This window comes from Ruminococcus sp. RTP21484sp1_RTP21281st1_A8_RTP21281_210402, from assembly GCF_040914025.1.
In the GTDB taxonomy this organism is placed as follows: Bacteria; Bacillota; Clostridia; order Lachnospirales; family Lachnospiraceae; genus Blautia_A; species Blautia_A faecis.
This window is the reverse complement of sequence record NZ_JBCPGE010000003.1, coordinates 97,885-147,833: the sequence shown is the minus strand read 5'-3', so window position 1 is coordinate 147,833 and position 49,949 is coordinate 97,885. Positions and strand designations below refer to the sequence as shown.

Below are 49,949 nucleotides of genomic sequence, written 5' to 3'. Positions count from 1 at the left end.
ATCAATTTAACAAGCCCCAGCAAAAAGCCGGGGCTAATACTTCAATTATTTTAGGACATTTTCAAAAACGCTTGACACCCTTTTATTCACAATATTTGAAAATACCGTACTCATTTACCTGACCGATCAGTAAGAACCCTTTTGTTTCCATATACAGCTGCTTCTTTTTGCTTGGAACAGGGAAAACCAGGTAATTGCATTTCAGTCTTTTTGCATTTTTTACTACCTTTTTGATCACCGGTACTTCTGCCACAAGCTGTTTATGGAGCCATCTTGCAGCTTTTTTTCCAGAGGCTCCTTTACCGCCTCTTCCGTAAGGCATTTTGATAGACGGATCATAAACTCTCACATAGGAAGCTATTTTGTCATCCGTTGCTAGGTAAATCTCTTCATTTTCTTCCTTCTGCTCATTGATCAGATTGCAGATGCTTACTACCTCATCAGGAATCTTCTGTACATTCTGAACCTTTTTGTAAAAACCATCTTTATTCAGGCCAGTTCCGCAAAAAGCCAGCACTGCCGCAATAAAAATCAGAAGTATGTACTGCCGTGGTCTGGAAGCTCCCACCTTTTTTATCAGGCAGGTTCCTGCATAAGCTATAAGCGGCACTGCCGGAAGAATCCATAATACTCTCCAGTAAACCGACCGTCCTATACATTTCTGTATAATATAAGCAGTCACCGGACAGAAAAACACAGCAAGAAAAACTACAATATAGCCGGATAAAATTCTGGATCGTTCTTTTTTTCTTCCGAATACCAGGAAATACAAACATGCAGCCAGCAGTAAATAGACATAAAATCCGTTCCCCCAGTATTTCTGCCAGGCATCCAGTGAAGCCAAAAGTGCTCGTTTCATCTCTCCACCTCCTAAAATACCAGAATGTATACCACGCCAAGTATCAGGGATGGCAGACAGCAGACTACACTCTTTAAGAATCTTCTTCCGTCTCTGAATTTCACCAGACTAAGCAGAGCAAATACTCCCATCAGAAGAGGGGCAAGCATGATTCCCATTGAGGAAAACAGACAGCAGGCTCCATTTGCCAGAAAAGCCAGGCTCCATGGATATTCCGGTTTTTCCTGCATAAAAATCTCCATACAGAGCAGAAATAAAAATGGTAAAAATACCCCTGCCAGCACAGCTTTTCCCTGCCAGATCCTGCCCATTGTAAAAATTTCCGAATTGTATACCGAATATCCGCAAAACCACAGGATCACGGCACAAAGGATCATAAAAATCCCCTGTTCTCCAGCCTTTCCCTTGAAGAATATGCGGCTGTACTGAAAAAGCACCACATATGCCAGAAAAACAAATACCGCCGGAAAAACAGTATGTGCCACAATGGCTGGATGAAGTCCTCCGCATAACCGGCTGGTCACAGCAAGAAATGCAGGAAACGGAGAAAGAATGTAACGGCTTGGCAATACATTGTAAGCGGCTCCGGTGTAGGGGTTATATGCATAAAGAGAATCGGTTTCCACCGCGGTAGTGGCTGTTCCTACATAAAAAGCATCATCTTCATCCATATGGGCATAAAGCACCACAACGACAAGCTGGAACAGAATCAGAATTCCTGCCACCACAAGCTCCGGGGAAATTCCAGTCGCTTCTATCCTTCTGCCGCAATATGTGCCAGCGCCTTCACCGGTTTCCTTCTGCCTCTTCTTATAAAGACTCCGGGCACCCAGAAATGCCAGTACACCAGCCACCACGCCATATGTAATGGTCAGCACATGAAGCGGCTGTTTGGTAAAAATCATGGTAAGAGAAAGCAGCTCTGTAATGGCAAACAGCAGTGTATAACCGGCCAGAAGATATTCACCGCAGGTTCTTTTTTCTCTGCGGAAATAGAATCCCCCTGCCAGGCAGGGAACTACCAGCAGCCAGATCACTGCCAGTATCCCCTTAAAAATAAATCCCATATATTATTTCTCCAGTTCTTTTTTCAGAATTCCCATGGCAATCTTCTCCGATGTGATCGGCAGCTCTCTTACCCGGACACCGGAAGCATTGTAAACCGCATCTGCAATTGCAGGACAAGGGGTATCGATTACCAGCTCACCGATGGACTTGGCCCCAAAAGGACCGCTCTTTTCATAGCTGCTCTCAAACTCAACCCGGATATTTCCAATATCCTCACGGCTTGGGATCTTGTACTGCATGAAAGAATTCTCACGAATCTTACCTTCTTTGGAATACTGCACATTCTCCATAAGTGCCATACCGATTCCCTGGGCAACTCCTCCCTCAGTCTGCACACGGGCAAGATTGGGATTAATAGGAGTTCCGCAGTCTACAACTGCCACATAATCGATCAGGTCAATATTTCCTGTCTCTTTGTCTACTTCCACCTCTGCTGCCCCAACCATATAAGGCGGCGGAGAAATCTGGGAAGAATAGGAGGCAGTCACCTGCATTTCCAGGGTATTTCCGCAGGTTCCCTTATAAGCAATCTCCTGAAGACTGACCTCTTTTTCCCTTGCGTAGACTTTCTTTCCATCAAAGTCTGCTTCCTCAGGACTTACACCCAGCATTTCAGCACCCAGCCGAATAATCCTCTTTTTCAGCTCATTGCAGGCGTTAATAACTGCATTGCCTGTAGCGTAAGTAGTGGCAGATGCATAAGAACCGGAGTCATATGGAGAAACATCCGTATCCACACCAAATGCAACAATATTCTCAAATTCTGTTTCCAGACAGTCGGCTGCCATCTGGGAAAGAATGGTATCACAGCCCGTACCCATATCTGCACATCCAAGGGAAAGTGTATAGGATGCGTCCTCATTCAGCTTCAAGGTTGCGCCTCCCACGTCTACATTGGCAATAGAGGAGCCCTGCATCGCCATGGCAAGACCTACGCCGCGGACTTTTCCATTTCCCATATCACGGCATGGATATTTCTCATCCCAGCCGATCATCTCCTTGGCACGGGCAAGGCAGCGATCCATTGTACAGCTTGCTGTATGAGTCAGGTTTCCATCATAGTCATACATTGGCTCGCCTTCAATTGGCATATTCAACTCACGGATTCTTGCAGGATCCATATTCATCTTATGAGCCAGCTCATTGACAGCGGATTCCACTGCATAAATTCCCTGTGTAGCACCATATCCACGGTATGCACCGGATGCCTGCACGTTGGTATAAACAACCTCATAGTCAAAAGCATAGGCTTCCAGATTCCGGTACAGGGCAATTGCCTTATGACCTGTAAGTCCGATGGTTGTAGGACTGTGATCTCCGTATGCACCAGCATTGGAAAGCGCCTCTACTTTAATTCCTCTTACGATTCCGTTCTCATCTGCGCCAACTTTTACATGTACTTCCATCTCATGACGGGGAGAAGCGCAGATTAAGGATTCGTAACGGCTGTAAACGATTTTGGATGGACGTCCTGTCATCCAGGTAACAATTGCCGGATAAATTTCACAGACCTCTGTCTGCTTAGCTCCAAAGCCGCCGCCAATACGAGGCTTGATCACGCGGATCCTGGAGGATGGGATTCCAAGGGCATTTCCAAGAATTCGGCGAAGGTGGAACGGTACCTGTGTGGAGGAAACCACATTCAGCCTGCCGAAATAATCCTTGGTACAATATGTGCGGAAGGTCTCCATCATACACTGCTGATTGGCCTTTGTGTGATAAACTTCATCTACTGTGTATTTGCATTCTGACAAAACCTTGTCAATATCTCCCATTTCCTCATGGCCTTTTGCTGCAAGGTTCCGCTTGTTATCTGCACCAACCGGGAACTTGGATTCCCAGTCCTCTTCCGGGTGGACCAGAACCGGATTATCCTTAGCTATATGCATATCAAGAACCGGTGTTTCCACGCGGTATTTCACTTTAATGCGCTTCATGGCAAGGTCTACAGCTGCTTCTGTTTCTCCTGCCACAATTGCCACTGCATCCCCTACGAAACGAAGATGCTGATCCAGGATCATTCTGTCATAAGGACTGAACTCCGGATAGGTCTGTCCGGCAGAGGCGAAACGTCTCTTTGGAACATCTTTCCAGGTAAGGATCAGTGCCATTCCTTCTACCTTCATGGCTGTGTCCGTCTTGATCTCTTCCACCCAGGCATTGGCATAGGGACTCCTTAAGATCTTGATGATCAGGCAGTCCTTTGGTGCCAGGTCGTCTGTGTAGACTGGCTTTCCGGTCACCAGAGCCATGGCATCCTTTTTCTGCAAAGACTTATTTACATAGCTCATGCCTGCACCTCCTTCTCCTGGATATTTCCGTTTTTCTTATATTCCAGATATTTCAGGATACTTCTGGTCTGTCCAACAAAACCGGAGCAGCGGCAAAGATTGCCTGCCAGATATTCCTTAATCTCTTCTTCGGTTGGATTTTCCAGTTCTTTTGTCATCGCAAGTACATTCATGATAAATCCCGGATTACAGAATCCGCACTGCTCTGCGCCTTCATTGGCAAGAAAAGTTCCAAATTCTTCAGCTTCTGCCTGAAGTCCCTCCATGGTGGTGACCTTTTTGCCGTCAATACGGGCGGCAAGGACACTGCAGGACAGCATTGGCTTGTCATTTACCAAAACGGTGCAAAGACCGCAGTTTGCAGTTTCACAGCCTCTTTTTACACTGTAGCAGCCAAGGCTTCGAAGAAACTCCAGAAGCATGGTGTCAGGACTGATTTCCGCTTCCTTTTTGGCTCCATTCAGCCAGAAATTAATTTTCATCTGTCATACCTCCCACTGCTTCTAATGCTCTTCTTGTGAGAACCTTCACAAGAAGGGTTCTGTACTCTGCGCTGCCTCGCATGTTTCCAAAGGTAGGAACCTTCCGTGCTGCATAGTCTGCAAATTTCTGAACCGCTGTCTTCTTCTCTTCCGAAGACATGGTTTCCATGCCTGCAAGGAGACCTTCTTCGTCTTCCAGAAGAAATGCCTTCGCCGGACGGGCACCGTAAACCGCTCTCACGCCATTCTCAGACAGCCTGATACAGCATGCCAGTACCGGGAAATCGGTCTTGGTATTACGATGGCTTAAATAGGCAACCTTCAACGGAGTTTTCTTTATGATAATGCGTACCAGAATATCTCTGTCTTTTGGCATTTTCACAAAATCAGAAAGACAGACTCTGCCGCCTTTAAAAAGTTCCACCTCTGTATCAAGTGCCAGAAGCATGGTGAGTACATCAGAAAAGCCGAAGCGTCCCCAGATACTTCCGCCTACAGTGGCGCAGTTGCGGAACTGTACGCCTACAATATGGCGCAGGCTTTCTCTTATGGCACCTTTCGTATATGTATGAAGTCCCTGATGAAGTTCCAGGTCCCGCAATGGGGTCATACAGCCAATCACAAATTCACTTTCTGTTTCTGTGATGGTATCCAGACCAAGCCCGGAAAGATCAATGGCTGTGGTTACAACACGGTTACCCATTTTCAGCCACACCATGCCACCAAGCACACAGGCAGTCCGCTTCTGGTTCAGCTCATAAGCCTGTTCCAGAGATTCTGCTTTCACATAATTTTTTATTTTGAGCATGTTCAATTCCTTTCTCATATTGTATCACTGTTCATCGTTTTCCAAATACGCTTTTCCAGAGCGTGTTTGAAAAAGGCTTTCTGCAATCTGTACATGCAGTGAACAGCAATCGTATTGCTATTTTTAGTATAACAAGAAAGGGTTCAAATTTCCAGCGAAATGACATATTCAGAATATTTTTTTGTTTTGATTTTATGCAAATTATATAGATATTTTCATACAATTATGTTATAATGCGAAAAAGAACAGAAAATAGTTTTCATAAACTATTTTATAACAAAATTATTTACAAATCCACCACAAAAGGAGGCGCCGTTTATGAGTAACCGTGTTATAACAATCAATCGTATGTTTGGAAGTAATGGACGTATTATTGGAAAGGCTCTTGCGGAGGAACTGGGATTTAAGTTCTATGATAAGGAGCTGATCGAAATGGCCAGCAGGGAGAAGAATATTCCTTTTGATGAGTTTGCCAGAGTAGATGAGAGAAAAGCCAGCCAGTGGCTGTATCCGGTGGATTACGAGCTGCAGATGAATCCGGAATACCATTTTGTTCCCATGAATGATGTGCTTTACGATCTGCAGAAGAAGATCATTTTGGAGGCAGCCGAAAAAGAGAATTGCGTGATCGTTGGGCGATGTGGCAATTATATCTTACAGGATAATAAGGATAAGCATCTGAGTCTGTTTATCTATGCTCCGTTTGAAGACCGTGTGAAGACGGTGATTGCACGTACCGGCCGAGAGGAAAAGAGTGTAAGGAAGCTGGTGAAACGTACGGATAAGGAACGCCGGGCTTATTATGAGTATTTTACGGATACTAACTGGCTGGATATGCTGCAGTATGATCTGTGTATTAACAGCAGCAGGGTGACGAAGGAAGAGATTGTGGAGATGGTGAAGAAGTTGATCTAAAGTGTATAGAAAGACAGCCCCGTTTTTGGCGGGGCTGTGATTTTTTGCTATTTAGTTGATTAAAAGTTCTTCAATGCGGACGCATTTGGACAATGTGTATTACTCACTCGCCGGCGCAACGCTCCAGCAAACTAATCGCTAACTGCGACTAATGCGTTCGGGAGAGCCCTCACGCATAAGTCTCCGTAAGCGCTGGATTTCGCTTACGCTAAGAGCGCGCCTGAAATGGCTCGCTGGAGTAATACACATTGCCCAAATGCTGTGTGTCGGCTAGATCTGAGGTTATTTAGAAACTTTTAACGAGGGGGAGGGGAAGTGATTGGTTTCCCGATACTTTCTTGGCAATGTTAGATTAGGTAAAACCAATAAAGCTGTGAAGTATCAACCATCTAAATGGGGTTTCGAAAACACATAAAATAATATGTCAAGTTTTTGTTTGCAAAACAGCCCTAAAAATGTGCAAATACTTCATAGAAATTGTAAAAGCCACTAATTTCCGGCAAGTTTCCCATAAATTTTCGTTTCCGATACAGTATAGGGAAACCAGTCACTCACCCTCCCCACCTGTTGAAAGTTCCTATGCACAAATAAATCCCAGCCAGTACACAGCATTCGGGCAATGGTGATTGCTCTAGCGAGCCATTTCAGGCGCGGTTTTAGCGTAGGCGAAATCCACTGCTTACGGAGACTTAATCGTGAAGGCTCTCCTGAACGATTTAGTCGCAGTTAGCAGTTAGTTCGCTGGAGCGTTGCGCCGGCGAGTGAGCAATCACCATTGTCCGAATGCGTCCGCCTTGAATAACTTTCAACCAATTAAATAAATTTTCAGGAACTCATAAATCTCTTCTTCAGTTGGCGGACATCCTTCCAGGTGGTGGGTGAAGTGGCGGGTGCAGTGGCCGATTCCCAGGGTGCCTTCCTGGTTTCGGTAACCTTGACCGATGGAGATTCGGGTGGTCAGGTTTGAAAGGAGACCTTCTTGCTTCAGGCGGTCAAGGGCAGGAATCAGGTTGCCGTAACAGGCGCTGCAGGATTCTACTTCTTCTACAGCGTCGGCAAGCTCTACCACTTTCCGTGACTTGGGAATGGGGGCACCGGGGTTACCGTCGAGGGCGTGGATTTCTGCCTGGCGGATGTCGGCGCAGCCAACACCAAGGGTGGCAGCCTTTGTGATGTAGGGAACCTCTTCTACCTGGTAGTACATCATGTCGCAAACGTAGGCATCCATAAGAACCGGATCCACAGCTGCCAGAACGCGGTTCATCTCTACGGGGTTGCCGCCATCTTCGAAATCCAGATCGCCGCAAATGTTGTCTACCACGATGAAATCCTGGTGGATAGCAAGGCCCAGGTGGGCAATGGGGTCATGAAGACCTAATGCGTGGAAACGGCGCTTCTCAGAATTAGGAAGAAGACCTTTCATGTTCTTCAATGCACAGGTGATTTTGGTCTGACAGTGACCTTTTAGTACCGGAACATTAATAAGGAAGTCCAGGTCAAGGACACTTTTGCAGATGTTTAAGGTCATATCGCTACATTGTACAGGCACACCCTTTTCCTTTTGCATGTCAAGGAACGGAACGTTATATTTTTCACAGAGGGACTTGAAACCACAGACTTCGTAGGATTCGGAGGTCTTATCTCCTACCCAGGAACCTTCCATGATCACCAGATTGGAAAACCCTTTTTCCTGAAGATATTCTACGATTCCGGCGACTACCTCTGGGTGAGTGGTGCCGCCCCAGTAGGCTTCCATGGGGGCGACCAGGTTTGGCTTGATGCCGATCCGCATATTGTACAAACCAAATTCTGAATTCTGTTTTTCCACAGAATCCGAAGAATAAAAACAGTCCACTTCTGCTTCAGAGTTGTCAATAAGACTGCTCTTTGTTTCAAACTTCTTCTCTATCTCTCCTGCCAGATCACACGCCTCCAGCAGTTCTTTCGTCATCTCCTTATATTCAGTTCCGCATTTTATAAAAATCTGATTCTTCTTCATTTCCGGATCAGTACTCCTTTTTCTCCATAATCTTTATGGATATTGTACAGGAAATCAGAAGCATTAGCAACATAAGAACAAACAGCATCGCCAGACAGACTGGGATTCCAAGGTTCCAAATGCGCAGGCCCAGATTTTTCAGACTTGAAAAATCCACTTTCATTTTCTGGCATAGTTCTACGCCAATCCATCCTACAGCCATGATGCCAAATACAAGAATAAGCAGCACCAGCCTTCCTGTAGAGCTTCCATATTTCAACTGTACCGGAAACACAACCGCATTTGCAAAAACAGCAAGAAAAAGACCGGCAGCTGCAGAAGCGATCAGTTCTTCCCAAGACACCATATGATATCCGGAAGCATTTACGCCAATTGCAATTGCAACAGCAACAGCCCACAATACCGTGACCATCCCTGCACCCAGCAGATACTTCTCCTTCACATATTCTTTCCTGCTGATAGGAAAAGTAAAAATATAAGGCATACCATTATCCATATCATCACTTGCTATGGTATTCAGTGCCATAACAGCAGCCAGAACAGACACATAACTGATTAGAAAAGAAGGACCTGCGGAAGTACTAAGGAAACAGAAAATGGCTATAATATATACGCCAATGAACGCTTTCATGTTTCCCCTCATAATTTCCATGTCTTTTACAAACATACCTTTCATAATACTTCCCCCTTGATCATCATGGTAATAACCTTGTCCACAGACCCACGTTCTATTGCAAGCTGCGGGTAGTTCTCCGCATAAAATGCACGCTCATCTGTGAGACAGCTGTAACCGTACTGCTCCTTCTTCACCTTGAGAATATGCTGCTTATCAAGCAATTCATATTGCTTCTCGTCAGCCTTGATAAGACCATATTCATCCAGCAGCACATCTGTATTCTCATGAAGCACGATCCGGCCCTTATCAATCATATAGATATCATCACACAGGCTCTCCAGATCTGAGGAAATGTGGGAGCTGATCAGAATACTTCTTCCTTCCGTCTCCATATATTCCCGAAGGAGTTCCAGAATGCTGTCCCTGGCAATCACGTCCAGACCGGCTGTAGGCTCATCCAGAACAAGAAGCCTGGCATCAAAGCTGGTGGCTGTCAGCACTTTTAACTTTGCTTTCATTCCTGTGGAAAACTCTTTTAGCTTCTTATCCATGGGGATGGAAAACAGGCTGCACCGCTTCTCAAACATCTCCCGGTCAAATTTCTCATAAGTCTCTGTCAGAATATGCACAATCTGTTTCACGGTCAGACAATTGGAAAAACCGCTGTCAGAAAGTGTCGCGCCTATATCCGCTTTCTCTTTTTGGGAAATCTGCTCCATATCCTTATTAAACAGACGAATCTCTCCTGCATCAGAATGAACCAGGCCCAGAATAACCTTAAAGGTAGTAGACTTCCCTGCTCCATTGGCTCCGATCAGACCGGTGATCTGTCCTTCTTCTATTTCCATACTTACATCCAGGGAAAATCCAGGATAATTCTTCTGCAAATTCTTCAAACTCAGTAGCATATCTACTCCTCCATAATAAGCTCAAACAGTTCCCGGATCTCTTCCTCAGACAATCCGCTGACCCGCGCTTTCCGGATCACTTCCTCCAGTTCTGTCTCAATCTCCCGCTTCCGCTCTTCCATAAGAAGCCCCTGGTTATTCTTAGCGATAAAGCTTCCTTTCCCATGCACCGTAACCACGAACCCCTCTTCCTCCAGAAAGTCATACGCCTTCTTCACCGTAAGAGCACTAATCTTCAGCTCCTTCGCCAAAGTTCTCACAGAGGGAAGCATTTCCTCTTCCTTTAACGTCCCGTCAATGATCATCGCCTTGATCTGATCTGTGATCTGCTCATAAATTGGCTGCATCGACGAGTGATTAATTATGATCTTCATGTGACTCCTCCTTATATAAACAGTATATAACAGTATTATACTGTTGTCAAGTGTTATGCGCTGTTTATTTCCACTTAATTCATAGTTACTTTGAACAATCAGCCTGGAATGGGCAGTGTGTTGCGGATAGTTCGTCAAAAAACGGGATTTTATGAGTATAGCGCAGGTTCCATAAACACTGTCTGAGCCCAGCAGGGGCGAGTTTGTTTATGGAACCTGCAATCGACGACGGAGTAAAATCCCGTTTTTTGACGTTGTCCGCAACACACTGTCCCTCCCAGGCGTCCGCCTTCGCCACACAAAAAAAGACGTGCATACCTGAGTCTAAACTCACATACACACGCCAATATTTTTATTCAGCTTTATTAAACACTTCTTTATCCACAGCCCCATTCTGGCAAGCCACAATGGTCGTACAAACAGCATCACCTGTAATATTAACCGCTGTTCTCGCCATATCCAGAATACGGTCAATACCCATGATAATACCGATTGCCTCAACTGGAAGACCAACAGAATTAAATACCATAGTCAAAGTAACAAGTCCAACACTTGGAATACCTGCGGTACCAATGGAAGCCAGTGTGGCTGTTCCGATTACTGTAATATAATCCATAGGAGTCAGCTGGATTCCAAAAGCCTGGGCAGCGAACATAACCGCAACACCCTGCATGATCGAAGTACCATCCATGTTGATAGTCGCACCAAGAGGAATGGTAAAAGAAGAAATCTTCTTGGAAACACCCATCTTCTTGTACAGCGTATCAATAGAAAGCGGAATAGTCGCATTAGAGGTTGCAGTGGAAAAGGCAAAGGCCATAACCGGGAAAAACTTTCGGATAAACTTCACCGGATTCAGGCCCGTGAACAGCTTCAGCAAAATCTGGTATACACCAAAACACTGGATTGCCAGAGCGATCAGAACTGCGATCATATATTTTGCCAGAGGCACAAATGCGCTGAAACCAATGGTTGCAAAGGTTCTTGCGATCAGACTGAATACACCAATGGGAGCCAGACTCATAACCATCATAGTCATTTCCATCATAATATCATTAAACTGGCTGATAAAATTGGAAACGGTCTCCGCACGCTCCCCAAGCTTTGCCAGGATCACACCAATGATCAAAGCAAACACTATAATCTGAAGCATTTCCCCACTTGCCAGGGACTTGATGGGGTTATCCGGAATGATATTGAGAATAGTCTGAACCAGAGAGGTGGACTCCATAGTCTCAATATCGGAAGCATTTACCTGGATCTTACTCATATCAAGACCAATTCCCGGTCTCAAAAGAGTTCCGATTCCAAGGGCAACTGCAACTGCCACCGCTGTTGTGACCAGATAAAATGCAAGTGTTTTTCCACCTACATTTCCCAGCTTCTTAGTATCACCAATAGCCATACTTCCACATACCAGTGAGCAGAAAACAAGAGGTACTACCAGCATTTTCATAAGGCGGATAAATCCCTGCCCAAGAACGTACAGCACTCCCTCAACGATCACATCATTTTTCACACTGCTATCCGGCACCAGGTAATGGAGAACCATTCCTGTGATTGCTCCGGCGATCAGCGCAATAAAGATCATACTGGTTAAGCTGATCTTCTTTTTCTCTTTTACATTCTTTTCTTTCTTCGCGCTCATCTTAGCCCTCCCGTTTTTCTTTCATAAATTCTTCCAGAGAATCCTTCCAGTCAGGCATCTCATATACATCGATAATGCGAAGGATGAAATTATCCAGAACTGCATATGCAGGTCTGGCAGAAGAAAGATCAGACTGCGGGGTAGGTACCGGATTCAGCTGCTCCTCTTTGCCTGCAAGGCGAAGTATCTCCTTTGCAAATTCATAACGATTGCAAACACCCTGACAGGTTGCATGATAGGTTCCGTACTCATTGGTGCGGATCAGATGCAGGATAATTCTTGCCAGATCTTTGGCACTTGTAGGGGAACCATACTGATCCTCCGCTACAGCCAGAGCTCTGCCCTGATCTGCAGCCTCCAGAACACGGTTTACAAAGTTATTTCCCTTTCCGAATACCCAGTTGCTTCGGATGATAAAGTGCTTGTGGGTAAACTCCTTCACATAATTCTCCCCGGCGCACTTGGATTTTCCGTAAACAGTCTTAGGATTTGTATTGTCAAACTCCGTGTACGGCTTCTGTGCCAGACCATCAAAAACGTCGTCTGTGGAAAGCTGCACCATCTTTGCCCCTGTTTTTCTTGCCACAAGGCTTAAGTTACGGGCGCCTAAAGCGTTTACACGAAATGCTTCCTCCGGCTGCTTCTCGCAAAGCTCTACGTCTGTGATCGCAGCACAGTTGATGATCACATCCGGACGGTTGATCTCTCCAAAATGAAGAACTTCGTCTGTTTCTGTAATATCAAGCGCATTTTTGTCTGTATTCAAAACTTCAATTTCCAACGGATCCAGCACTTCATTAATTGCCTCGCCAATCTGGCCTTCAGATCCTACGATCCATACTTTCAGCATGTTTTCTCCTCCTTTTCACACGATAAATAATATTTTAACAAGCCAGGCCATACACTGTCAAGAAAAAAGATTGCGCCCTTTTTCCAAATCTAAAAATTGAATTTCCAAAACAGCTCTTGACATCTTGAATTTCCCAGTCATACCTTGTATAATTTTTGCCAAATGAACAGGGAAGGATTCAGAATTATGAAAAGAAAAGTAGGGAAACGAAAAAAGCAGCTGCAACAAAAATATTTCTTCCGAAAACTTCTTCTTACAGAAGGGATCCTGATCATTGCAGCAGTTATTATACTGGGAGGAGTTTTCCTCGTAAAAAGGATACGGGAAAATGTAAATACAGTTTCCATGGTTGAGGAAGCCAGCGGTCTGGACATGGATGACTCCAATTCTCTTGCCGCTGTAAAAGCCGCAATGGCAAGACCGGCAGAATTTTCTCCTAAATGCGTAGATTCCACCAGCCCATCTTTATACATAGAAACCACAGACATTGAGGTGGACGGACAGATACTTGCCAATACTTCGGATTATACCTCCACAGATACCCACTCCTTCGATGCCGGGATCAGCTACACAGATGTGGATGGAATCGTCACCTTCCGCGGAAACAATTTCCGCGACACTGCAGCCTATGGCAATACACAGATTAAAAATGGAAAAATCCAGGATCTCTGGACAGCAAAAACCGGCTCTATTACTTACGGCGATGCCACCTGGTCCGGAAGCGGCTGGACCGGACAGCCTCTTATGGAAAAATGGTCCCAAGAAGTAAAGAAGTCCATGAATATGTACGACTGGGCAAAGGAAAAAGACGATCTTGTGGAAGTGATCTATGCCTGCATGGACGGCTATGTATATTTTCTGGATCTGGAAACCGGCGAGGCTACCAGAGATCCCCTTTACCTTGGTTTCACCTTCAAAGGAGCAGGTGCACTTGATCCCAGAGGTTATCCAATTATGTATGTCGGCGCAGGTTATGACAGCAATGAAGGCACTGCCAGGGTCTTTGTTGTGAATCTTCTGGACTGCAGTGTGATGTATACCTTTGGAAATAATGATGAATTTTCCCTTCGCGGAAATTTAAGCTACTTTGATTCCTCCGCCCTTGTGGATGCTGCCACAGATACCCTGATCTATCCAGGAGAGAACGGAATTCTTTATCTGATCAAACTGAATACCAGTTATGCCCCGGAAGCAGGCACCTTGTCCATCAATCCGGATCATATTGTGAAATGGCGCTACTACGGAACACGTACCAGCGTAGGTTCCTACTGGCTTGGCATGGAGGACAGCGCAGCCATCTATGACGGTTATCTTTTTATTGCTGATAACGGCGGCAATCTGATGTGCCTGGATCTGAATACCCTGCAGCTTGTATGGGTTCAGGATATTCTGGATGACTCCAACTCTACTCCCGTTTTGTCTGTGGAGGACGGACACCTTTACCTGTATGTCAGCACCTCTTTCCGCCTGGGCTGGCGAAGCAGCACCACTGCAGAGGTTCCTGTCTGGAAAATTGATGCGGAAACAGGAGAGATCATCTGGCAGACCTCTTACGACTGTTCCTCCGAGGACAGTGTTTCAGGCGGTGTACAGTCTACCATCGCTGTTGGAAAAGAAGAATTGTCGGATAACATTTATGTGACAGTTGCCAGAACCGGCGGACAGGCACAAGGTGTACTTGCATGCATTGATAAAAATACCGGGAAAGTAAACTGGGAACATGAATCTGCCTATGCCTGGTCTTCACCTGTATGTGTATACAATCCGGATGGCAGCGGAAAGGTTCTCTACTGCAACAGCACAGGACATATTTATCTTCTGGATGGAAAAACAGGAGATGTTCTTGACTGCCACCAGATCAGTGAGGGAGTCATCGAAGCATCTCCTGCTGTATATCAAAGTTATATGGTTGTGGGAACCAGAGATTGTAAAATATGGGGGATGGAACTGCAGTGATGCGGTTCCTCCCCCATTTTATTTATGCGATAGGCGAAACAAAAGTTCGTGCTTGCACGAAAAACCTTGGCGACTGCCGCGATAACGAGAAAAACTTGCAGAGCGTGTTTTGTCTCATTTACTCGATAGGCGAGCCAAACTCGCGCAGCGTATTTATCGCGTTTACTCCGATTTAATCGCCCAGCGCATTTTCGTAGACCGTGCGCGTCCATTCTGGGCACATTCCTGGGCTGACGGACGGATCACATCTCTGGAATAATCGGAATAAATTCCCTCCTTGTATCCAGCCTTCAGCGCTTTCTTCACCAGCTTATCCTCTCCTGAATGGAACGTAAGGATTGCTGCTCTTCCTCCGGGCTTCAGTGCTCCCGGCAGCTTCTCCATAAACTCATACAGAACCTCAAACTCCCGGTTCACATCAATCCGAAGGGCCTGGAAGGTACGCTGGCAGGTCTTTTTGATGGTCTCCTTCTTCTCTTTTTCCGGAAGGAAATCCAGAGTTTTCTCAATGACCTGGCGAAGCTTTGTGGTGGTATTCATGTGGTTTCCCTTGCGTATCTCATCTGTGATTGCCTTGGCAAGCTCCTCACAGTATGGCTCGTCTGAATTTTCATAAAGCATTCCTGCAAGCTCATCCCGGGTAATATGTTCCAGGCGCTCTGCCGCACTGATCCCGGCTTCCTGATTCAGGCGCAGATCCAGAGGTCCGTCTGCTTTGAAGGAAAAACCTCTCTTGGGATTATCAATCTGCATGGAGGACACGCCGAGATCAGCAAGAAGGAAATCAAAACCTCCCACTTCTTTGGCAATCTCATCAACAGTACAGAAATTCTGAAGTTTAATGGTCAGAATATCCTCACCAAAGCCAAGATCTTCCAGTCTTTTCTTTGTCTTGGCGGCTTCCTCATGGTCTACGTCAGTGGCATACATATGCCCCTGTCCCTGCAGGCACTGAAGCATTGCCTTTGTATGGCCACCGTAGCCCAGTGTGGCATCAAAGCCAGTCTGTCCTGGTTTGATCTCCAGAAAATCAATAATCTCTTTTACCATAATAGAAATATGCATACCTGCCGGGGTATTCCCTTTCTGCATTACATGCTGAATGGTATCCTGGTATTTCTCCGGCTGAAGTTCTTTATATTTCTCCTCAAATTTCTTCGGGTATCTGCCTTTGTAGCGCACTCTGCGCTTATGAGGCTGCTGCCCCTCCTGCACACTCTGCGCATTCTCATGCTGTCTGTTCTCTTTTTCCTGTGACATTCTGATCTCCTGTATCTTTTTATCTGTTGCCATCTACCAATTTCGCAGAAAAATTCTTTATGCCGAAATTCTCATCCATTTCGTAAACAGCAACTTTCATTTGCTAATTCTGCCGCATCATCACATCAATGTTTACAGCCTACAACAAACATCTTCTGTAATTACCCTTGCTTCCGTTTTTCCAATTCCATACTGATTTTCGAAACAAACAGATCAAACGCCACGTCATTCTTTCCGCTGTTGATCACAATATCAGCCTTGGAACGCGTGGGCTCTACATAAAGGTAATGCATGGGTTTCACTGTATTTAAGTACTGTTTAATAATTCCATTCAAGTCTCTTCCCCGCTCTTCCACATCACGAGAAATCCGGCGGAGGATACGCTCATCGGCGTCAGCTTCCACATAGACCTTAATATCAAGAAGCTCACGCACTCTGGGATCTGCCAGAAGAAGGATTCCCTCCACAAGGATCACCGGACTTGGGGTGATATGAAGGATCTTGTCGGAACGGTTATGTTGGGAATAATCGTAAACCGGACAGTCAATAGCTTTCCCCTGCCTCAGAAGTTTCAGATGCTCCACCAGAAGCTCTGTCTCCAGGGAATCCGGATGGTCGTAATTCACAGTCACACGCTGCTCAAAAGGGATTCCATCCTGTCTGCGGTAATAATTGTCGTGATAAAGGACTACTACGTCATCTCCAAAACGCTTTTTAATTCTGTTTGTAAAAGTAGATTTACTGGAGCCGGAGCCGCCGGCAATTCCTATAATAAGACTTTCCATATTCTTCTCCTACCTGTCAAGATCAAATTCTTCCGGCATAAATCTCGGACAAATGTTCTCTGAGGTACAAATTACAGTTGAGGAAAGACGGGTACCAATGGCACATGCCTCTCTCATTGTTTTTCCATAGGTAAGGCCTACGCACACACCTGCAAAAAAGGCATCTCCCGCGCCTGTGGTGTCAACCACATCTACCTTCATAGCTGGGTAAACGCCCCATTTTCCTTCCTGATCTGCATAAGCTGCACCATCACTTCCCATGGTAATCACCATCTTTGGAATATGGGCGGACTGGATCCTTTTTGCCAGACACCGGGCCATTTCTTCAGGCTTCAGGTCACCGTAATCCTCAGAAAACAGGATGCCCGCTTCCTGCTGGTTGCATACAAAGCAGGCTGTCCGCCTTAAAAAGTCACGTCTTTCAATGGCAATGGTCATATTCGATACAAGAGCGTATACTTTTTTGCCGTATTTCTCTGCATAGTGAAAAGTCTTCTTCACAATTTCCTTGTCAATATCGATCTCGATCACAACGCTGTCCGCATCCTGGAAAATTTCATCTCCGTGTTCATCCAGGATCTGCTCTATCGGACGATGGTCCGGACGTTTGGAAATAGATGCCACCACATCTCCGTCCTGGTCAAAGACAGCCAGCCAGGTTCCCATGCCGTTTTTTACCTTACGCATATATCTGGTATCTACTTTATGACGCTCCAGTTTGCGGATCACATCATCCCCCATAGCGTCGTCATCTACCAGACTGACAAAGGTTGGTTTCAACTCTATATTGGCAATATCTTCCACTACATTTCTTCCAACACCGCCATGGATCTGCTGGATCACACCGGCATTTCTTCCTCCAGGAATAAATGGTGCTGTGGAATAACCTTTCACATCGATAAAAACATCACCAATTACAACAATTCCCATATTATAACTTTTCTCCTTTGTTACGTTATATCTTTTGGTTTGCGCTGCCTCTTATGAAACCCGCACTTCCTTGCGGCTACATACCGGCTATGATTTCCGTCACCAGCTTTTTAAAAGATTTCGCCACTCTGTCTGCAGTCTCCTGAACCTCCTTGTGGTTCAGCTCCTGCTTCGAAATGCCAGCTGCCATGTTGGTGATACAGGAAATTCCGCACACTTCAATTCCCATATGACGGGCTGCCATTGCTTCACATGCAGTGCTCATTCCAACTGCGTCACCGCCCCATATAGCTGCCATTCTCACTTCAGCCGGAGTTTCATAGGCAGGACCTGTAAACTGCACATATACACCCTCCTGGAGATCTATACCGCATTTTTCTGCACTGGCACGGATCACCTCTCGCAATCGTTTGCTGTATACCTCACTCATATCCGGAAATCTGCTTCCCAGTTCCTCAATGTTCGGTCCGATCAGCGGACTCGGAATTCCTGTGGTAATGTGATCGGTGATCATCATAAAATCACCTGGTTTAAAATTCGGATTCACTCCACCGGCTGCATTTGTAAGAAACAGCTTCTTCGCCCCCATCATGCCCATCAATCTTGTGGGAAGAACTACATCCGTCATTAAATAGCCTTCATAGTAATGCACTCTTCCCTGCATGATCACAACCGGCACATTTTTCACATATCCAAATACAAATCTGCCTTTGTGGCCTGCAACTGTGGAGGTTGGAAAGCCCTCAATCTCTGTATAGTCAATGGTGGTTTCGATCTGGATCTCATCTGCATAATCTCCAAGGCCGGATCCCAGGATCAGCGCCACTTCCGGTTTAAAATCTGTCTTTTTTCTAACACTTGCAAGGCAAGTCTCTAATTTCTGATATAAATCGCTCATGTACACCTTCTCCTTTATCTGCAGCTATCCGGCTTATTGCCAGGACAGCTTATAACATTATTTTCATATAAACAGAAAGCCTTCAATACCATGCGTTTTGCCATAGTCTTGTTTTCCGTTTATACGTTGCCGATTTTCTCATCAACAGTCTGCTTTAGCCTTTCGTACTGCTCCCTGTCGATGTAGATCTGATTGCCTTTTTTCACGATCAGCTGTTCTGCTTGAAACTTCTTGATGGCGCGGCTGATGCTTTTCAGGCAAAGGCCTGTCTCATCTGCCAGATTCTGCCGGCTTTCGCCGATGCATAAAATGTCATTTTTGTTATATTTTTCGAACCATTCCGAGAAAAGTACAGCTAATCTGTCAGCCCCTTCCAAAAACAGGTACAGACGGTTCCGCCGCTCTTCCTCCAACAGGGACGCACAGGTAAGCTTTGCCTCCAGGCGAAAAGCTTCCGTATCTGAATAAATCCATTTCTCATACTGCGCTCTTGGAAGCTTGGTAACGATACACTCTGTCTCTGTCTGCAGGGTGGTCTGGTAGGTGTCCTGTCCCAGGATCACCTCCATACCACCAAGCGCAATGAGATTCATAGGCTTCATAAAATCATAGGCAATGCCGGAAATCCGGTAATCTGTGGCTTTTACTCTTCCTCTGGCAACAAAGAAAATCGTATCTGCCGGTTCATTTTCCCTGATAAAAGTAGTTCCGGCTTCCATTATCTCACTCTGAAACAGGTCCATAAGCCATAATGGCGCAGTACGGAAATAAGCTTCAAATTGTTTCTGTTTCTCACGTTCCAGTTCACGAAGGAATGGAAGTACATCGTGTAAATAGGTGTGTTTCATATGATTTCCTCATCTTCTGCCATGTGCTGCAAATCATTTGTTTCTATCCGGCTTCTGCCGCAAAAGCAAACAATCCACCGGATATACAACCGCTATCCAACAGCTGCTTTTCTATTTTAGCATAATTTCTCAAGAATGGAATGTCCGATAGTTTCTTCCGGCATTTTCACGTCAAAATTATCTGCCACTGATGCGCCAATAACGGAAAAAGTATCTTCGTTTTCAAAGGCACCCCCCTCTTTCATGGTCTTGGAATAAGCCAGGAAGGGAACATACTCTCTGGTATGGTCAGTGCCGCTATAGGTGGGATCATTCCCGTGATCTGCGGTAAGAATAAGAAGGTCATCCTCCCGAAGCTCTTCCAAAAGAACGCCCAGGTTCTTGTCAAACTTCTCGATTTCTTTGCCGTAGCCTTCCACATTTCGTCTGTGTCCCCACAGGGCATCGAAATCAACCAGGTTCACAAAGCAAAGTCCCCTGAAGTCTTCTTTGCAGATTTGGATGGTCTGCTCCATACCGTGTACGGAGCTATCAGAATGATAGGTCTTTGTGATTCCTTCGCCGCAGAAAATATCGTTGATCTTCCCTACACCGATCACATCCAGCCCATTATCCTTTAACGCATTTAATGCAGTCAGACCTGTTGGCTTCAAAGCATAGTCATGACGATTACTGGTTCGCCTGAACTCACCTTTCTTTTTGCCAACATATGGTCTGGCGATGACACGGCCTACACGCCATTCATCCTTCAGTGTAATTTCTCTTGCAATCTCGCAGCAGCGATACAAATTCTGAAGATCAAAGGTTTCCTCATTTCCGCAGATCTGAAGAACAGAGTCGGCTGAAGTATACACGATCATGGCACCTGTATTGATTTCTTCTTCCCCAAGCTCTTCAATGATCTCCGTTCCGCTGGCGCTCTTGTTTCCAATCACGCGCTTGCCGCAGCGCTTCTCCAGTTCCGCGATCAGCTCCGGCGGAAAGCCAGTGTCTGTGAAAGTCTTAAACGGCTTCTCTGTCTTAATTCCCATCATTTCCCAATGGCCGGTCATGGTATCCTTGCCATTGCTGGCTTCGCTTACGCGCATGTAACGGCCAATCGGCTTCTCCACACCTTGCATATTTCCTGCCGGATGAAGATTTAACATTCCAAGCTTCTTAAGATTTGGTATTTCCAGGGAGCCCATTTTATCCAGAATATGTCCGAATGTATCCACTCCCACATCCCCGAATTTCTCTGAATCCGGCATGGCACCGATTCCCAGAGAATCCAGAACGATCACGAAAATCCTTTCATATTTTTTCAAAATAAAATCCCTCGTTTCCAATATTTTATCCTTTTATTCCCAGTTCAGAATACAATCTCGCTTTCACCTCATCAGTGGCAAATGCCGTATCCACTGCATTCTTCATCATCAGCCGTATCTCTTCCTCCTGAATGCCATACGTGTTCTGGATGAACTGAAGCTCTTTGGTAAGGCTTGTGTTGCTCACTGTACGGTTGTCCGTGTTTATGGAAACCTTCAATCCTGTGTTCAGAAATTCCCGGATGGGATATTCTGACGGACTGTTTACCGCTTTTGTCTGAAGATTGCTGATAGGACACATTTCAATTCCAATGCCTCTGTCAGCCAGCTCTTTTTGAATATTATAATGGCCTCGCATGGCGATTCCATGTCCGATCCTGCCGGCTCCCGCTTTTACAGCATCCACAATGTTCTGTACGCTTCCACACTCTCCTGCATGAAGGGTAAAGGGCATTTCCAGCTTACGGGTGTTCTGAAAAAGCTCCATAAACTGTGCCATGGGATATGCTGCTTCCGCACCTGCCAGATCCGCTGCACACACACCATAGCCCAGATATTCACGGGCTGTTTTTATCATCCGGCTGTTGTCCTCCTGGCTGTGATGACGCATGGCACAGGTAATCACACCAAACTCCGTTCCAAAATCTGCTCTGCCCCGCTCAAGGCCTTTTAATACTGCCTCGATCACAGCACGGCAGTTCATTCCGGAGGTCTCTGAAAGAAGAGGTGCAAAACGGATTTCTGCGTAGCGTACATTTTCCTGGCTCATGGTGCGAAGTACGTCGTAGCCAGCTGCCTCAAGCCCTTTTTCATCCATAATACACTGACCCGGAAGCGAAAATTTCTCAAGGTATTCTGCAAGGCTTGTGCAGTCATCAGACACGCTAAGCTCTTCCGGCTGTACCCTTCTTCCCAGCTGGCTCTCCATGAACTCCCGGCTTAAAGACCCGTCCAGATGACAGTGAAGCTCTGCCTTGGGTAGTGCTTTTAATTGTTCGATTGTCATAATTTTTTCTCCTGCAATTCTTTATGCTGCTTTATAACTGCCGGATTCAATGCCAGATCACTCTGTTTTCGGCATTTTCCGACATACTTCATAATACTATTCTCCAGTCAGCAGCTTTCATGCCAGATTAGAAGGTCCGAAGCCTAACGGCAGGAGTTCTTTTAGTGTATACACATCATAATGCTCTTTGTCCACCGCCAGAATGACCTGGAAGGTTTCCGGGTTGCAAAACTCCATCATGACCTGTCGGCACACGCCGCAGGGAGCTGCATATTCTGTGAGCACGCCAGCCTTACCGCCGACAACACAGATAGCCTGAAAATCCTTCACCCCTTCGCTTACTGCCTTAAAAAAGGCGGTACGCTCCGCACAGTTTGTGGCTGTGTACCCGGCATTTTCAATGTTGCAGCCTGTGTAAACCTGCCCATTTTTTGCAAGGAGGGCTGCGCCTACTTTAAAATTGGAATATGGTGTATAGGAATATTTCAGCTGGTGGATTGCTGTATCAATCAGCTGGTTGATCATCTCTTTTTCCATTTTCACACCTCTTTCTTATTCATTAACATTTTCTGATTGTCTCCGACAACATCACTCTCTTCTCAATGAGCGTCGTTATAATCTGACCAATTCCAGGGACAGCATCTGTTCACCTTTACAGTCAATAAACAAATCAATATCCTGTAGCTTTCTCATTCTTTACAATCTTTATAATCCGGCTGGTTCCCAGTCGGTCTGCACCAAGTGCAAGGAACTTCTCTGCATCCTCCAGGGAAGAAATTCCGCCTGCTGCTTTCATTTTTACATTTGGTCCGATATGTCGGGAGAAAAGCTCAATGTCTGCAAAGGTTGCACCTGCACCGCCAAAACCGGTAGAGGTCTTAATATAATCTGCGCCTGCTTCTGTTACAATCTGGCACATTTTAATTTTTTCCTCATCTGTGAGGAAGCAGGTTTCAATGATAACTTTCAGGATTTTGTCACCGCATGCAGCTTTTAAGGTGCGGATCTCGTTCTCAATCAGGTCATATTTCTGATCTTTCAGCCAGCCGATATTGATTACCATATCGATTTCGGAAGCACCATTTGCAAGAGCATCTTTTGTTTCAAATTCCTTGGCTGCTGTTGTCATGTAGCCATTTGGGAAACCGATAACCGTGCACACTGCCATTTTTCCATTCATGTATTCTGCTGCCTGTTTTACATAGCTTGGCGGAATGCATACGGATGCAGTTCCGTATTCCATCGCATCGTCACAAATCTGTTTGATTTCTTCCCAGGTAGATGGCTGGAGAAGAAGGGTATGATCCACATGTTTTAAAATCTCTTTTACGTCCATTTATTTTCCTCATTTCTGTTGTCTCTTTATATTGCCCGAAATTACTGTATCGCAATTTACTGGCAGGATTCATATCTGTTCTTTATTTGATTGTCTAGTACATCGAATATTAAGTAACTGCAAGATGTTCGTCACAATTTGTGGGAGATTTCGCCCGAATGAGGGCGCCGTAATGGGCTACGGCAACCGAATTCAGGCAAAATGTAACGCAAAGTGGGGCGTGCAGATTGCGATGTCACGGTCTTAATTCGACGAATCCTCCCGGATCAGCTTTCTCACAGCTTCAACAGCCACCTGGATTGCCATATCTGTATCATGCACAACCGGATTATCCAGTCCCAGCTTCTCTCTTTCCTGATTTGCAAGCACCAGGAAACAGGAGCCAGCTCTGGCACGAAGCTTGCCAGCTGCAATAAAAAGCGCTGCAGATTCCATCTCGGAAGCAAGACAGCCCATTTTCTTCCAGGCCTCCCATTTGTTGAGCAGCTCATAACCAACTGGCATTGCTTCAGGCTCATGCTGTCCGTAAAAAGCGTCTTTGCACTGGACAACACCTGTATGACAGGAAAGTCCTTTTTCTTTCGCAGCTGCCACAAGGGCGTTTGTCACGTCCAGATTAGCTACTGCCGGATACTCTATGGGGGCATATTCCCGGCTGGTTCCCTCCATACGGATGGCACCTGTGGCAATTACGATATCTCCGCTTTTTACCTCAGGCTGCATACCGCCGCAGGTTCCAATGCGGACAAAAGTATCTGCGCCGCACCGGGAAAGCTCTTCCATGGCAATGGAGGCAGACGGTCCGCCGATTCCGGTGGATGTCACGCTGACTTTCACGCCGTCCAGGGTTCCTGTATATGTGATATATTCTCTGTTGTCTGCAATGAGAACCGGGTTGTCAAAATACTGGGCAATTTTCACACACCTTTTCGGGTCTCCCGGCATGATTACGTAGCGGCCAACTTCCCCCTTTGCAACCTGGATATGATACTGCCTGCTGGCATCTTCAGAATAGTTTTTCATAGTGTCACCTCTGTCCTTTATCGTACGGAATACCTTCCGCCTTCGGCGCTCTGGAATTCTTGGATACAAACACCAGAACGATCAGGGAAATAATATATGGGAACATGTTGTATAATGTGCTGGGAAGCTTCAAGGCTACCAGCGCATCAAATCCTGTGTATACGTTTGACAGCGCACGGAAAAGACCGAACAGAAGGGCTGCCAGTCCGATGTTTACCGGCTTCCACTGTCCGAAGATCATAACAGCAAGTGCAAGGAAACCAAAACCAGCAACTCCGTTCTCAAATTTCCACTCACTTACACCGGCAGTGATATAAACCAGTCCCCCAAGACCGCCAAGTGCGCCGGAGATCAAAACGCCTGCGTAACGCATTTTAAAAACATTGATACCTACCGAATCGGCTGCCTGTGGATGCTCACCACATGCCATCAGACGAAGTCCAAATCTGGTCTTATAAAGTACCACATAAGAAGCAAGGAGGATCAGCAGTGCAAAAAGCATGAACCAGCTGAATTCAAATTTTCCAATTCTTATCAGAAACGCTTTCTTAGCCACCTTGTAGGCAACTGTGGAAGAAACGTTGTCTGGGTTTTCTGCCATGTTGATGGCTCTTACGATAACAACAGCTGCAGCCGGTCCAAGAAGATTCAGGGCCGTACCAACCAGTGTCTGGTCTGCATTGAAATGAATGGCAGCCACACCAAGGAGCAGGGAAAATATCATTCCCACAAGTACACTGGCCAGAACCACCAGAAGGATCACAACTGGTGCCGGAGCGGAATCCGGAAGATATTTCATCATCAGGGCACCGCCAAGTGCACCCATAACCATAATTCCCTCAAGACCGATGTTGATGACACCGCTGTGCTCGGAAAAACAACCGCCAAGTGCTACGAGAATCAATACAGAAGCAAATATTAATGTATACTGAATCAATAATAACATTATTTTTCTCCTCCTTTTGCAGCTTTTTTCTCATCTCTCTTATCGAGATAACGGTTTAACCAGAGTTTGAAGAAGAATACAAATCCACACAGATAAATGATAAACGCGGAGATCAGATCAGAGATCTGTGCACAATACATGGTCTTATCCACATAGCTTCCACCACTTGTAATATGCTGGATAAAATAAGAGGAAAAAATTGCTCCGATGGGGTGAAGGCCGCCAAGGAAGGCTGCTGCGATTCCATTAAAGCCCATGCCCGGAACGGTTGTCTGCTGAACCATCCAGGTCTCAATTCCGCTGAGATAGAAAACAGCCGCACCAAGTCCTGCAAGACCGCCAGCGATCATCATGGTTACAATGGTATTTCTCTTCTCTTTCATGCCGCAGTATTTTGCAGCATTTTTGTTCATACCTGTTGCGCGAAGCTCAAAACCGAATTTTGTTTTTTCCAGAAGTACCCACACTACGATTGCCATTACCACAGAAATAATAAGACCGATGGATACGAATTTGTTTCCGGAAAAGATCTCATCCAGTCCACAGTTGGGAAGAAGAGCACTCTTATTGCCGCTGGAAAGATCTACAGTGTATGGAGTAGACTCGGATTTCACCTGGGTAAGAATCATATTCACCACATACAGGGAAATCCAGTTCAGCATGATACAGGAAATAACTTCGTTTACATTGAAATAAGCCTTCAGTGCACCAGAGATGCCGCCTACCAGGGCTGCGATCACGATTGCTGCGATCATGCATACATACCAGGGCATACCAAGCTTTAACGCAAAATACAGAGAAGCTCCGGCTCCAACTACATACTGTCCTGCTGCTCCAATGTTAAAAAGTCCAACCTTGTAAGCAAACAGAACGGACAGGGAACACATCAGAAGTGCGGAAGCCTTTACCAGTGTGGTTCCCATATATTTCATCATAGCCTTCTGGCTTGGATAGTAAAAATAATTCTTGATAATTGCGGTAATCGCACCTGCAGCTCCTGCAGGATTGATAATAAGAAGTACCAGATAACCGATGAGAAGACCAATCACAATGCATAAAAGAGAGGCAATGATGGTCTGAACCGCATTGTTTCTCAGAATGCTTTCTTTCTTTTTGGATTCATTATTCATTGCTCTTCGTCTCCTTTCTCTTTGATCCAGCCATGTAAAGGCCAAGTTCCTCTACGGTTACTTTCTTCGGATCAAATTCTCCTACGATTTCTCCTTCGTACATTACCAGAATCCGGTCTGATACATTCATAACCTCATCCAGCTCCAGGCTGATCAGAAGAACGCCTTTGCCTGCATCCCTTGCCTGTACCAGCTGTTTGTGAACATGCTCGATTGCTCCAACATCCAGACCACGGGTAGGCTGAACTGCGATCAAAAGCTCCGGATTCTTATCGATCTCACGGGCAATGATTGCTTTCTGTTGGTTTCCACCAGACATGGATCTCGCCTTGGTGATGGCACCCTGACCGGAACGGATATCGTACTGTTCGATCAGGCGGTTGGCATATTTGCGAATCTCTTTGCGTTTCAAAAAGCCCAGTTTATTGGTAAACTGTGGTTCGAAATATCTCTGAAGGACGATGTTGTCTTCCAGGGAATAATCAAGTACCAGGCCGTGTTTGTGACGGTCTTCCGGGATATGGCTCATACCGGAGGTAAGACGCTCACGGATTGGCATGTGAGTAATGTCTTTTCCATTCATAGTGATGGTGCCGCTCTTCAGTGGCTCCAGACCGGAAAGCCCATAGACAAATTCAGTCTGACCATTTCCGTCGATTCCGGCGATACATACGATCTCACCTCTGTGAACCTGAAGGGAAACGCCGTTGACTGCGTTATTCTTATGATGCTTGGAAGCAACCACCATATCCTTGATATCCAGAACAACTTCACCGGGCTTTGCTTCTTCTTTCTCTACAACGAAGTTTACGTCTCGTCCAACCATCATGGCGGAAAGCTTCTCCGGGTTGGTATCCCTGATGTCTACGGTTCCGATGCATTTTCCCTTACGAAGAACGGTACAGCGGTCTGCAACCTGCATGATCTCACCAAGCTTGTGGGTAATGAATAGAATGCTTTTGCCCTCGGCTGCCAGATTTTTCATGATCTGCATAAGCTCCTGGATTTCCTGCGGAGTAAGTACTGCGGTAGGCTCATCAAAGATCAGGATCTCGTTGTCACGGTAAAGCATTTTCAGGATCTCGGTTCTCTGCTGCATACCTACTGTGGTATCCTCGATAATGGCATCCGGATCTACAGAAAGACCATATTTTTCGGAAAGGGCCATAACCTTTTTACGCGCGCCCTCTTTCTGAAGGAAACCGTTTTTTGTGGTCTCAACACCAAGGATAATATTATCCAGAACGCTGAAGCATTCTACCAATTTGAAATGCTGATGTACCATTCCAATGCCCAGGTCATTTGCATCGTTTGGATCTTTGATCTCAACTTTCTTTCCATCTTTGTGGATCTCGCCCTCTTCCGGCTGATACAGACCGAACAGAACACTCATCAAAGTGGATTTACCTGCTCCATTTTCGCCAAGCAGAGCGTGGATTTCACCTTTTTTCAACTGAAGTGTGATATTATCATTTGCGATGATTCCGGGAAAACGCTTGGTTATTCCCAGCATTTCAATTGCATATTCACTCATCTTCGCTTTCTCCTTTTTTCATGGCAGATTCACAAACAGAACGCACAAGTGATAAAACGGTTACTGATCACTTCATTCACAAACCCCTCTCGAGCGAACAGTAATATAAGTCTTGTTATGACGGCACTTACGCAAAAAAGGGAAGTGGCCACTGCTCACTCCCCTTTTTATCACTGCATGGCCATTCTTCATGTTAAGACCAGTCTGCTTTCCTGTCGGAACCCTACCCGTGATTTATAATTGCATTTACTATGCGGAGTAGTTGGTTGTCTTATTTGATGCTGCCGTAATCATTTACTGTTATCTCAGTCTCTGGCATTGCTGTGATGTCGCTGCTTACTTCAATCTCGCCATTGTATAATTTCTTTACAAGATCTTTGTAATCATCTACAGTGAAATTGTCATCCCACTGGGTTGTCTCCATTGGGAGCTGTACATAGTTGTCTTCCGGGTTCTCAGATACAAGACCAAGATTGTCGATCTTTCCAGCGTAATCAGATTCCCAATTGCCATCCTTGATCGCATCAAGTGCAGTCTTTACTGTCGGTGCAAGACCCTTCATAGCGGAGGTAACAGTGATGTCCTCACCGATGATTCCGGACTGGTCAGAGTCAACACCGATTACCTTGCCGTCAACCTTCGCTGCTGCTTCTGCTGCAGATGTGTAGATTCCACCGCCGCATGCGAATACAACTTCAACGCCCTTGCTTCCGTACCAGGTATCCATGTAAGCTGTGATGTCTGCATCGCCGTAGAACTGTCCGCCGCATACATACTCAAGCTCAACGTCACTTGTGATTCCAAGCTCTTTGGCTGCTTCGTCTACGCCCTGAACATATCCATATCCAAAACGGGTAACAGCCGGTACAGACATACCGCCGAGGAATCCAAGATGCTTGTATCCAAGCTTCACAGCTGCATATCCAGCCATGTATCCGGAAATTTCTTCCTGATAGGTACAGCAGTAAACATTGTCTGCATTGTAGTAATCGGTCACTTCATAATCATCCGGATTGTAGGTGTATCCTTCGCCAACACCTTTCTCACAGATATCGCCTGCACTTACGTCTGGTGCAATAAACTTCACATCCGGATACATCTCAGACTGCTCTACGATAGTAGCTGCGAACATATATCCCGGAAGTACGATCACGTTAGCTCCATCTGCTACAGCCTGGTCAACACTTGCGTTACGTGCCTCATCAGAGTCGCTCTCTGGTTTATAATAGTTGAACTCAGAACCATTCTCTTCGGACCACGCCTTACATGCCTCGTAAGTGGTCTGGTTAAAGCTCTGGTCTGTAATATCACCAGAGTCAGTTACCATGGCGATCTTCATATCTCCATCCTCAGCCTTCACCTCTGTCACTCCGTAAGCTGGTGCAAGGGAAAGTGCCATTGCACCTGCAAGAACCATAGCTGCAATTCTTTTCTTCATATTATTTTTCCTCCTTTTTTGAAATTGGCTTTGTTATCTCTACAATGACATATGTCTCACTTTTAAAACAGGACACATGTCCCTTTTTCTATATTTATTTTCATTTTCGTACAAAAAGGAGATTTTTTCAAGTGTTTTTTAGTATATTTTTTTATATTTGATTTTTTGTTAAAAGACATATGTCTCTTTTTTTATTTTCCGTATCATATATTTTGCCTTAATGATATTTATGCATCCGCACATTATAGCTGACGCATAAGATCACAGTAGCTCCGCTCCATGCTGCAATCTCTGCAAAGAAAATACCGTCCTGCCCGATAAAATGGGGAAGAATCAGCGCAGCACTGATACGCATGACAAATTCAGCCATACCACTTACCATAGGCATTAACGTATCTCCCAGTCCCTGCAGCGCAGATCTGTACACATACAGGAAGTACAACACCCAGAGCATGGCAGCCATAATAGAAAGGTATTTAAAAGCAATTGCAAGTACCTCCTGTGTCTGCTGCGGTTCACCTGAGATGAAAAGTGAGAGGATATTTTTTCCAAATAAAAACATGGCAGCAGAAATGATCAGTGAGGTAAGCAGGGAAAGCAGCATACTGCTGCGGACACCTTTCCTGATCCTGTCGATCCTTCTGGCTCCCAGATTCTGGCCCACATAAGTAACGATGGCATATCCATAAGAAATCGCTGCCATTTCCAACAGACCATAAAGCTTGTTTGTAGCTGTAAATCCTGCCACAAAAAGAAAGCCATAGCCATTGATCACATACTGGACTACCAGACCGCCTACACCGATAATGATATTCTGAAATACAACAGGAATACCAAGCTTCATCAGACGGGCATTCATTCCTGCGGCAGTCATAAAATCTGCTCTGGACAGATGAACAATATCAATTCTGCGTAAAATCAGAAAACAGTACACGGCAGAAAAACTCTGCGCAATCACAGTAGCGATTGCTGCCCCTGCCACACCCCATCCGAAGCCTGCCACAAAAAGGATATCCAATGAAATATTTAGTACAGATGCGATGATCATTGCCGTTAATGGTGTTTTACTGTTTCCCATAGCCCTTAAAGCAGCGGCAAACATATTATAAGCTGCAGTAGCCGGAATTCCGCAGAAAATAATACGCAGATATAATAATGACATTCCAATAATATTAGAAGGTGTATGCAGCCCTGTTAATACCAGTGCAGCAAAGGACTGGCTGAGAATGAATACTCCCACTGCGATGAATGCAGTCAGCCGGTAACTGTGTGCCAGAGATTTACGCAGATTTTCAAAATCCTTTGCACCATAATACTGGGAGAGCTGAATAGAAAATCCCTGAGTGAGACCAGTAGATATTCCTGTGACAACCCACATCAGAAAGTCAACCGCGCCCAGTGCTGCAAGAGCCTCCACACCTGCAATCTGGCCAACGACCATAGTATCCACCATTGTATAAAGCTGCTGACAGATATTCCCCAACATCAAGGGAATTGCAAAAAGAATGATCAATCTCCCCGGCGAACCAGAGGTCATATCCTGAATCTTGGTTTTCATTAGTATAAACTTTCCTTTCCGAAGCATATTTGAGCTTCAATGGGGAATCAATACTCAAAATTAACGTCCATAATAATTCCCCCTTTGAGGCATATCATATGTTTATTTCAATTACATTAATTATAGTTTTTACTTATTTCTACGTCAAGCATATTACAGATCCGAATAAAAAGGAAACGGTAATCGTTTTAAACACGCTCTAGAAGAAAAAATGCACCAACCCGCTTGAGCCAGTGCGCATTTCGAGAAAATGTTATTTATATAATTTCTCCCAATGATCTTTTGTCATTACATTGGTATGTCCAACACGTACTTCATTAAAAAGTGGCACAGGAACTTCATTACAGGTATGATGGAAAACAAAGCCTAATTTTTCTTGTACGCGCTTTGATTTCCGGTTTCCATCGTAATAACCACACCAGATGGTTGTCATGCCAAGATCTTCAAACCCATGTCGTATTAGTGCACTGGCAGCTTCCGGCATATAGCCTCGTCCCCAGAATGGCTGCCCAAGCCAATATCCAAGTTCACATTCGTCATCCCGTTCGGTCATATCTGTATGGCTATTCAGAATTAATTCTATGCTACCAATCGCAATGTTATTTTCTTTTCTACAGATTGCGTAACACTCTGCTCCATTAAGCACATTTCTGATTACGTTTTTACTTTCTTCTACATTTTTGTGAGGAGGCCAGCCTGTAATAGGGCCAACTTCCGGATCCTTTGCATATTCAAATAAGCTTTCTGCATCTTCCTCAGTCCATTTTCTTAATATTAATCTTTGAGTTTCCAGCATTATCTTTTACCTCAACTTTTGTATTTCATTTCTTATCATACCAAGTATCAAATGAATCGTTCATCACAATTGGCGAAATCCAATAAAACTGCAATTTTATTTAGTAGCTGGCATATTTACTGCTGTCTTTGTTATAAACCACTAATCAATTTCCTCAAATAGTTCATCAAAGGTGATCTTTATTTGAGGGAAATGAATTAAGTGTAACTCGTCTTTATTTTCTTCAGTAATCGTCTTCAAAAGGTAGTATTTCGGAATCTCTCCTTCATAGTCTAGTTCATAGATTTCAACTGTTCTTTTACGCCAGTCAACAATCCAATACTCTTCAATCTCCTGTTCACAATATAACTGCATTTTCTCTGTCCGGTCATAATTTTCTGTTGATGGTGACAGAACTTCCATAACAAAACGCGGCGCATCTGTAAAAGTGTTTCCACGTCTTGATTTTGTACGGCAGTTTATGGAAGCATCAGGAATTACAATCTTGTTGTTTCCCTGATTATCTTTGAAACGATATTGAACATTATCCGAATATACATAGCATGTACTATTCTTTAACTGATATCTGATTGCTGCAACAAAATTTACAATTACCGCAGAATGTTCCGGCGTAGCTCCTGCCATATCTGTTATTTTCAAATCCCAATCCATGTTTTACACTCCTTTGTTTTATAATGTGGGTCAAGTTTATTATTAACCATTCCATTCACCTTTTTTATATTGAATGTATACAATTATTTTTGTTTACTTCATTATAACATCATCCCGGTTAATTAGAAAAGTAATTTTTATGTTACTGTTCACTGGTAACATTCCGCGAGGTGTTTTTTGTGAACAAAGTTCACAGAAAACCCGAGAATTGCGGCGCGAAATCATGCGAATGCATGATTTCTGTGCATCGCGGAGCGGTTACTGGTCACGGAGTGAACAGTAACATTTTTATCCGCCTCCTGTATTGGCATAATTTGCTATCGATTTTGCCCGGTTAGCTGTATTACATTTCATAGAAACAAAAAAACCTTGAAGAACCGTATTTCTACAATTCTCCAAGGTTATTCTTACGCTTGGACACATGTCACACCGAAGTATGACTTAAATATATATTCAGAATGAATTATTTATTTTTCTGAGCGATAGCTGCCTGAGCTGCTGCCAGACGAGCAACCGGTACACGGAATGGTGAGCAAGATACATAGTCAAGACCGATCTTGTTGCAGAACTCTACAGAAGATGGATCTCCACCGTGCTCTCCACAGATTCCGATGTGAAGGTTCGGGTTAACTGGCTTACCAAGTTTGATAGCCATATCCATAAGCTTACCAACACCAACCTGATCCAGTTTTGCAAATGGATCGTTCTCGAAGATCTTAGCATCATAGTAAGCGTTAAGGAATTTACCAGCGTCATCACGGGAGAAGCCGTATGTCATCTGAGTTAAGTCGTTGGTACCGAAGCAGAAGAAGTCAGCCTCAGAAGCGATCTGGTCAGCTGTAAGAGCTGCACGTGGGATCTCGATCATTGTACCTACTTCATATTTCAGATCTACGCCTGCTGCTGCGATCTCAGCGTCAGCTGTCTCAACAACAAACTTCTTAACATATTTAAGCTCTTTGATATCGCCTACTAACGGGATCATGATCTCTGGGCAGATATTCCAGTCAGCGTGAGCTTTCTTTACATTGATAGCTGCACGGATAACTGCTGTTGTCTGCATCTTAGCGATCTCTGGGTAAGTAACTGCCAGACGGCATCCACGATGTCCCATCATTGGGTTGAACTCATGAAGAGAATTGATGATAGTCTTGATCTCTTCTACAGTCTTGCCCTGAGCGTCAGCAAGCTTCTTGATGTCATCCTCTTCTGTAGGAACGAACTCATGAAGCGGCGGATCCAGGAAACGGATTGTTACAGGGTTGCCCTCGAGAGCCTCGAACAGACCTTCGAAGTCTTCCTGCTGATATGGAAGAACCTTAGCAAGTGCTGCTTCTCTCTCCTCAGCTGTTGTGGAGCAGATCATCTCACGGAATGCATCGATACGTCCCTCACCGAAGAACATATGCTCTGTACGGCAAAGACCGATACCTTCAGCACCAAGCTCAACTGCTTTCTTAGCGTCAGCAGGAGTATCAGCGTTTGTACGAACTTTCATTGTTCTGTACTTGTCAGCCCAAGCCATGATACGTCCGAACTCACCAGCGATTGTAGCGTCTACTGTCGGGATGATTCCGTCGTAGATGTTACCTGTTGTACCATCGATGGAAAGGAAATCTCCCTCGTGGAACTCTTTGCCAGCAAGTGTAAATTTCTTATTAGCTTCGTCCATAGCGATATCACCGCATCCGGATACACAGCACTCACCCATACCACGGGCAACTACTGCTGCATGAGATGTCATACCACCACGAACTGTCAGGATACCTTCAGCAGATTTCATACCTGTGATATCCTCTGGGGATGTCTCAAGACGAACAAGGATAACCTTCTCGCCTCTCTCAGCCCACTCTACAGCGTCATCAGCTGTGAATACGATCTTACCACAAGCAGCTCCTGGAGAAGCTCCAAGACCTTTGCCCATTGGTGTAGCAGCTTTCAGAGCCTTAGCGTCGAACTGCGGATGAAGAAGAGTATCAAGGTTACGAGGATCGATCATAGCTACTGCTTCTTCCTCTGTTCTCATTCCCTCATCAACAAGGTCACAAGCGATCTTCAGAGCAGCCTGAGCGGTTCTCTTACCATTACGTGTCTGCAGCATGTATAACTGGCCATGCTCAACAGTGAACTCCATATCCTGCATATCTCTGTAGTGTGTCTCCAGAGTATGGCAAACTTCTGTAAATTTCTTGAATGCTTCCGGGAACTTCTGCTCCATCTCAGCGATGTGCATAGGTGTACGAACACCAGCAACAACGTCCTCACCCTGTGCATTGGTAAGGAACTCACCGAACAGACCTTTGTTTCCTGTAGCTGGGTCTCTTGTAAATGCAACACCAGTACCACAGTCATCACCCATGTTACCGAATGCCATCATCTGTACGTTAACAGCTGTACCCCAGGAATATGGGATATCGTTGTCACGACGATATACGTTGGCACGTGGGTTGTCCCAGGAACGGAATACGGCTTTGATTGCACCAACTAACTGCTCTTTCGGGTCAGCCGGGAAATCGGAACCGATTTTTTCTTTATATTCAGCCTTGAACTGCATAGCAAGTTCTTTAAGGTCGTCAGCTGTAAGCTCAACGTCAAGTTTAACGCCTCTTTCAGCTTTCATTTTGTCGATAAGCTCTTCGAAATATTTCTTACCAACTTCCATAACTACGTCAGAGTACATCTGGATAAATCTTCTGTAGCAGTCCCAAGCCCAACGTGGGTTGCCGGATTTCTCAGATAATACAGCTACAACGTCTTCATTTAAACCAAGGTTCAGGATAGTATCCATCATACCTGGCATAGAAGCTCTTGCGCCTGAACGAACGGAAACAAGCAGAGGATTCTCGATGTCACCGAATTTCTTTCCGGTAACTCCTTCCATCTTGGTGATTGCTTCCATGATCTGACCCATGATCTCGTCGTTGATCTGTCTTCCATCCTCATAGTACTGAGTACAAGCTTCAGTAGTGATTGTAAATCCCTGAGGTACAGGAAGTCCAAGGTTTGTCATCTCAGCAAGGTTAGCACCTTTACCACCCAGAAGGTTTCTCATATCAGCGTTACCTTCTGTAAACATGTAAACCCATTTTGCCATTTTACATTTTCCTCCTAAAAATTTGTTCATTGGTAACTGTTCAGTATCTTCACAGTTACTTTCATAAACATAAACTATGTTTTATACGCACATAGTTATTTTATAGGCTTATTCGTCATTCGTCAAGGTAATTCTGGCAAAAAACAGTCAATTTTTTATCATTTTCTCAATTTTTCTTTTTTCTTCCAGTATTCAGCACCAGATGACGGGGAACACCATTTACCATGATCGGCTGATAATCGCCCTGGATCAGTGGTTTAATATAGTCGATAAAGTCCTTGGTCACATTATTTGCATCCTTGTTCATCCAGTTTCTCGGAACCAGCTTCTCTTCATTGGCGATTCGGTGTACATCGTAAATTCCAGTAGCTGCCATATATGGATCGTCGGATACACGGTCGATGACTACCATCTTGCCGGTGTCACCTTCATCTGCTGCCTTTACGGCTGCACCGCCAACCATCATAGCCTCATCAATATCCACCCGGGATGCCATATGGGAAGCGCTTCTCTGAAGGGTGGAAAGCTCTACGGCACGGGTCTTGCAGCCGCACTCTGCTGCCAGGAAATTCGCCAGATAGGTGGCAGTTCCCTGCAGCTGCTTGTGTCCAAATGCGTCCACATAATCTCCTACGCTTCCAAGCTCGCAGACATAGCGTCCGTCAGCCAGCTTGATTCCTTCGGATACAGCAATGACAACGGAGGATTTCTTTTTCAGAAGGTCTTTCACTTTTGCGAGGAATTTCTCAATATCAAAGGGAACCTCCGGAAGGTAAATGAGATCTGGTCCTTCGCAGTCTTCTGACTTGGAAAGTGCAGTGGCGCCTGTAAGCCAGCCCGCATTTCTTCCCATGATTTCCATAATGGTAATCATATTTTTCTTATAGGTGAGACCTTCTGCGTCACGGATCACTTCCTTGGTGGAAGCTGCTATATACTTGGCTGCACTTCCGAAGCCTGGGGTATGATCGGTAAGTGCAAGGTCATTGTCAATGGTCTTCGGAACACCAAGGAATTTCTGGGTCTGTCCGGTAATGATGGCATAATCAGACAGCTTCTTGATGGTATCCATGGAATCATTTCCGCCGATGTAGATAAATGCATAGATCTCCAGTTTGTTCAGAATATCGAAGATTTTCTCATAGATAGCTCTGTCTTCGTGGATTTCCGGAAGCTTATAACGGCAGGAACCAAGAAATGCGGACGGAGTCCTTTTCAGAAGCTCAATGTCAAGCTCGGAATGGATCTGGGTAGAAAGGTCGATATACTGCTCGTCAAGCAGCCCCTGGATTCCGTGAAGCATTCCATATACCTTGTCAAAGCCACGCTCTACTGCATTCTTGTATACGCCTGCAAGACTGGAATTAATTACAGATGTTGGGCCGCCGGACTGTCCTACAATAATATTTCTTTTCTTTGCCATGGTGGTATTCCTCCTCTATTTCGAATGGATGTGGGTGTCGAAAATCTCTATGTCATTCACCCTATAATTGTATAGTTTACCAAAGGCATATGGCAAAGTCAATGTGATATTGTACGTTTTGCATATTTAATTATGTTTTTATGTCGTTTTTATATGAATTATTTATATTTCGGACAAATAATGCAATTTTTTAATGGTGAAATTTACAGATATAGTGATATAATGGAGAAAACGCGCTCTGTGGAGCTCTGCAGGCAGAATTCGCGCTCCACATATAACATCACACATGGAGGTTTTACATCATGAAAAGAGTTTTGGAAAATGACTTTCTGAAAGTGGCCATTGACGACCATGGGGCTGAGCTGGTCAGCATTTATGACAAAGAGAAAGACCGTGAGGTGATCTGGCAGGGAGATCCCAGGTTCTGGGGACGTCATGCGCCGGTTCTTTTTCCAAATGTAGGAAAGCATTATGGAAATCATTACCGGATCGGTGATAAGGAATATGCTTCCAAGCAGCATGGCTTTGCCCGTGACACAGATTTCACATGTATTGATTCCACACTGGATTCCGTAACCCACCAGATTCGTTCTACAGAAGAGACCAAAGAGGTTTATCCTTTTGATTTCGTGCTCCGCATCCGTCATATTCTGAAGGGGCGCACCCTTACAGTCAGCTGGAAGGTAGCAAATAACAGTGACACGGATATGTATTTCGCCATCGGCGGACATCCGGCATTTCGTGTACCGGTTCTGCCGGATACCAGAAGAAGTGATTACCGTCTTACCTTTGACGGACAGGAAAGCCTTACATACCTTCTTCTTGATCCGGAGAGCGGCACGGCCAAGGCTGAGGAAAAGGCCACTCTGAAGCTGGAAAATAGCACCTGCCAGATTGAGGATCACATGTTTGACCACGATGCACTGGTATTTGACAATCAGATCACAAGGGCCGGCATCCAGCTGCCAGACGGCACTCCTTATCTGGAGCTGCGCTGTGTGGGATTCCCCAATTTCGGGATCTGGTCAGCTTCCCAGGATGCCCCATTTGTCTGCCTGGAGCCATGGATGGGACGCTGCGATGATTGCGGATTCACAGGAGATCTGTCGGAGAAACCATTTATCAATCAACTGAAAATGGATGAGATGTTTGAAACGGCATATACTATTGAAATATTCTAAATCGTGTTTGAAAAGGGCTTTCTGCAAGATGTTCGTCACAATTTGTGGGAGATCATGCCCGGATGAGGGCGCCGCAGCGGGCTACGCAACCGAATTTGGGCAAAATATACTGCAAAGCGAGGCGTGCAGATTGTGGGAATGATTTTTCAGACACATTCTAAGCAGAGCAAAAAAATATCGGTACACTTCCGCGCTTCTGGAAGTGTACCGATATTTTATTCACTCACTTTTCAGTTTCATAAGGCATCCTCAGTTTTTCCCCAGATTGTGTCTGAAAAAGGCTTTCTGCAAGATGTTCGTCACAATTTGCGAGAATGATTTTTCAAACAGGCTCTAGCATTAGCGTAAACTGCCACCATCACCACAGTAACCGCAAACACAAACATCATCCCATACTGATGGTATCCCTTTGCAAGCAGGCTCCTTCTGCCTTTAAAGCATCTGGACAAGGCCTGCAGGACCGCGTAGTGAAGAACATAGATAAGCATGGAATAGTCTTTTCCCACTTTTGCCAATGCTCTGGTAAGAGAATTCTCCACATAAAAATTCTGCCAGCCAACAAAAAGAAGAAAGATGCAGATTGCCAGAAAAATGGTTCCGGCATACTCTTCCTGGCTTCCCAGGGCATTTCGCTTTTCCAGCCACTTCTGCTCCATAACAGCCATATTCCAGAAAACAGGAAGTCCACACAGCAAAAATCCCATTTTCTTCCTGTCCAGAAAGCTAAGAAGAGCCTCCTTTCTGGATCCAAACCAGCAGCCCAGCCAGAAAAAGGGAAGTCCGCAGTACAGAAAGTTCCTTGCATAATAAATATGACAGTCTTCTTTTCCCACAAAAAACAGGGAATAGCTTCCCTTTATGAGACTTCCCGCCAACAGCACCGGAATCGCCAGATAAGCCAGCTTTCTCAGTCCCAGATGTTCTACAATAAAAGCAATTACAAGCACATAGAGAAGTGCCTGCAGATACCACAGGTGCGGTGAAAGCGGGGAAAAATTCCACAAAATAAAATCCTCCGGAACTCTTTCCTCAAACCTTGCAAGCAGTGCTTCTTTTATATTTTCTCTTTTCTCAACTGCCAGAAGGATTTCCCATAGCAGGTAAAACAGATTTGCGCCAATGGTAATGGTGAAAATTTTGCCAAACTGCTTCAGTTCCCGTTTCTTCGCCACTGTTTCCGGGTAAAAGAATCCGGTGATCATAAAAAACACAGGCACTGCAAAACGGCACAGGATCAGGAATTCATCTCCCCCCTGTATTTCCAGAGGCTTGTGGATCTCAACCACTGCAATAGCAGCCAGGCATTTCAAAATATCAATACACGTCCAACGTCTTTTTTTCATTTCCTCGTAACTCCAATAACTGCTGTTCCGGGCAAATACGGACAGCAAAAGGACCAACCATCTGATTTCAGAAAGTCAGCCCTTTTATTACTTTATATACACTCCACGCGGTTTCCACACGCTGCTGCGGCATTTTCAGATTCCTGTTATATGAGGATTCTGAACTGCCTGTCACATAAATCAGAATGTAAATTTATCTGCGAAGTAAGCATCCAGCTCATCAATCTTAATACGAACCTGCTCCATGGAATCACGGTCACGGACAGTTACCATTCCGTCAGTTTCGGAATCGAAATCGTAGGTTACGCAGAACGGAGTACCGATCTCGTCCTGTCTTCTGTAACGTTTACCGATGTTTCCACGATCATCAAATTCGCAGTTGTATTTCTTTGATAACTGAGCGTAGATTTTCTCAGCGCCCTCGTTCAGCTTCTTGGAAAGCGGAAGCACACCGATCTTAACCGGTGCAAGTGCCGGATGGAAGTGAAGGACTGTACGAACGTCGTTCTTCTCTGCATCCAGAACCTCCTCATCATATGCACTGCAAAGGAATGCAAGAACCACACGGTCAGCACCAAGTGACGGCTCGATTACATATGGGATATATTTCTGCTTCTTCTCATCATCGAAGTAAGTAAGATCCTGTCCGGATACATTCTGGTGCTGGGTAAGGTCGTAGTCTGTTCTATCTGCGATTCCCCAAAGCTCGCCCCATCCAAACGGGAAAAGGAACTCAACGTCTGTAGTAGCCTTGCTGTAGAAGCTCAGCTCTTCCTTGTCATGGTCACGGTAACGTACTTCCTCATCCTTCAGTCCAAGAGAATGCAGCCAGTTCAGGCAGAAGCTCTTCCAGTATGCAAACCACTCAAGGTCTGTGTCCGGCTCGCAGAAGAACTCAAGCTCCATCTGCTCGAACTCACGGGTACGGAATGTGAAGTTACCAGGTGTGATCTCGTTACGGAAGGATTTACCGATCTGACCGATACCAAATGGAATCTTCTTACGGGATGTTCTCTGTACGTTCTTGAAGTTTACAAAAATACCCTGTGCTGTCTCAGGTCTTAAATATACAGTATTCTTAGCATCCTCAGTTACGCCCTGGAAGGTCTTGAACATCAGGTTGAACTGACGGATATCTGTGAAATTGTGTTTGCCACAGGAAGGACATGGAACATTATGCTCTTCGATGAAATTCTTCATCTCTTCCTGAGACCATCCGTCTACAGAGCTCTCAAGCTCAATGCCGTGCTCCTGGCTGTAGTCCTCGATGATCTTGTCTGCGCGGAAACGCTCATGGCACTCTTTACAATCCATAAGCGGATCAGAGAAGCTTCCCAGATGTCCGGATGCGACCCAGGTCTGCGGGTTCATCAGGATGGCACAGTCAACACCTACGTTGTACGGAGACTCCTGAATGAATTTCTGCCACCATGCGCGCTTTACGTTATTCTTAAGCTCTACGCCAAGGTTGCCGTAATCCCATGTATTCGCAAGACCTCCATAGATCTCAGAACCCGGGTAAACAAATCCTCTTGCTTTTGCCAGAGCAATAATCTTGTCCATTGTTTTTTCCATGATATCTCTCCTCATTGTTTGATAGATGATTTTCTAATATTATACTCGCAACTTTTCTTTTTGTAAAGTTATACCGCGTACTCAATTCCGTACATTCTGCCGCAAAAACACAATTTCCGCACTTTTGAACAGCAAATCATGTGCTGCTATCGAAGTATAGAGCAAAGCACGTTAATCAGCTTTCCTGTTATGTGCAACATCCAATCCACTTACATCATAACTTCTAATATCTGCAAACTCTTAAATTTCTTATCCGTATTCCCTGCCACATAAGGCTGAATATGCCGTTCCAGCTCCCACAGCACCTCATCGGTCACTGTAAAGCTGTATAGCTTCGTCATGGGCGAGCTTACAATGTACTGCATGGTATAAAGTGCTGCCGGGGAAATCCGGCGGGCGGTTCTGGCTTCTCCGGGGCTTGCTTTCTTCAGGCAGTCCCCATCCAGGATCCCATGTGCCTCCTGGGAAAAGAACAGATTCTCTTTTCCGGCGATCTCCTCCCCACAGTTCACACACCGGAAAAGCTCTGGCATCAGCCCCTGCTCCGTCATAGTTCGCAGCTCAAAAATGCACCTTACCAGCCGGTCATCAATTTCCGGATTCAGGAGAGCCTTCACAGTGAGATAAAGAAGATTCATCATATTCTTCTCATCTGTGCCCTCTCTTCCGAAATAATCTGCCAACTCCAGAAAGTAATAGCCATAATAAACTCCCGGCTGTCTGGCGGCCAGCTCCACAAAATGATGGGTCACGGTCACCTGGTTCAGATTGTAGCTGCTGCGCCCTTCATACAGGGTGAAATTCCCGAACACAAAAGGATTGGCAGCTGCCATAAACGGACTGTTCTGCCGTCTGGCGCCCTTGGCGAAAGCGGAAATCTTCCCCCTCTCCCTGGTAAGAAGCACGATCCGCTTGTCATACTCTCCCACAGGCTGCGCAGAAAGTACAATTCCCTGTACCGTGATCAGATCACTCATATTCAGATTTCCTTCTTATCATATCCAAAGTTTTTGATCATAAAATCACTGTCACGCCAGTCTTTTTTCACCTTTACCCAAAGCTTCAGGTTTACCTTGGAGTCCAGCATACGTTCCAGCTCAAATCTAGCGTTGCTGCCGATCTTCTTCAGCATGGCGCCGCCTTTTCCAATGATAATGCCCTTGTGGGAATCCCTCTCACAAATAATGGTCGCCTCAATATCCACCATAGGATTTTTGCCCGGACGCTCCTTCATTTTGTCAATTGCCACTGCGATTCCGTGTGGAATCTCAGCATCCAGTGCGTGGAGCGCCTTCTCACGGATCACCTCTGCCACAATCTGGCGCTGGGGCTGGTCCGTTACAGTATCCTCATCATAGAACATGGGTCCATAAGGCAGATATTTCAAAATACTGTCAATAATATCCTCTGTGTTCTGTCCGCGGAGTGCAGAGCAAGGGATAATCTCTGCAAAATCACAGATCTTGCGGTACGTATCGATTGCCGGAAGGATCTCCTCTTTTTTCACTGTATCGATCTTATTAATGATCAAAATGACCGGCACGCCAACGCCCTGGAGCTGCTCTGCAATGTGGCGCTCACCGGCTCCAATGAAGGTAGACGGCTCAACCAGCCACATAATTGCATCCACCTCTTTCAGGGTACGCTCTGCAACGGCTACCATATACTCTCCAAGCTTATTCTTCGCCTTATGGATACCAGGCGTATCCAGAAAAACGATCTGTCCCTTCTCACAGGTATAGACCGTCTGGATGCGGTTTCTGGTGGTCTGGGGCTTCTTGGATGTGATCGCGATCTTCTGGCCGATCAGATGGTTCATCAGGGTAGATTTCCCAACGTTCGGGCGGCCAATAATTGCAACAAATCCGGATTTAAAATCTGGTGTCATTAAAATATATCCTCATCTTTCTTAACTTTTATCAACAGCTTACCAGCGGCTTGGTCTCCATAAATACATCCTTCGCCTTCTCGATTGCATTCTCGCTTCCAACCACACAGAGCTGGTCATCGGAGAGAACTGCCTGGATCAGCGGAGCCAGTGCATGGATATCCTCTACCGTAGCATTCAGGATCTGGTCACGCTCTTTTTGCAGCATCTCCACAGTGAGACCTCGGAAATAAGCCATTCTGCCAAGGGCACCCTGTGTCTGCGGTGTTCTTGGAACATCCTTTCCGCTGATGGTACCGATAATGTATTTGGTCATTTCACGTTCATCCGCTGCAAAGGTACGCACATATTCCGGCACACCCTCATATACTTCAAGAGTTCTGCGAAGATGGGGGTCTCTGTAAGAAACGAAATAACTCTCCCCGCTTCTCTTAAAGCCGCTCATACAGCCATATGCGCCGCCCTTTACACGAAGATTGATCCACAGATAATCATAGCTTAAAGCAACCTTCAGAATTTCCAGGGCACCGGTATAGGTAAAGCCTTTTTTTACAAAGTTACCGGTTCTTGCCACATACTGAACCTGTCCGGAGGTCTTAAAGCCCTCGTTCTTTTTCCTGCAGATAATGGCAGTTTCCGGAACCTCACAGGTACTCTCCGGCAGACTCTCCTTCAGGGCACCGCTTAAGGCCTTCACCTGTTCCACAGACTCTCTTTCTCCGGTATAGCTTACCATGAAGGAATCCTTTCGGATGATCTCTGCCATGGCATTCTGAAGTCCGGCTACGATCTCGTCCTTTTTCTCCTGAAAATTCTTCTCAAGGTCTTCGATAAATTTGTAATAGCCAACGCCTGCCATCTCATCCTGATATTCTGCCATTGGAGAACCGTAGGCAGCGCTGCGGAGTACTGCTGTCTGATGGCCTGCGCCAATCAGGGAAGCCTGTCCTCTGGACCTGATCTCCCCGATAATCTCACCAAGACGTCTGGTATCTGAAAGCTTAGAAGTATTCAGGATTTCTTCCATCATCTGGAACAGGAAATCCATCTGGGAATACAGTGCTTTGCCACGGATGGTAAACATGGTACGGAATGCTTCCGGGTCGTTCGCCTTGTCAAAAACATCTATGCCGCACTGGATACCGCCGGTTCTGGCATTGGTCTCATTAAACAGCTGACCGTAAGTGTAATTCTTTGTATCCACATATCCGAGAACAGACTTCAAAAGTCCAAGATAATGCACCTTCTCAACAGCCATATCCTTAATCTCGAACATAATATTTACATAACCGATTCCATTGGTGCACACATCCTGATACAGGAACAGACTGTTCTCCACCTGAAGCTCTTCGTTGGAAAAACCATTCACTTCTTTGCGGATATCGGAACGCTTCAACATAGGAATGCACTCCAGATCCTCCGGTCTCTCCTCAGACTCCTGGTAAGCCTCAAGGGCTTTTGTCTTTCTTACCATTTCTTCCAGCTGTTCATCGGAAAGGCTGCTTCTGTATGCTTCCAGCCTGTCTGCCAGCTCTTTCTCACGCTGGGCTGCAAGACCGCGCTTCGGCACAAGAGTCAGGATCGCACCATGTGTATTGTCCAGAAGCCATTTCTGGATCAGATTCTCGAAATAGCCTTCATTTACTGCAATTTTCAGCTGATCATAAATCTCCAGAAGCTTTACCTGGGAAAAAGCATTCTCATCATCATAAAGCCAGCTTCCCATAATATCCAGTCCATACATCAGACCTTTTGGAAACTGTCCAAAATCTGCTTCGCGGTAACGGAACTCCATGTAATTGATTCCGGAAAGAACCGCCTTCTTATCAATTCCATTTTTCACAATGTCCTGAAGGCAATTTCGGATAATGGAAACAAATTCCTCCTTCCGGGCAGCTCTGGCACCTTTTGCAATCACGGAGAAATACGGCTGCAAAACACCGTCGCTGTAATCGCCATAAATATCCTTACCGATTCCGGCGTCCAGAAGAGCCTGCTTCAGCGGTGCTCCCGGCGCACTTAAAAGTGCATAATCCAACACATCAAATGCCACACCCAGGGTACTGTCCATGGCATTTCCTACAACCATGTTATAGGAGAGATAGGTGTTATCCTCTTCTTCCTCGTTCTCCGCAATGGGATACTCGATCTGCAGGTCTTTCACCTGGGAAAAAGCTGCCTGCTCCTTAATACTGGAATCAACGTCCAAAGCCTCAAATGCGGACAGATATTTCTCATCAATAAATCGCAACTTCTCTTCCATGTCCATATTTCCGTAAAGGTAAATATAGCTGTTGGACGGATGATAGTAGGTGCGGTGGAAATCCAGAAACTCTTCATAGGAAAGCTCCGGAATATTCTCCGGATTGCCGCCGGATTCCACGCCGTAGGTATTGTCCGGGAAAAGATTATTCATAATCTCTCTGTCCAGCACCTCGTCAGGGGAAGAAAATGCTCCCTTCATCTCATTATATACAACACCATTATAGGTAAGAGGACCTTCCTTCTGCTCCAGATGGTAATTCCAGCCCTCCTGGCGGAAAATCTCCTCCTTCTGATAAATGTTCGGGTAAAAAACCGCATCCAGATAAACGTGCATCAGATTCTGGAAATCCTGGTCATTACAGCTGGCTACCGGATAACAGGTCTTATCCGGGTAGGTCATGGCATTCAGGAAGGTATTCAGTGAGCCTTTTACCAACTCTACGAAAGGATCCTTCAGCGGAAATTCACGGGATCCGCACAAAACACTGTGCTCCAGAATGTGGGGAACACCGGTACTGTTCTTCGGTGTGGTACGAAATGCAATGGAAAATACCTTATTCTCGTCATCATTCTCAACCAGGACCAGTCTGGCTCCTGTTTTTTTGTGGCGGAGCAGATAGCCGACAGAATGGATATCGGTCAGATTCTCTTGCTTCACAATCTCATATGCAGGAATATTCTCTTTTTTCATTTTTTCCTCCAAATAGTGCCCAATCAGTTTGTTTAAACAGCCGATATTGGGATGTATTTAATTCATTTCTTCAATTATGCCGAATTACACTGCACTTAAAAGCTTTATACAATGCAGCTGATAATTCTGGAGCATCTTCATCAGTTACAACAGGCGGTCTCTTAGAGCGTGTTTGAAAAATCATTCCCGCAATCTGCACGCCCCACTTTGCGGGAGATTTCACCCGAATTCGGTTGCCGTAGCCCGCTACGGCGCCCTTATCCGAGCGAAATCTCCCACAAACTGTGACGCACATCTTGCAGAAAGCCTTTTTCAAATACGCTCTAGCCTCTTCAACTTCTTGCATTAGTATAACACACAAAAAAGTATCTTACTACAACAAAATTCTTTTAAAAAGAACCGCCCCTGCGGGCGAATCTGGTAGGATTCTTCCTGCAGGGGCGGTTCTGATTATTTAATTGTGATTGTTAATCCTGTTCTTTTTTGCGGCGTCTTCTGGTTGTTTCTTCGATTGCGAGAGCTGCAACAAAGAACAATGCCATATAGAAGCCGATTGGTGTGTCATCACCTGTCTTAACACCTGTGGAGGTGCCTGGGGTTGGTGTAGGAGTTATGGTCTCCTCAGGAGTTACAGTAGGTGTTGCTTCCGGTTGTTTCTGGTTAATGATGGTTACCTCTGCATTGAGATTATTTTCATCAAACAGTACATTTCCATTTTCAACAGTTACTGCATATCTGAATCCGTCTGTACCACCTACCAGATTTCCTTCTGCATCTGTCTCTGCAACATAGAGCGTAAAGGATTCATCCGGTATTACAACTGCCTGTGTACTCTCAGATACTGTGGAGCCGCCTGCAAGATCAAGTGTCAGGATATTCTTCTCTGTTCTTGTGGAAAGAGTTGTGCACTCTTTGTCATCAAAGATACCTGCATAGAAAATCTCATCACTTTCCAGGGCATTTCCATCTGCACCAAGAAGCTTCTTGGTTACATTCAGAGTCGCGATCTTGTAGAATCCATCCGGCCATTCGCTGAACTGGTTCTCGAATGTGATGCTGCTCTTTGCGCCATCCTCAGTTACGGTGATTGCCTGTCCCTGTGGATAAACCGGTACATAAACCTTTTCATCCGGCGTCATGCCTGAATCAATTGCTTTTCCGGTTACATCTGTCTCACTTACATAGTAGGTTCTTCCAAGATCCAGATTGGTAAAGGTAACTGTGGAAGAAGATGCATTCTTAAACTCAAGTGCTTTTACATCAGAAGCAGGAATTGTGCATTCTGCATCTGCGAAAAGTGCTGCGTAGAAGGTCATATCCTTAGCGCCTGCAAGTGCATCGTTCAGCTTCAGTTCCTTGGTGATCTCAATAGCAGCAGTCTTGCCCTTTGTCATGGCATCCTTCATCTCAACTGCATTTTTGGTGTCATCTGCATCAACAGTGAAGGTGATCGGCTCTGCGATCTCATATCCTGATGGTGCTTCTGCCTCAACCAGTTTGTAGGTCTTGCCAAGAACAAGTTTCGCTGTGATCACATGTGGTGTACCATCTGAGGTCCACTCTTCCACAACCTTATCCTGGTCATCTACTACCTGAAGTTTTGCTCCTGCAAGAGCTTTCAGGGTGGTGTCGTCTACCTTGGAAATGGTAACCTTGGTAGTATCGTTGACAAATTTCATGGCTGTCTCAGTGTAATCTTCTCCATTTACCTTGGTGGTAAGCTTCAGAGTTCCGTCACGGTTGTCTTCTACATTTACAGTTACTGTATAAACAGTTTTGTCGTATACGTAGGTGTCTGCCTCTGATGGGAGCTTTTCGTTTACGGTGTAGGTAAAGGTCTTGCCAGCATCTTTCTCTGTATAGGAAAGCTTGCTGAAGCTGATCGCACCTTTCTCGTCGTTCTTAACTGTCTCAATTACCTTGCCATCTGCATCTTTCAGTTCGAATTCGAAGGTTCCAAGCTGCTCAGCTTCTACCTTCATGGACTTCTGGGCTTTCAGTTCAAGGTCAGCGGAAGCGCTGTAGGTATTCGTGAAGGTAACTGCTCCAGTGAGGTCTTCACTCTTTACAGGTTCGCCGTTCTTTGTGACAGAAGTAACTTTCGCTGTTAACTTGCCTGCATTGTCGTCTGTTACGTCTACTTTTACAACGTATTTGCTTTCATCATACTGGTATGCCGGTTTCTCATCTTTTACTTCGGTGATCTGGTAATAATGGGTTCCGGATTCCTTGTATGTGATGATTGGGAATGTGATGGTGCCGCCGTCAGCATTCTTCACAGTTTCGTTGTAACCATTTTCTACTGCCTTTCCATCTGCATCCATTTCTGTTGCCTGGAAGCTGAACTGCTCTGCTTCCAGTGTCTGGCCTTCCAGAGTCTTGGTTGCACCAAGAGCGATCTGACCAGATGTGGTGTAGGTGTTGGTAAATTCCATACCTGTTACAGTGGCATCCTCAGAGGTTGCCTTGGAGGAATGGATGACTGGGGTTACGGTTAAGGTACCGTTGCCTGCATCTGTTACGGTTGCGTTGATGGTGTAGATGGTGTCGTCGTAGGTGTAACCTGCTGCGTCACCTTTCACCTCATTTACGGTGTACTGGTATTCGCCGGTATCATCTACTTTCTTATCTGTGTTGTCTTTTACAAGGCTGTACTTGATTTCGTCAAAGGTTACGTTTCCGTCAGCATCGTTGGTCTTGGTCTGAAGAACAGTGCCATCTTTGTCGCGAAGTTCGAATGTAAACTGACCTTCTGTAAGTGGTGTCTCTGTGGTTGTCAGAGTCTTCTTAGCTGTCAGGTTCAGACTTCCGGATGCGGAGTAGGTGTTCTTCATCTCAACTTTGTTGTCGATGTCATTCTCACTTACAGTAAACTCAACAGGATCTGCCAGGGTATAACCAGCTGGAGCGGATTTCTCGACTAACTTGTAGGTTTCGCCGAGGATCAGTTTGCCAGTGATTACGCGTGGGTTGTCCTTAGTTGAAGTTGTCCAACTATCGATTACCACGCCGTCCTTGTCCTGGATTTCGAGTACTACGCCTGAAAGCTGATTGCCAAGGGCGTCTACTTTGGTGATGGTTACCTTGGTGGTGTCATCTTCTACCAGGTATACCTTGTTACCATCTGTATCTGTTGTAGTTTTTGCATTGGTTTCAATAGTTCCATCTTTTTTAACAGTAAACTCAATATCTGTTGCATACTTATAACCAGCAGGAGCTACTGTTTCTCTAAGAATATAGCTCTTTCCAGCTTCAAGTTTAGGACCAAAGTCGTGAGTTTTACCTTTTTCAGAAACCCACTCATCTACAGTCTTACCTGTTTCCTTATCAATTACTACAAGATGAGCACCTTCTACCTCTTTACCACTTCCAAGTTCTACTTTGTTGACATTGAAATGAAGTTTAGCATCTACCAGAGTCAGTTTATTGCCAACTATTGTTTCGTTGTCCACTGTAATAGTTCCATCAGCTTCTACTTTAAAGGTAATTGGATCTGCTGCAACATAACCTGTCGGAACGTTGATTTCCTCCAGTATATAAGTGTTTCCTGCAATCAGCTTCCCAATAATATCATAACTGGTTTCATCTGTCTTCCAGCTTGCTACTGCATTTCCATTACTATCTTTTACAGTAATCTGAAGTTGCGCATCTTTAACTGGGTTGCCTTTGTCATCGACTTTATCAACAATTACTGTGGTCGGTGTATTGATTACATCATAATCGCCAATTCCTTTTGTAGTGATATATCCGTCTACTTTATCCTCTGTTATGGTGTATTCAATTTCCTTTCCTTTTTCGTATTTCGGCTGATCTGCAAATTTCCATTTCCAATCGTCTGCCTTTGATACGGTCTTGGAAGCAACCAATTTGCCATTTGCATAAAGGTTAATGGTAATAGTTTCTGGTCTGATGTCTGCATTGCCATTGTCATTCCAGGTCTTGGTTCCTTCGATATCTACAGTTCCCGGTTTATGGGTATTTGTGATGTTGTTCTTGTTACTTGCATCGTAGGAAGTCTCATAATCTTTTACCGGGGTTTCTGCCACACGGTACGTGATCTTCTGCTGGTTCTCATACTCCGGAAGGTTTCCGAAGCTGTAGCTCCAGATATCACCGGCTGTATTTGTCCAGGTTGCCTCTTTCTCTACCGGCTCTTCTTTTCCGTTTCCGACAGTCCTGTAGAGCTTCAGCTCCACTTTCTCAGGTCTCAGACCGTCCTGGTTGCTGTTGTCATCCCAGGTCTTGGTTCCGCTGATCTTCACGGTTCCA

The 49,949-nt window shown here is 45.2% G+C and carries 43 protein-coding genes and 2 pseudogenes; 6 read left to right on the top strand and 39 right to left on the bottom strand.

Features of this window, described 5'->3' with window-relative positions:
* Positions 1-82: 82 nt before the first annotated feature.
* The 5 genes from AB5170_RS02470 to AB5170_RS02450 are packed head-to-tail and all read right to left on the bottom strand — an operon-like array spanning position 83 to position 5,508.
* Complete coding sequence (locus AB5170_RS02470; RefSeq protein ID WP_173719020.1) at positions 83-859, bottom strand: hypothetical protein; 777 nt, start codon at positions 857-859, stop codon at positions 83-85.
* Positions 860-870: 11 nt separating this feature from the next.
* Complete coding sequence (locus AB5170_RS02465; protein ID WP_173771068.1) at positions 871-1,926, bottom strand: DUF6077 domain-containing protein; 1,056 nt, start codon at positions 1,924-1,926, stop codon at positions 871-873.
* A 3-nt stretch (positions 1,927-1,929) separates the two neighbouring features.
* Positions 1,930-4,218: a xanthine dehydrogenase family protein molybdopterin-binding subunit gene (locus AB5170_RS02460; protein ID WP_368362020.1), complete on the bottom strand. Its 2,289-nt coding sequence runs from the start codon at positions 4,216-4,218 to the stop codon at positions 1,930-1,932.
* The gene (locus AB5170_RS02455) at positions 4,215-4,700 is read right to left on the bottom strand and encodes a (2Fe-2S)-binding protein (RefSeq protein WP_118584038.1); all 486 of its coding nucleotides are present in this window, start codon (positions 4,698-4,700) and stop codon (positions 4,215-4,217) included. Before AB5170_RS02455 ends, AB5170_RS02460 begins: the two co-directional genes overlap by 4 nt.
* Positions 4,690-5,508 (bottom strand): xanthine dehydrogenase family protein subunit M, encoded by an 819-nt coding sequence (locus AB5170_RS02450; RefSeq protein ID WP_173719042.1) that lies wholly within the window; start codon positions 5,506-5,508, stop codon positions 4,690-4,692. The genes AB5170_RS02455 and AB5170_RS02450 overlap by 11 nt, the downstream gene beginning before the upstream one ends.
* A 318-nt stretch (positions 5,509-5,826) precedes the next feature.
* Between AB5170_RS02450 and AB5170_RS02445 the strand changes: the two genes are divergently transcribed.
* Complete coding sequence (locus AB5170_RS02445) at positions 5,827-6,423, top strand: AAA family ATPase (protein ID WP_173719024.1); 597 nt, start codon at positions 5,827-5,829, stop codon at positions 6,421-6,423.
* 805 nt (positions 6,424-7,228) lie between these two features.
* Here AB5170_RS02445 and AB5170_RS02440 read toward each other — a convergent pair.
* The 6 genes from AB5170_RS02440 to rfbD all read right to left on the bottom strand — a co-directional run bounded on the left by AB5170_RS02440 (position 7,229) and on the right by rfbD (position 12,818).
* Positions 7,229-8,422, bottom strand: coding sequence for a DUF362 domain-containing protein (locus tag AB5170_RS02440; protein WP_226815864.1), 1,194 nt, complete (start codon positions 8,420-8,422; stop codon positions 7,229-7,231).
* A gap of 7 nt (positions 8,423-8,429) precedes the next feature.
* Positions 8,430-9,098, bottom strand: coding sequence for an ABC-2 transporter permease (locus AB5170_RS02435; protein ID WP_173771070.1), 669 nt, complete (start codon positions 9,096-9,098; stop codon positions 8,430-8,432).
* A complete protein-coding gene (locus AB5170_RS02430; RefSeq protein WP_173719025.1) occupies positions 9,095-9,946 on the bottom strand; it encodes an ATP-binding cassette domain-containing protein in 852 nt (283 codons plus the stop codon). The genes AB5170_RS02435 and AB5170_RS02430 overlap by 4 nt, the downstream gene beginning before the upstream one ends.
* A 2-nt stretch (positions 9,947-9,948) precedes the next feature.
* Complete coding sequence (locus AB5170_RS02425; RefSeq protein WP_173719026.1) at positions 9,949-10,320, bottom strand: GntR family transcriptional regulator; 372 nt, start codon at positions 10,318-10,320, stop codon at positions 9,949-9,951.
* A 352-nt stretch (positions 10,321-10,672) separates the two neighbouring features.
* The gene (locus tag AB5170_RS02420) at positions 10,673-11,968 is read right to left on the bottom strand and encodes a dicarboxylate/amino acid:cation symporter (RefSeq protein ID WP_118578602.1); all 1,296 of its coding nucleotides are present in this window, start codon (positions 11,966-11,968) and stop codon (positions 10,673-10,675) included.
* 1 nt (position 11,969) lies between these two features.
* Entirely contained in the window at positions 11,970-12,818 is an 849-nt protein-coding gene (gene rfbD, locus AB5170_RS02415) for a dTDP-4-dehydrorhamnose reductase (RefSeq protein WP_195408985.1), read from the bottom strand.
* 186 nt (positions 12,819-13,004) lie between these two features.
* Here rfbD and AB5170_RS02410 point away from each other — a divergent pair, with 186 nt between their 5' ends.
* Entirely contained in the window at positions 13,005-14,774 is a 1,770-nt protein-coding gene (locus tag AB5170_RS02410; protein WP_204454556.1) for a PQQ-binding-like beta-propeller repeat protein, read from the top strand.
* 162 nt (positions 14,775-14,936) lie between these two features.
* On the opposite strand, the gene rsmH is transcribed toward AB5170_RS02410, so the two are convergent.
* The 10 genes from rsmH to AB5170_RS02360 form a co-directional block, all read right to left on the bottom strand.
* Entirely contained in the window at positions 14,937-16,034 is a 1,098-nt protein-coding gene (rsmH, locus tag AB5170_RS02405) for a 16S rRNA (cytosine(1402)-N(4))-methyltransferase RsmH (RefSeq protein WP_368361388.1), read from the bottom strand.
* A 161-nt stretch (positions 16,035-16,195) separates the two neighbouring features.
* Positions 16,196-16,819, bottom strand: a complete 624-nt coding sequence (udk, locus tag AB5170_RS02400) for a uridine kinase (RefSeq protein WP_195991606.1) — start codon at positions 16,817-16,819, stop codon at positions 16,196-16,198.
* 9 nt (positions 16,820-16,828) lie between these two features.
* Positions 16,829-17,749 carry a carbohydrate kinase family protein gene (locus AB5170_RS02395; protein ID WP_195991608.1) on the bottom strand — a complete coding sequence of 307 codons (921 nt, stop codon included), beginning with the start codon at positions 17,747-17,749 and terminating at the stop codon, positions 16,829-16,831.
* 76 nt (positions 17,750-17,825) lie between these two features.
* Complete coding sequence (locus AB5170_RS02390; protein WP_226815862.1) at positions 17,826-18,647, bottom strand: purine-nucleoside phosphorylase; 822 nt, start codon at positions 18,645-18,647, stop codon at positions 17,826-17,828.
* A gap of 119 nt (positions 18,648-18,766) precedes the next feature.
* On the bottom strand, positions 18,767-19,495 hold the full coding sequence (locus AB5170_RS02385) for a Crp/Fnr family transcriptional regulator (RefSeq protein WP_368361389.1): 729 nt from the start codon (positions 19,493-19,495) through the stop codon (positions 18,767-18,769).
* 116 nt (positions 19,496-19,611) lie between these two features.
* Positions 19,612-20,802 carry a phosphopentomutase gene (locus AB5170_RS02380; protein ID WP_368361390.1) on the bottom strand — a complete coding sequence of 397 codons (1,191 nt, stop codon included), beginning with the start codon at positions 20,800-20,802 and terminating at the stop codon, positions 19,612-19,614.
* 25 nt (positions 20,803-20,827) lie between these two features.
* Positions 20,828-21,808, bottom strand: a complete 981-nt coding sequence (gene add / locus AB5170_RS02375; protein ID WP_173716877.1) for an adenosine deaminase — start codon at positions 21,806-21,808, stop codon at positions 20,828-20,830.
* Between the two features lie 117 nt (positions 21,809-21,925).
* Complete coding sequence (locus tag AB5170_RS02370) at positions 21,926-22,345, bottom strand: cytidine deaminase (RefSeq protein ID WP_173716878.1); 420 nt, start codon at positions 22,343-22,345, stop codon at positions 21,926-21,928.
* Between the two features lie 133 nt (positions 22,346-22,478).
* Entirely contained in the window at positions 22,479-23,144 is a 666-nt protein-coding gene (deoC, locus tag AB5170_RS02365; RefSeq protein ID WP_173719034.1) for a deoxyribose-phosphate aldolase, read from the bottom strand.
* A 109-nt stretch (positions 23,145-23,253) separates the two neighbouring features.
* Positions 23,254-23,340: a DUF6783 domain-containing protein gene (locus AB5170_RS02360; RefSeq protein ID WP_306797096.1), complete on the bottom strand. Its 87-nt coding sequence runs from the start codon at positions 23,338-23,340 to the stop codon at positions 23,254-23,256.
* Here AB5170_RS02360 and AB5170_RS02355 point away from each other — a divergent pair.
* Positions 23,317-23,391 carry a DUF6783 domain-containing protein gene (locus AB5170_RS02355; protein ID WP_334284868.1) on the top strand — a complete coding sequence of 25 codons (75 nt, stop codon included), beginning with the start codon at positions 23,317-23,319 and terminating at the stop codon, positions 23,389-23,391. The genes AB5170_RS02360 and AB5170_RS02355 overlap by 24 nt on opposite strands.
* On the opposite strand, the gene udp is transcribed toward AB5170_RS02355, so the two are convergent.
* The 10 genes from udp to AB5170_RS02305 all read right to left on the bottom strand — a co-directional run bounded on the left by udp (position 23,388) and on the right by AB5170_RS02305 (position 36,737).
* Positions 23,388-24,167 carry a uridine phosphorylase gene (udp, locus tag AB5170_RS02350; protein WP_118578624.1) on the bottom strand — a complete coding sequence of 260 codons (780 nt, stop codon included), beginning with the start codon at positions 24,165-24,167 and terminating at the stop codon, positions 23,388-23,390. The two genes, AB5170_RS02355 and udp, sit on opposite strands and share 4 nt — an antisense overlap.
* Positions 24,168-24,171: 4 nt before the next feature.
* On the bottom strand, positions 24,172-25,113 hold the full coding sequence (locus tag AB5170_RS02345; protein WP_118578626.1) for an ABC transporter permease: 942 nt from the start codon (positions 25,111-25,113) through the stop codon (positions 24,172-24,174).
* Positions 25,113-26,243 carry an ABC transporter permease gene (locus AB5170_RS02340; RefSeq protein WP_148462314.1) on the bottom strand — a complete coding sequence of 377 codons (1,131 nt, stop codon included), beginning with the start codon at positions 26,241-26,243 and terminating at the stop codon, positions 25,113-25,115. The genes AB5170_RS02345 and AB5170_RS02340 overlap by 1 nt, the downstream gene beginning before the upstream one ends.
* Positions 26,236-27,777, bottom strand: a complete 1,542-nt coding sequence (locus AB5170_RS02335) for an ABC transporter ATP-binding protein (RefSeq protein ID WP_187565616.1) — start codon at positions 27,775-27,777, stop codon at positions 26,236-26,238. The genes AB5170_RS02340 and AB5170_RS02335 overlap by 8 nt, the downstream gene beginning before the upstream one ends.
* Before the next feature lie 271 nt (positions 27,778-28,048).
* Positions 28,049-29,215: a BMP family ABC transporter substrate-binding protein gene (locus AB5170_RS02330; RefSeq protein WP_368361391.1), complete on the bottom strand. Its 1,167-nt coding sequence runs from the start codon at positions 29,213-29,215 to the stop codon at positions 28,049-28,051.
* A 217-nt stretch (positions 29,216-29,432) separates the two neighbouring features.
* A complete protein-coding gene (locus AB5170_RS02325; RefSeq protein ID WP_368361392.1) occupies positions 29,433-30,773 on the bottom strand; it encodes an MATE family efflux transporter in 1,341 nt (446 codons plus the stop codon).
* 253 nt (positions 30,774-31,026) lie between these two features.
* Positions 31,027-31,569 carry a GNAT family N-acetyltransferase gene (locus tag AB5170_RS02320; RefSeq protein WP_148462320.1) on the bottom strand — a complete coding sequence of 181 codons (543 nt, stop codon included), beginning with the start codon at positions 31,567-31,569 and terminating at the stop codon, positions 31,027-31,029.
* A 141-nt stretch (positions 31,570-31,710) separates the two neighbouring features.
* Positions 31,711-32,220: a Uma2 family endonuclease gene (locus tag AB5170_RS02315; protein WP_148462322.1), complete on the bottom strand. Its 510-nt coding sequence runs from the start codon at positions 32,218-32,220 to the stop codon at positions 31,711-31,713.
* Positions 32,221-32,683: 463 nt separating this feature from the next.
* Positions 32,684-35,314: a pyruvate, phosphate dikinase gene (ppdK, locus tag AB5170_RS02310; RefSeq protein ID WP_148462324.1), complete on the bottom strand. Its 2,631-nt coding sequence runs from the start codon at positions 35,312-35,314 to the stop codon at positions 32,684-32,686.
* A gap of 166 nt (positions 35,315-35,480) precedes the next feature.
* Positions 35,481-36,737 (bottom strand): 6-phosphofructokinase, encoded by a 1,257-nt coding sequence (locus AB5170_RS02305; RefSeq protein WP_148462325.1) that lies wholly within the window; start codon positions 36,735-36,737, stop codon positions 35,481-35,483.
* 302 nt (positions 36,738-37,039) lie between these two features.
* Here AB5170_RS02305 and AB5170_RS02300 point away from each other — a divergent pair, with 302 nt between their 5' ends.
* Positions 37,040-37,918: an aldose 1-epimerase family protein gene (locus tag AB5170_RS02300; protein ID WP_148462326.1), complete on the top strand. Its 879-nt coding sequence runs from the start codon at positions 37,040-37,042 to the stop codon at positions 37,916-37,918.
* A gap of 28 nt (positions 37,919-37,946) precedes the next feature.
* A pseudogene (locus AB5170_RS02295) lies at positions 37,947-38,029 on the top strand (DUF6783 domain-containing protein); the annotation flags it as partial.
* A 112-nt stretch (positions 38,030-38,141) separates the two neighbouring features.
* Here AB5170_RS02295 and AB5170_RS02290 read toward each other — a convergent pair.
* From AB5170_RS02290 to AB5170_RS02260, 7 genes and pseudogenes are all read right to left on the bottom strand, one after another.
* Positions 38,142-38,234 (bottom strand): DUF6783 domain-containing protein, encoded by a 93-nt coding sequence (locus AB5170_RS02290; protein WP_368365039.1) that lies wholly within the window; start codon positions 38,232-38,234, stop codon positions 38,142-38,144.
* Positions 38,218-39,261 carry an acyltransferase gene (locus tag AB5170_RS02285; RefSeq protein WP_173716885.1) on the bottom strand — a complete coding sequence of 348 codons (1,044 nt, stop codon included), beginning with the start codon at positions 39,259-39,261 and terminating at the stop codon, positions 38,218-38,220. The genes AB5170_RS02290 and AB5170_RS02285 overlap by 17 nt, the downstream gene beginning before the upstream one ends.
* A 180-nt stretch (positions 39,262-39,441) precedes the next feature.
* Positions 39,442-40,836, bottom strand: coding sequence for a glycine--tRNA ligase (locus tag AB5170_RS02280; RefSeq protein ID WP_173719039.1), 1,395 nt, complete (start codon positions 40,834-40,836; stop codon positions 39,442-39,444).
* 209 nt (positions 40,837-41,045) lie between these two features.
* Complete coding sequence (gene recO, locus AB5170_RS02275) at positions 41,046-41,813, bottom strand: DNA repair protein RecO (RefSeq protein WP_148462329.1); 768 nt, start codon at positions 41,811-41,813, stop codon at positions 41,046-41,048.
* A 2-nt stretch (positions 41,814-41,815) separates the two neighbouring features.
* Entirely contained in the window at positions 41,816-42,724 is a 909-nt protein-coding gene (gene era / locus AB5170_RS02270) for a GTPase Era (protein WP_118578648.1), read from the bottom strand.
* Between the two features lie 31 nt (positions 42,725-42,755).
* Positions 42,756-45,680 (bottom strand): insulinase family protein, encoded by a 2,925-nt coding sequence (locus AB5170_RS02265; protein WP_173719040.1) that lies wholly within the window; start codon positions 45,678-45,680, stop codon positions 42,756-42,758.
* Between the two features lie 70 nt (positions 45,681-45,750).
* Positions 45,751-45,936: pseudogene (locus AB5170_RS02260) on the bottom strand (DUF6783 domain-containing protein); the annotation flags it as partial.
* Between AB5170_RS02260 and AB5170_RS02255 the strand changes: the two are divergent.
* Positions 45,853-46,029: a DUF6783 domain-containing protein gene (locus AB5170_RS02255; RefSeq protein ID WP_325064558.1), complete on the top strand. Its 177-nt coding sequence runs from the start codon at positions 45,853-45,855 to the stop codon at positions 46,027-46,029. The pseudogene AB5170_RS02260 and the gene AB5170_RS02255 overlap by 84 nt on opposite strands.
* Before the next feature lie 118 nt (positions 46,030-46,147).
* Here AB5170_RS02255 and AB5170_RS02250 read toward each other — a convergent pair.
* On the bottom strand, positions 46,148-49,949 hold a 3,802-nt coding region (locus AB5170_RS02250; protein WP_368361395.1), incomplete at its 5' end, for an FctA domain-containing protein.

Excerpts from the sequence above, each read along its gene's own strand:
- AB5170_RS02265 (WP_173719040.1), bottom strand. The coding sequence starts at position 45,680 with ATGAAAAAAGAGAATATTCCTGCATATGAGATTGTGAAGCAAGAGAAT.
- rsmH (WP_368361388.1), bottom strand. The coding sequence starts at position 16,034 with ATGTCACAGGAAAAAGAGAACAGACAGCATGAGAATGCGCAGAGTGTG.
- AB5170_RS02445 (WP_173719024.1), top strand. The coding sequence starts at position 5,827 with ATGAGTAACCGTGTTATAACAATCAATCGTATGTTTGGAAGTAATGGA.
- AB5170_RS02340 (WP_148462314.1), bottom strand. The coding sequence starts at position 26,243 with ATGAATAATGAATCCAAAAAGAAAGAAAGCATTCTGAGAAACAATGCG.
- AB5170_RS02420 (WP_118578602.1), bottom strand. The coding sequence starts at position 11,968 with ATGAGCGCGAAGAAAGAAAAGAATGTAAAAGAGAAAAAGAAGATCAGC.
- AB5170_RS02395 (WP_195991608.1), bottom strand. The coding sequence starts at position 17,749 with ATGGGAATTGTTGTAATTGGTGATGTTTTTATCGATGTGAAAGGTTAT.
- udk (WP_195991606.1), bottom strand. The coding sequence starts at position 16,819 with ATGGAAAGTCTTATTATAGGAATTGCCGGCGGCTCCGGCTCCAGTAAA.
- AB5170_RS02460 (WP_368362020.1), bottom strand. The coding sequence starts at position 4,218 with ATGAGCTATGTAAATAAGTCTTTGCAGAAAAAGGATGCCATGGCTCTG.
- AB5170_RS02470 (WP_173719020.1), bottom strand. The coding sequence starts at position 859 with ATGAAACGAGCACTTTTGGCTTCACTGGATGCCTGGCAGAAATACTGG.
- rfbD (WP_195408985.1), bottom strand. The coding sequence starts at position 12,818 with ATGCTGAAAGTATGGATCGTAGGATCTGAAGGCCAGATTGGCGAGGCA.
- AB5170_RS02345 (WP_118578626.1), bottom strand. The coding sequence starts at position 25,113 with ATGTTATTATTGATTCAGTATACATTAATATTTGCTTCTGTATTGATT.
- AB5170_RS02440 (WP_226815864.1), bottom strand. The coding sequence starts at position 8,422 with ATGAAGAAGAATCAGATTTTTATAAAATGCGGAACTGAATATAAGGAG.
- deoC (WP_173719034.1), bottom strand. The coding sequence starts at position 23,144 with ATGGACGTAAAAGAGATTTTAAAACATGTGGATCATACCCTTCTTCTC.
- recO (WP_148462329.1), bottom strand. The coding sequence starts at position 41,813 with ATGAGTGATCTGATCACGGTACAGGGAATTGTACTTTCTGCGCAGCCT.
- AB5170_RS02385 (WP_368361389.1), bottom strand. The coding sequence starts at position 19,495 with ATGAAACACACCTATTTACACGATGTACTTCCATTCCTTCGTGAACTG.
- AB5170_RS02430 (WP_173719025.1), bottom strand. The coding sequence starts at position 9,946 with ATGCTACTGAGTTTGAAGAATTTGCAGAAGAATTATCCTGGATTTTCC.
- AB5170_RS02285 (WP_173716885.1), bottom strand. The coding sequence starts at position 39,261 with ATGAAAAAAAGACGTTGGACGTGTATTGATATTTTGAAATGCCTGGCT.
- AB5170_RS02315 (WP_148462322.1), bottom strand. The coding sequence starts at position 32,220 with ATGGATTGGGATTTGAAAATAACAGATATGGCAGGAGCTACGCCGGAA.
- add (WP_173716877.1), bottom strand. The coding sequence starts at position 21,808 with ATGACAATCGAACAATTAAAAGCACTACCCAAGGCAGAGCTTCACTGT.
- AB5170_RS02465 (WP_173771068.1), bottom strand. The coding sequence starts at position 1,926 with ATGGGATTTATTTTTAAGGGGATACTGGCAGTGATCTGGCTGCTGGTA.
- AB5170_RS02455 (WP_118584038.1), bottom strand. The coding sequence starts at position 4,700 with ATGAAAATTAATTTCTGGCTGAATGGAGCCAAAAAGGAAGCGGAAATC.
- AB5170_RS02320 (WP_148462320.1), bottom strand. The coding sequence starts at position 31,569 with ATGCTGGAAACTCAAAGATTAATATTAAGAAAATGGACTGAGGAAGAT.
- AB5170_RS02450 (WP_173719042.1), bottom strand. The coding sequence starts at position 5,508 with ATGCTCAAAATAAAAAATTATGTGAAAGCAGAATCTCTGGAACAGGCT.
- AB5170_RS02325 (WP_368361392.1), bottom strand. The coding sequence starts at position 30,773 with ATGAAAACCAAGATTCAGGATATGACCTCTGGTTCGCCGGGGAGATTG.
- udp (WP_118578624.1), bottom strand. The coding sequence starts at position 24,167 with ATGAAAAACTATTCTGAAGATGCCAGCAGGCAGTATCATATCCAGGTT.
- AB5170_RS02390 (WP_226815862.1), bottom strand. The coding sequence starts at position 18,647 with ATGAGCGATTTATATCAGAAATTAGAGACTTGCCTTGCAAGTGTTAGA.
- AB5170_RS02305 (WP_148462325.1), bottom strand. The coding sequence starts at position 36,737 with ATGGCAAAGAAAAGAAATATTATTGTAGGACAGTCCGGCGGCCCAACA.
- AB5170_RS02330 (WP_368361391.1), bottom strand. The coding sequence starts at position 29,215 with ATGAAGAAAAGAATTGCAGCTATGGTTCTTGCAGGTGCAATGGCACTT.
- AB5170_RS02410 (WP_204454556.1), top strand. The coding sequence starts at position 13,005 with ATGAAAAGAAAAGTAGGGAAACGAAAAAAGCAGCTGCAACAAAAATAT.
- AB5170_RS02370 (WP_173716878.1), bottom strand. The coding sequence starts at position 22,345 with ATGGAAAAAGAGATGATCAACCAGCTGATTGATACAGCAATCCACCAG.
- AB5170_RS02435 (WP_173771070.1), bottom strand. The coding sequence starts at position 9,098 with ATGAAAGGTATGTTTGTAAAAGACATGGAAATTATGAGGGGAAACATG.
- ppdK (WP_148462324.1), bottom strand. The coding sequence starts at position 35,314 with ATGGCAAAATGGGTTTACATGTTTACAGAAGGTAACGCTGATATGAGA.
- era (WP_118578648.1), bottom strand. The coding sequence starts at position 42,724 with ATGACACCAGATTTTAAATCCGGATTTGTTGCAATTATTGGCCGCCCG.
- AB5170_RS02280 (WP_173719039.1), bottom strand. The coding sequence starts at position 40,836 with ATGGAAAAAACAATGGACAAGATTATTGCTCTGGCAAAAGCAAGAGGA.
- AB5170_RS02425 (WP_173719026.1), bottom strand. The coding sequence starts at position 10,320 with ATGAAGATCATAATTAATCACTCGTCGATGCAGCCAATTTATGAGCAG.
- AB5170_RS02300 (WP_148462326.1), top strand. The coding sequence starts at position 37,040 with ATGAAAAGAGTTTTGGAAAATGACTTTCTGAAAGTGGCCATTGACGAC.
- AB5170_RS02335 (WP_187565616.1), bottom strand. The coding sequence starts at position 27,777 with ATGAGTGAATATGCAATTGAAATGCTGGGAATAACCAAGCGTTTTCCC.